The sequence below is a fragment of the Methylobacterium gossipiicola genome (genome assembly GCF_900113485.1).
Classification (GTDB): domain Bacteria; phylum Pseudomonadota; class Alphaproteobacteria; order Rhizobiales; family Beijerinckiaceae; genus Methylobacterium; species Methylobacterium gossipiicola.
The window spans coordinates 1-56,127 of sequence record NZ_FOPM01000025.1; the positions used below are offsets into that span (position 1 = coordinate 1).

The following is a 56,127-nucleotide window of genomic DNA, read 5'->3' on the forward strand; positions in this document are numbered from 1 at the left end:
TCGTCGCAGCTGAAGGCCCAGGCCTCGTCGCTGGGCTCGAACCTCGCCGTGGTCCAGAACCGTCAGGACTTCACCAAGCAGATCATCAACGTCCTCGACACCGGTGCCGCCAACCTGACCAACGCCGACCTCAACGAGGAGGCCGCCAACTCCCAGGCCCTCTCGACCCGCAACTCGCTCGGCATCTCGGCCCTCGCCCTGGCGAACCAGGCCCAGCAGGGCGTGCTGCAGCTGCTGCGCTAAGGCTTCGTGACGAACGCGAGGGACCCCCTGCCCCCTTGGGACGGGAGGCCCCTCGCGGTGGCGAAACGGAGCCCTCGTGCTGTGACGCAATCACTTCGTTCATGCGCCAGAGCACTCGGCTTTTGTTTTTGCATCAATCTTCCCAGACACGGCTGAAGCCTCCGTCTGGATCGATGCACTCGTGCTGTGACGCAATCACTCGTTCCTGCGTCAGCGCACGAGGCTTTTGTTTTCGCATCAATTTCCCAGACACGGCTGAAGCCTCCGTCTGGATCGATGCACTAGTTGCGCGCGCCCTGCGAGGCGCCGATGCCGCCGAGCCCGACTCCGGAATTGGCGCTGCGGCCGGTGCCGCCGCCCATGTTGCCCATGCCGCCGTGGAGGCTGCTGACACCCTGGCTGCGGAACACCGTGTTCGCCTCGCCACGGCGCGCCGGCCCACGGGGCCCCTCGACGATCTGCTCGGGCGCGCGGAAGCTCGGGGTTTGGGTCAGGGCGTTCCAGGCCCGGGGCTGGGCCAGTGCGGCGGTGCCCGCGAGGGTGAGGAGCTGGGCGGCGGCGAGGGCGATGATGAGGCGTTTCATGATGCTCTTCTGTGCGTGTGGCCTATACCTTCATCAACGGATGGACCTTTCTGCCTAATCCGAGTGCTTAAGCGCCCTGAATCAGGGCATCGTGATCTTTCGCACATCACTGAATGCACCTCGGGATGATGCGGCGGCCCCGCTTTCGAGGGGACGCAGAGCGGCCGGAAACCGGGCCGCGCGATTTCTCCGCATCCCTTTGGCCGCTGGCACGTTGTGGCCCGGAGACTCGGCCATGCCCCGCACCGCGAGGGGGCCGAACGTTCAGGAGACCCGAACCATGCACTTCAAGACGATTCTGGCCGCGTCCGTCCTCGCCCTCAGCCTGCCGATCGCCGCCCAGGCCCAGGGCCTCGTGCGGGGCGCCGAGCGCGGCGCGCAGGAAGGCGCCGACGCGGCGGGTCCCATCGGCGCCATCGTGGGCGGCGCCGTGGGGGCGGCCACCGGCACCGTGGGCGGCATCCTCGGTGTCGACGACCGTCCGCGCTTCCGTCAGTACGTCACCCGCGAGCGCCGTCCGTCCTACACCTATGACGGCGACGTCCGCGTCGGCACCGTGCTGCCGGGCACGGGCGTGACCTATTACGACGTGCCGGACGAGTACGGCGCCCGCGGCGCCCGCTACACCATCGTCAACGAGCGCCCCGTCCTCGTCGACCGCAGCCGCCGCATCGTCGAAGTCATCGACTGACGCCCGCCCCATCCGAAAATTGGAAAAGCCCCCGGCGACGGGGGCTTTTTCTGTTTTGGCGCAACACTTGCCGCTCTCGGAGAGTTGAATGGGCCGACGCGATCAGGAGACATGCCGTGAGCGACCACCCCCAGCCCGATGCGGCCCTGCCGGAGCCGGTGCGCGACCACCTCGGCCAGCAGCTGCGCTCGGTCTTCACCACCGCCGAGCCCGTGCCGGAATATCTCGGCGATCCCGTGGTGCCGGAGGATTTTGCGCCGCAGATCAAGCGCCTGGAGACCCGCCTCAAGACCCATGAGGAGGGCACCATCGCCGTCGAGCAGGCGCTGGACGGGCTGCTCGGCGATTTGACCGGGAAAGCCCCCTGATCAGCGCGCCGGCTTCGTCGCCAGCAGGTCGCGGATCTCGGTGAGGATCTTCACGTCGGCCGGCAACTCGGGGGCGGGCTTGGCCTCCTCGCGGCTGACGAGGCGGTTCATGGCCCGGATCACCAGGAACAGCACGAAGGCGACGATCATGAAGTTCAGCGCCACGGTGATGAACTGGCCGTAGCCGATCACCGCGCCCTGCTTCTTCGCGTCGGCATAGGCCGCGCCCTTCTGCACGCTCGACGACAGGGCGATGTAGTAGTTCGAGAAATCGAGGCCGCCCGTGATGGCCCCGATGACCGGCATGAACAGGTCCTGCACCGCCGAGGTGACGATGGCGCCGAAGGCCGCGCCGATGATCACGCCCACCGCGAGGTCGACGACGTTGCCGCGCAGGGCGAACTTCTTGAATTCTTCGAGCATGGCGGGCCTCCGCGCCTGATGTGTGGCGCGGAAACTAAGCGATACGGCCAATCCGCGACAGGCGGGTCGTTCAGCTGTCCACGGCCCGGTCGCGCTCGGAGCCGCCGGGATCGCGGTCGTCGGGCGGGGCCAGGGTCGCGGCCGCGCGCGCTTCCGCCTTGGCCCGGCGGCGATACTGCGCGGCGCCGATGGGCAGGGTGACGAGATACCCGATGGCCAGCGCCACCATGGCCTCGAACGGGAACGAGATAAGGAGCCCGAAGGCCGCCACGCCGACGAGGAAGATCGGCAGCACCGCCTCGCGCGGCACCCGCTTGCCCACGGTCTTGCCTGAGAAGGTCGGCACCGTGGAGACGACGAGGAGCGCGATGCACAGCATGTAGCCGAGCACCACCGGGGCGGCCCAGCGCTCGAGCGGCAGGCCGAGGAAGTGGAGATAGAGCGGCAGCATCACGGTCAGCGCCCCGGCCGGGGCCGGCATGCCGACGAAGAAATCCTTCTTCCAGGCCGGGCGGTTGGGATCGTCCAGCATGGCGTTGAAGCGGGCGAGGCGCAGCGCCATGGCGATGGCGAAGATCAGCGCCACGATCCAGCCCACCGATTTCAGCTCCTTCAGGGCGAAGCCGTAGAGGATGAGCGCCGGGGCGCAGCCGAAATTGACGAAGTCGGCCAGCGAATCGAGTTCCGCCCCGAAGCGCGAGGTGCCTTTGAGCATCCGCGCCACCCGCCCGTCGATGCCGTCGAGGAAGGCGGCGGCCACGATGGCGATGACGGCGGGCTCGAACTTGCCCTCGAAGGCGAGGCGGATCGCCGTCAGCCCGAGGCAGAGCGCCATCAGGGTGATCATGTTCGGGGCGATCATCCGGAACGGCACCGGCTTGAAGCGGCGCGGCCGGGGCTCGTTGGCGTCGGGCGCGAAGGGGGGGAACAGGTCGTCCATGCTCATCCCCCGTCAGATGCGCCGGAAGGTGCGCTCGGGGCCGCCGGAGAGATCCGCCAGCACCGTCTCGCCGGCCACCGCCTTCTGGCCGAGGCCGACCAGCACGCGGGTGCCGACGGGAAGATAGACATCGACGCGGGAGCCGAAGCGGATGAGGCCGAAGCGCTCGCCGACATTCAGGGTGTCATTGGCGTGCACCCAGCCGACGATGCGGCGCGCCACCAGGCCGGCGATCTGCACCACGCCGATGCGCAGGGCCTTGCCGGCGTGGGTGGTCTCCATCACGAGGCCGTTGCGCTCGTTGTCGTCGCTGGCCTTGTCGAGTTCGGCGTTGAGGAACAGGCCGGGCGTGTAGTGGATCTGCCCGATGCGGCCCGTCACCGGCACGCGGTTCACGTGGCAATCGAACACGTTCATGAACACCGAGATCCGCAGCATCGGCTCCTGGGGCAGGTCGAGCTCGGGCGGCGGCAGCACGGTGGAGATGAGGTTCACCCGCCCGTCGGCCGGCGACACCACGAGCCCGTCGCCGATGGGCGTGACGCGCTCGGGATCGCGGAAGAAGTAGCACACCCACAGGGTGAGGATGAGGAAGATCCAGCCGAAGAACTGGGCGAAGTACCCGCCGATCACCGTCAGCACGATGCCGATGAGGATGAACGGATAGCCCTCCTTGTGGATCGGCACGAGGGTTCGGCGAATCGTCTCGAGGAGATCGGACATGCGGTCTTTCGGAGCGAGGCCCGACACGGGCGCGGGCGGGAATCCGGACTCCGCGCGATGGCAGGGCGCGGGGCGCGCGTCAACCGTGGGGGTTTGACACGCGCCCCGCAACGTCAGCCAGACGCCGCCGCCCGTCCCGGACGCCTGCAACGCGGTGGAAGGCGGTCCGGGACCCGGTGCCAGAAGTGCCGCGAAGCGGCGCGGCCGCCTTCAGAACCCGGCGCGGATGCCGCCGAACACGCTGCGCCCGTTGCCGGGATAGAAGGCCGCGAGCGACGCCGCCCCGCCCATGGTCGCCGCCGCGTTGGTCACCACGGACACGTCGGACACGTAGCGGGTGTCGGCGAGGTTGCGGGCATTGAGGAACAGCGAGACGCCGTTCTTGAAGTCGATCCCCGTCTGCACGTTGACCAGGGCATAGCCCGGCACCCGCAGGGTGTTGGCATGGTCGGCGAACGCCCCCTGCGGCACCCAATCGACGGACGGCGCGAGGTAGAAGCCGCTCGGATGGGCGTAGGTCACGACGGTGCGCAGAACGTCCCGGGGAATGCCCGCGATCCGGTTGTCGCCGAACACCGGGTCGGCGATGAACCGGAAGTCGTTGTGGGTCCAGATCTGCGAGACGCCGAGGGTGTCCCCGTGGCCGGTCAGGTCGCGCGCCACGTCGAGGGAGACGGCCGCTTCGACGCCCTGGTGCCGGGTGCGGGGCGCGTTGAAGGTCGCGGCCGGAATGTTGAGGCCGGGATTGATCGAGAAGTTGATCAGTTCGTCGCGCAGTTCCGAGCGGTAGAGGGTCACGTCCCAGGCGAGGCGGTCGATGCGCCCGCGCGTGCCGGCCTCGTAGGTCCAGGCGCGCTGCGCCGCCAGGGGCACGAAGGTGGTCCGCAGGATGTTCTGCTGGGCGAGATCGGAGAAATCCGGCACGTCGCGGGAGCGGGTGATGTCACCGAAGACCTGAATCTCCGGCAGCGGCTGCCACAGCAGGCCGATCTTCGGATTGAGGCCCTCGTAGGTGGCGTTGGCGAACTGTGCCCTGGGATTGGCCGGAAAGCCCCCCTTGTTGCTGTAGGTCCGGTTCGACGAGAACGCCTTGGCCCCCGTCATCAGGGCCAGGTCGGGCAGGAACCAGAACCGGTTCTCGCCATAGATCTCGTAATTGGATGCGCTCTGCAGGGCCTTGAGGGTCTGCCCGCCCCGCTGTCCGGCGATGTTGACGAACTGAAGCGCCGAGTTCTGCCCCGCCGAGGCGCGCAGCCCCAGGATCGTGTCGTTGCGATACCCGGCGACGTCGAAGGTGCCGGCCCAATGCGGTGAGATGCCGTAGGTCCACCCATCCTGATCGATCACCTGGAAGATCGGATGGTACAGGGATTTGTGGATCGCCCAGGTGTCGATATCGAGTTTGCCGACATCCAGGGCGAACGAGGTCCGGTTGGCGATCCGCTCCGTCTCGACCTTGCGCGACTGGTTGCCGGTGATCGCGCTCGGGCTCGCCAGGGTGGGGTTGTTCAGGGCGTTGAACAGGCTCAGCGTGCCGGGGAGCTTCTGGTCCGTGAGATAGACGCCTGCATAGAACCGCGTCTCGATGCCGGGCGCGAGGGCGTAGCCGAGATTGGCGTTGAAGTTCCGGGTCCGCTGGGTCTCGTGGTCGCGATACCCGTCCGAATTGGTCACGGTCCCGTTGATGAGAAAGTCCACCGGCCCCGAGATCCGTGAGACTTGGAAGTTTTCCCGGATCGTGCCGAAGCTGCCGCCGTCGAGGCGCAGGATGTTGGGCGCGAAGGCGGTCCGCGCCGTGGGGGTCACGAAGTTGATGGCGCCGCCCAGGGTCGTGGCGCCGAAGGTCAGGGCGTTGCCGCCCTTGTAGACTTCGATGGACCGCAGGGCGAGGGGATCGATCTGATAGAAGTCCGCGCTTCCATCCGCGAGGTTGAGCGGGATCCCGTCCTGAAGCAGTTCGAGGCCACGCAGGTGAAAGCCTCGGGCGATGCCCGAACCGCGCACGGAGAGGCGCATTTCCTGTCCGTAGCGTTCCTGGACGAACACGCCGGGCGTGTCCTTGAGGACGTCCCGCAGGGTGTTGGCGTAGCGGTTCTGGAACTCCGTCGCATCCACGAAGGCCACCGAGCCGACGGTGGCGTTCACGGCGGCGCGCTGGGCGGCGACGCTGGGCACCGTGAGGGAGCCGCCCCCCGGGTCGCCCCGCCCCTGGACGGACAGTTCGGAGAGGGTGACGGGGGTGGCGACCTGAGCGAAGGCCGACGGGGCGGCGAGCAGGACGAACGGCAGGGCGAGGCGAAGCTCGACCCGGGGAACGGGAAGCATGATGAAAATCCGTGGTCTGAAGGATCGGGAAACGGGCGATCGATCAGGCGACGGGGGGCGCTCGGGCACTGGCGCTGACACCGGGCGGGGCGCGGGGGGACGCGACGATTTCGGGCCGCCACGCGGTTCGAACCGCCCTGCGCAGCGGCCAGACGACGGCGACCGTGTCGAGGGTCGGCATCGCCGTCGCCATGGGGACGGCGGCGGTGCAACACGAGAGATGGACGTGAACCGGGGGCGTCCCGCTCGGATCCCCCGTGGAAACGCCGCTCGCCTGAAGGCAGAGGGCGTGGGTCGCATCGAGGGTGCGCAGGGCGATCGCGCCCCCGAGGAGACCTTGCAGGACGAGCGCGTAGAGCGCGGCCACCGCGATGACCGCGCGCCAGACCGTACCGTTTGGTCGCGTCGCGCACATGAGCCGAGCTATCGGCCCGGTCGGCGCAGGGTCAATACGGCGAAACCGGGGCGGGCGAATTCGCGCGCGGTGTGGCGGCGGGATCACGATCGGGTGATCGGGCGTCGCCGATGCGCGGGCGCGGCGGCGGGCCGAACCACGATTCGTCGCAGGGTCGGGTGGCCCGTGCGCTGGCCGCTGAGGGGATCGGCGGCGAGCCGAGCGACGGTTTCGCGCAGACGCGCCTGCACCTACGGGCGCCGTGGGGAGACTGGCGGCGATCCCGTCGAGGATCGGGACGAGAGTTCGGCGAATCGTCTCAAGGAGAATCGGACAGGCGGTCTTCCGGAGGAAGGCCCGACACGGGCGCGGGCGGGAATCCGGGCGCCGCGCGGTGTCTGGACGCGGGGGGCGCGTTAACTGCTGAGAGTTCACAGAGCCGATCACGAGGCCCAATGATGCCGCCCAGTACGTCCGACCCAGCGGACACTAAAACAGCATAGCCGTCTTTATTTATCAAGATAAATTTTCCGTTCCAGCATCTACTTGACCAAAATAACTGGCGGAGAAATACGGACGCAGCATTTCCGTCGCCATCTCGATGGTACGGACTTCACACTGCCATAGAACGACAACGCGCCAACCCTGATCGGCAAGCATGGCGTAATTGCGCTCGTCTCTAGCGGTATTAGCGTTGAATTTTTCGACCCAAAATTCGATGTTCGACTTGGGGATAGTAGCACGCCGGCAGTCTAGATGCCGATGCCAAAAGCAACCATTGACAAAGATAACGGTCCGCCATTTTGCCAAGACAAGATCTGGGCGACCGGGCAGTTTGGAGTCGTGCTTGCGAAAGCGTAGCCCCAAACGATGGGCGGCCTTCCGAACAACAATTTCAGGCGCCGTATCCTTCCCAACAATAGATCGCATAATGGCGGATCGCTTCTCTGATGAAACATGATCCGCCATAACAAACTCTCAGGACTCGATGAGATGTCGAAACATTGGCAGTCCGGCGTCCCGAATTTCGAAGGCCTTACTACGATTAAAATGTTGAAATGGATTATGAATTGCACTATTTAGCAATGGCTGATTGGTAATCATCTGTTTCAAGCTGTGCTTAAGATATGTCTCTTTTGCTTCCCATACATTAGGATTTGCATCTAGATACGGTAAAATCTCATCCATTGCAGGAACAACTTTCTTTTCGTCTGCGACAGAAATTGTCAATCCTTTTTTTCTACGTCGCTCTATAGCCCATTCTTTAAGTTCGTCGTATTTATTGCGTCGATGGAGATATGCAATAACGGACATTTCCATCAACATCCGCATAAGTGCCATTCCGACGTAAGTAAAATCGGCGAGGTCGAGATTTTTTGCCTCGTGAACAATAGCTAGATGCTTATCATTTATTTTTGATTCATCCACATCATCTGGTAAAATAGTTCTGAACTGATGATAGTCAGGCTTAATTATTGGCTTCTTAGTTTTCTTTGGCTGAGGGGGAGCGGATAGTGGCGGCCGACTAATTGGGTCGGACTTGCTTACGCTATCGCCATTGGGTGGGCTCTGCTTCGGGGACGCAGGCTTTGGAGGCAGAGAATTCAACGCAAATCCCGGCTTCTTGCGCTCGTTTGTAAAGCTTCTCCACCGCTCCGCAAACTTCCGCATCTCTAAGAGAGCAAATTTGTAGATAGGATTATTTAAATCGACATCGGTCTTTGTCGTAGACCAAGGAAGTCGATCAGGATCATTACTTACAAACTCGACCCGACCAACAAAGCCATAAAATTCTGTGTGGAACCGATCCCAACCAGTCTTATCGGTTCGATCAGCGACCACAATAGCGCGATCATTACAAAACACAGTCCAACCAAACTGCTCAGTCAATGATGTGTTGGTCTCTTTACTGTAATCCGGCTCTTTTGCGAATCGATGTCTCTCATGCTGCCCTGCAGTTATTTTTATAATTGTGCCGGGCTTCTTAAGGTATTTGCTATCAATTGTATAAGGCCCGTTGCTTCGAATACCCGGTTCAGCTGCCTCAATAACCCCACCATTCAACTCAATTTTAAGGTTTTTCTCTATGAAGCGAGCATAACGTGTTGCTATTTCAAATGCAAGTTCCATCAACCATTCGTCATCACCAAACAAATTTGAATATTCATCTGGCGGGTCGAAAATAGATATTACAGTTCCCCGGACCCCGGCCGAAGGCACAGCTTCGGCGGTCAATATCCAATCTGAAGACTTAATATAGGCATCATTATCGAGTTCGATAGTAGCCTTCTCAGCTCCGGTATCAGTAACGATTAAACTTCTATTCCCGAGCTTAAACAAAGCTCTATTCAACCCAACCCCAAATACCCCGATCCCCATACTATGAGCTGATTTTGCACCAAACCTTAACGCAATATGCTCCAAGGCTTTGATATGTATCCCACCACTATTGTCGGAGATGCTAACCCCGCCTGAATTTATTGTTAAATATATCTCGAACCCTTCATAACTTTCTAGAAGTACATTCTTATCGTCGTTGCCCATGACATCGAAACTAGCGTCACGCGCAGCATCAATCGCATTATCTATTAAGTCAAAGATACAAGCCTCGATCGTTGCATCCCTTGTCAAGCTACCAACGACAACTTCTTTTGTAGGGCTTGTATCGACCTTGAATTTTTTAGGCATTTTTTTAGCTCTTCGCGCTCCCCTCAACGTAAATGCAGGTTGCGTTAGCTGACTTTAAGCTGCAAGCGGAAGCGGAAATTTATTTGCCAGTGTCATCAAAAGACCACGTCCTACGAATGGTGAGACGCTGTTCCCAAGCATTCGAAAGCTATGCCATTTTGTTGGGTGAAATGTAAACCAATCAGGGAAGCCCTGTAAGCGAGCGGCCTCGCGAACGGTGATGACGCGGCCTTCACCGGGATGAAGCGGCCGCACAGCCTGAAACGAACCCTTATCCGAGCCAGTTCCGGCCCTAAGTGTTGGACAGAGCCCGTGCCACTCGAGGCGGTAGGACTTGGTGATAGGCTCAGCCTTCCCGCCGGGGGTATTAGCGTACCGATGTGCGACCTGTAGGCTGTGCCGAGTCTCGGCAAGACCTGATACATAGCCATTTGCATGGCGCTGGACAGCCTCCTGACTTCCCAATCCGGGCGGAGGACAGCGCCGAAGTTCACGCGCATAATCTGACAGCCCTCGCGGCGTATGGGCCGAGTAACGAGCCCATCCGAAATCCGTAGCTCCCCCGGCTGGGATCGGCCCTGGGAGATCGGAAATAGCATCGCGCACCGTGTTCACAGGAGCGAGTCTGCCACAAGAAAAACCGCCAGACTCCAGAGATTCAATCTCATCAGGATCATAGCCAACGACTATTACTCGTTTACGACTAGTGGCAGCACCAAAATCGGCAGCACGGACAACTATCGGATCTAGGACTGTAAAACGCGGCTTAACAGTTTCGATTGCTTCTAATAAAAGCTTTTTCGAATCGCCTATTAGCAATCCTTCTACATTTTCCATGACAAAAAATTTCGGTCGCAATAAGTTTACATGTCGAAAAAAATGGCCAATAAGCGTATTCCGTGGGTCGTCTATTGCTCTCTTGCCGATAAGACTAAATCCTTGGCATGGAGGCCCGCCTATAACCCCATCCGGCCTTTGTCTGCCGATCAGGTTCCGCCAATCGGTACCATCAATATCTGCGACACTGGCTTGAACAGCTTGCGAGCGAGGAAAATTACGGCGGTACCCCGACTGCAAGATAGGATCGACATCGATCGCAGCAAGAGACTTGAAACCCGCTAATTCGGCACCTAGCGAGAAGCCACCGCAGCCTGAAAACAAATCTACGATCGTTCCTATCGTACCGTACCCTTCGCCGCCCATGATCGCCTTGTCTCCGCGTCCTGTAGAAACAGTAGGAATTTTTGTAAGATTTGTCGATCGGGCGAACGAGCCAAACTACAAAAAAATCTATCGTGTTGCGATACAGTTTCGCCCTGATTCACCACCGGCATCCTATACCCACCCTCGACAGATGGCTGATACGACTTCGACACGGATCAATTGCTGAATTTGCAAGCATTTGAAATTTTAGCCTGCGCCTCGATGTCAACGATAACGACTCTCATTTGGGTGGCGCCCCTACCCGACCGCTTCCACCACACGTTCCCCGTCCACTCCCTGCAACACCGCCAAGGCCGCATCAGCCTCCCGCTGCCGGCTCCACAGCGCGGCATAGACCCCACCGGCCTCCAACAATTCCCCATGGGTCCCGCGCTCGACGATCACGCCCTTGTCGAGCACCAGAATCGCGTCGGCGTTGACCACCGTCGAGAGGCGGTGGGCGATGACCAGGGTGGTGCGGTTCTGGGAGATGGTGTCGAGGGCGTCCTGGATTTCGCGTTCGGTGAAGCTGTCCAGGGCCGAGGTGGCCTCGTCGAGGACGAGGATCGGGGGACCTTTGAGGATGGTGCGCGCGATGGCGACGCGCTGCTTCTCGCCGCCCGAGAGCTTGAGGCCGCGCTCGCCCACCGGCGTGTCGTAGCCCTCGGGCAGGCCGGAGACGAAGCGGTCGATCTGGGCGAGGGACGCGGCCTCGCGGACCTGGGCGTCGGTGGCATCCCAGCAGCCGTAGCGGATGTTGTACCCGATGGTGTCGTTGAACAGCACCGTGTCCTGCGGCACCATGCCGATGGCGGCGCGCAGGGACGCCTGCGTCACCGCCGCGATGTCCTGGTTGTCGATGAGGATGCGCCCGGCTTGCGGCTCGTAGAACCGGAAGAGCAGGCGCGACAGGGTCGATTTGCCCGCCCCCGAGGGGCCGACGATGGCCACCGTCTTCCCCGCCGGCACCGTGAACGAGACGCCGCGCAGGATCGGCCGGGCCGGATCGTAGGCGAAGCGCACGTCCCGGAATTCCACCGTGCCGCCCTGGGGGATCAGCGACTTGGCGTCCGGCCGGTCGGCGATCTCGGGGTTGCGGTGGAGGATGAGGAACATGTCGTCGATGTCGATCAACGCCTGTTTGATCTCGCGGTAGATCATGCCCATGAAGTTAAGCGGCATGGCGAGCTGGATCAGCAGGGTGTTGGCGAGGACGAAGCCGCCCAGCGTCGTGCGCCCGGCGAGGATGTCGCGGGCCGCCAACCACATCACCACCGTCATGCCGGCGGTGAAGATCGCCGCCTGCCCGGCATTGAGCACGGCCAGCGACACGTAGGTCTGCGTCGAGGCCTTTTCGTATTTGGCCATGGAGGCGTCGTAACGCTCGGCCTCACGCCGTTCGGCGCCAAAATACTTCACCGTCTCGAAGTTGAGCAGCGAATCCACCGCCTTGGTGTTGGCGTCGGTGTCGGAGGCGTTCATGCGCCGCCGAATGGCGATGCGCCACTGCGTCGCCTTCCAGGTGAAGACGAGGTAGGCCGCGACGGTCACGAACACCACGGCCGAGTAGACCCAGTCGAACTCCCACGCCAGCACGCCGAGCACGAGGACGAACTCGACGATGGTGGGCACCAGGGTGAGCACCATCAAGCGCGACAGTTCCTCGATGCCGCCCCGGCCGCGCTCCAGCACCCGCGTCAGCCCGCCGGTCTTGCGCTCGAGGTGGAAGCGCAGGGACAAGCGATGCATGTGCTCGAAGGTCTGGAGCGCCAGGCGCCGCACGGCATGCATCGCCACCTTGGCGAACAGCCCGTCGCGCACCTGCGTCAGCCCGGCCATGAGAATCCGCGTGAGACCGTAGAGCCCGACGAGCACCATCGGCGCCGCGAACACGCCCGTCGGCACCGGGGCGCCGGGCTTCGGGTCGGTGAGCGCCACCAGGGCATCCGTCGCCCACTTGAAGGTGAACGGCGTCGCCATGGTGACGAACTTCGCCAGGATCAGCAGGCCGAACGCGAGAAAGACCCGCCGCTGCAGGTCCGGCCGCCGCTGCGGCCAGAGGTAGGGCCACAGGCGGCGATAGGTCGCGACGAGGCCGGGGCGGGCGGGCGGCGTCGGGCCGCCGTCCGTCGCTTGCGCGGGGTCGGGTGTCATGGGGTCCGGGGCTCGGATGGGGGTCGGTTTGGACCCGATATAAGTCGCCGATCCGCCGATGACAGCCGCGGGCCGGCGCATCGCCGCCCCCTCCCCGGCGCATCGGCCCGCGCGCCGTTCCATTCAGGCCCCGCGCCGGCGCAGGCCGCCGGCACGTGGGACGGCTCAGCCGCGCCGGTCGCCCCCCGCCGCCGCAGCGGTGCCGTCGCTCGGCAGCACGAAGATCTGGCCCGGAAAGATCCGGTCCGGGTTGCGGATCTGCGGCTGGTTGGCGTCGTAGATCACCGTGTAGCGGGTCCCCCGGCCATAGATGCGCCGGCTGATCTGCCACAGGCTGTCGCCCCGCACGATCCGCGCCGTGCCGATCTCGGGCACGAACACGGCGGGCGGCCCATCGGGCCGGGGCGTCGGATCGACCTTCTGCGCAACCTGAGGCTCTGCCTTTGCCTCGACCTCTGGCTTTGGTTTCGTCTCGGCCTTCGCCTCGACCTCGGGCTTCGGTCTCGTCTCGGCCTTCGCCTCGACCTCGGGCTTTGGTTTCCTCTCGGCCTTCGCCTCGAGTTGCGGCTCGGATTTCGGCGCCGGACCGGCCTTCGGCTCGGCCGCCAGCGGGGTCTGCGCGGGGGGAACCGGATCGACGGGCGGGAGCGCCGGGGGGATGGCAAGTGCTTGCGGCAGCTTCGGAAGTTCCGCCGGTGGTGCGGACCCATCGAGGGCCGGCGGCGCGAGAAGCGCGACCTTCGGGGCCGGCTTCGCCGGCTCGGGCTTCGCCGGCTCGGGCTTCGCCGGCTCGGGTTTTGCCGCGACGGGCTTCGGCGCCGGCACGGTGAAGGGCACTTCGGAGCGGGTCTTCACCCGGCCCGACACGGGATCGACTTCGTCGACCCGGACCGCGTAGGCGCCCGGCTGGACACCGCGCCCGATGGTGAAGGCGAAGCGCCCGTCCGCCCCGACGCTGGCCGGCGCCACGGCGGTATCGTTGAGGTAGAGCCGCACCGTCGCCCCGGGCTGGGCCTGGCCGGTGACGTAGAGCCGCCCGCCCTCCTCCGCCTCGACGCTGACGACCTTGACCGGGACGGTGCCGGACGCCTTCTCGGTCTGGGGCGCCGGGGGCTTGCCCTCGGGGGAAGTCGGCTCGGGCTCCTTGCTCGCCTCGGCCTGTCGAGCGGGCGCGGCGGGCTCCGCCCTGTCGGTCTGCGGAGGCACGGCCTCGGCGTCGGGCTTTGCCTTTTCCTCAGCCTTCGCAACGACTTGCTTCGGCTCCGACGGGGGGTCGGGCTGCGACAGCACCACCGTCGGCTTGTCGGGCGAGGTCAGGGCGACGAGGGGCTTGGCGTCGCGTCCGGGGGAGACCACCACGGCCACGCTCTCCCGCGACGGCAGCGGTCGGCCATCCGCTCCCGTCGCCCGCAGGGTGATCTCGCTGCTGCCGGGCGCCAGGGCCGGCGGCACGATGGCGAACTGCCCCGACGGATCGACGAGGGCACGGGCGATCGGCTCCCCGTCGCGCAGCAACTCCACGGTGGTGTTGGGCGTCGCCCGCCCGGCAATGACCGCCTCGCCCGACGGCTCGACGCGAATGATGTCGAAGGTCGGCGCCGATGCCCGGACGCCGCTCCTGGGGGCAGCCGCCCCCGGGCGAGGCTCCGGCGGGGGGGCCGGCTTCGCCTCGGCCAGCCCGTTCGCGATGGGTTGTCCGGGTGCGGGGGGCACCTCCAAGACGGGGGCGGGAAGCACGCTGCGATCCTCGGCCGTGTCGATTCCGTGCTTGAACAACACGCTCGCGCCGTAGAGGGTGACGACGAGGGCGAAGCCGCCCAAGAGCCCTACGCAGGCGAGGAAGATGCTCCGTCGCAACTCCGCCGTCATGACGCACCACTCCCCCATCCGCCGCCCGCGCGGCGGACCCGCACTTGGTTCTCGACCGGCCCCGACGACAAATCGGCACGCGATGGCGACATATTAGCGAACATGATCGGAACACCAAATCCCGGCGGCCGCTTTGTGGCCGGATCTCCCATAAAATCAGCACTTTGGCCCGTGGATGCCGCGCGCTTCCCCCATGGCCCGACCCGAATGGGAGGCGGCGCATGTCAGCGGTGAAAACGGTCTGCGTCTATTGCGGCTCGGGCTTCGGGAACGACCCAGCCTTCATCACGGCCGCCGAGACCCTGGGTAGAGCCCTGGCCGAAGCCGGTCTCGGCCTCGTCTATGGCGGCGGCAATGTCGGGCTCATGGGCACCGTCGCCCGCGCCGTTCTGGAGCATGGCGGCCATGTCACCGGCATCATCCCAAGCTTCCTGAAATCGCGCGAGCGCATGCTCGACGCGATTCAGGAGACCATCGTGGTGGAGGACATGCACACCCGCAAGCGCCTGATGTTCGAGCGCTCCGACGCGTTCGTGGCCCTGCCGGGCGGCATCGGTACCCTGGAGGAACTGGTGGAGCAGCTCACCTGGGCGCAGCTCGGCCAGCACAAGAAGCCGATCCTCCTGCTGTCGGTGGCGGACTTCTGGACCCCGCTCCTGACGCTCCTCGACCACATGCGGATCCAGGGCTTCATCCGCGAAGGGCTCGACCTCAGTTACCTCGTGACCACCGAGGCGCGGGACGTGGTGGGTGCCTTGCGCGACGCGGCGGCGGCGAACCCGACCGCCCCGCAGGCCGAGGCGTTCGTGGTCGAGCGCCTCTGAGGCTCGACCAGCCCGCGACCGGCCGCGACGGTGAGCCGGTCGCAGCTACGCCTACGGCATCACGCTCCACGTGGTGCCGTCCTTGCCGTCCTTCACGGCGACGCCCATGGCCGCGAGCTCGTCACGGACACGGTCGGAGGCGGCCCAATCCTTGGCGGCGCGCGCCGCCCGCCGCGCCTCGATCAAAGCCTCAACCCGGACCACGTCCACCCCCGAGGCGCGAATGCTCCCCTGATCCCGCTCCGACTTGGTCTGCGTCAGCAGGCCCATCAAGTTGGCTCCGGCCTTCAAGCTGGCCGCATCGTCCAAACGATGAAGCTCCGCGAGGGCAGAGGGCGTGTTGAGGTCGTCCGTGAGCGGCTCCAGCAGCCCCTCCGGAAGCCGCGGCGCGGCGGCGGTGTCACCGACGATCCCATACCAGCGATCGAGGGTGCGGCTCGCCTCCTCGAGCCCTCGAACCGTCCAGTCGATGGGCTGACGGTAATGGGTCCTGAGCATGGCGAGGCGCGCGACCTCGCCGGGCCAGTCCTTCAGGACCTCGCGGATGGTGATGAAGTTGCCGAGCGATTTCGACATCTTCTCGCCCTCCACCTGCAGGAAGCCGTTGTGGAGCCAGACATTGGCCATCACGTCGGTGCCGAAGCAGCAGCGCGACTGGGCGACCTCGTTCTCGTGGTGGGGAAAGATGAGGTCGATGCCGCCGGCATGGATGTCGAAGGTCTTGCCCAGGTGCTTCCACGACATGGCCGAGCACTCGATGTGCCAACCAGGGCGGCCGGGCTCACCGATGCCGCAGGGCGAGGGCCAGGAGGGCTCGCCGGGCTTCGAGGGCTTCCACAGCACGAAATCCAAGGGCGAACGCTTGTAGGGCGCCACCTCGACACGGGCGCCTGCCTCCATCTCGTCCAGGGGACGCTTCGACAGGCTGCCGTAGTCAGGCATCGCGGGCACGTCGAACAGCACGTGTCCGGCCGCCACGTAGGCATGCCCGGCCGCCACCAATCCCTCGATGATCGCGATCATCTCGGCGATGTGATCGGTGGCGCGCGGCTCGATGAAGCGCGGACGCTCCTGGGCGACATTCACATCCTCGGGCATGAGGACACCGAGGGCGCGAATGTCATCGTGGAAGGCAGCGAGTGTTCCGTCGGTGAGTTCGCGGATGGTGATGCCCCGCTCCGCCGCACGGGCGTTGATCTTATCATCCACGTCGGTGACGTTGCGGGCATAGGTGACGTGCGCCGGCCCGTAGAGATGGCGCAGGAGCCGAAACAGCAGGTCGAACACGATGATCGGGCGGGCATTGCCGATATGAGCCGCGTCATAGACCGTCGGGCCACAGGCATACATGCGCACATGCGACGGATCGATCGGCACGAACGCGGCCTTGCGCCGGGTCAGTGTGTTGTAGAGCCGCAACATCGGGGCCATGAAACCGTCCCTCGTCCCTCGGGCAGGCCGCGAACGTCACGTGCCGCGACCGCCCCCTAGCGTGTTGGTTTTTCGCCGCTTCCCAGCGTCGGTACCCCGTGCCGGCCAACGCGCGCAATGAGCGAGCCTCACGCCGTGCCCCTCAGCTGTTGCGCGAAGGCGACGGCCCCGTCGACCGTCCTGCGCTACCTCGAATCCATGAGCATTTCGAGAACGACATCGCTCCCGCGTCCATCGAAAGCGATCCGAGGCGGAAAGGAATTGTTTACCCGAAGCCTTGAGATTTCGTTGAAATCAAATCCCGCCATCGAGGTTCTGCCCATGCGCCGCCCGGCCGCCGAAATCGGCGCTCTCCTCGCCCTTGCCCTATTTTCCTCCGCCGCCCTCGCGGGCGGCGACGGCGAAACTCCGGCCCGCGCGACTCCGCAGGTCGAAAAGACCTTCCTGATCCCGGCTGGCGAAGGCTACGGCGTCGGAGACTGCCTGAGCAACGGCGAAAGCAGCTGTGGCCAAGTGGTGGCCAATGCCTGGTGCGAAGCCCAAGGCTTCGCGTCCGCCAGTTCCTTCGGCACGGCTGCGCAGGACGAGTACACCGGCGCGATTCCCGCGGCACCGGTGATCAAGCAGGCCGAACGGCCAATTCGCATCACCTGTCAGGATTGAGCGTCAGCCGCACTCGCCTCGGAAAGCGACCGCCGGACGCCCGGTGCGGGATCGGTCGATGCGTTCGAGACCTTTATTTCTTCATGGCATCAGCGCATTTCGGCGGCGGCTCGGTGCCCCATGGCATCAGGGGCACCGCCGAGGTCGAATTCTTGGGCGAGCCCTGGATGACCTTGTCCGAATAAACCATGTAGATCAACGTATTACGCTTGGCATCACAGCCACGGACGATCTGCATCGATTTGAAGATCAGCGAGCGGCGCTCGCTGAACACCACTTCACCCTGGCCGAGCTTGTCCTTGAACTGAACGGGTCCGACCTGACGACAGGCCAGGGAAATATCCGAGACATCCTCGGCCAATCCCAAAGTGCCCTTGATGCCGCCCTTCTCGGGTTGAGTATACCAGCAGGCGACCCCGGCGACCGCGGGATCGTCGATGCCATAGACAACGAGCTTGTCGTTCGGTGTGAGGGGACGCCAGACCGTCGACTTATCGAAGATCCTGTCGGCCTCCTCGGCCTTGGCCGCCCCCCCTCCGGTAAACGATCCCGCGACGAGACCCGTCAGCATCACACCTGTGAGACCCCGAAGCCACATCATCCTGCATTCCCCCTCGAACTCGACGGGGCGCATGTAGGGAGGCTGTCGCCCATGGACGAGGGCGGGTACAAAAATGTGCTTTGCCGCCAGACCGGATCCCGGCCGACGCCGCGATTCTCCTCCCGTTTCAATCTGGGTCATGCCACTGATATTTCCGCAGATCCGCACGCTCGCTCGGGCATTCATCGCTCCCCTCGTCGCCTTCGGGACGATGGGCGCAGCGCAGGCGCAAGCCAGCGATGCCTGCCTGCGCTATCGGTCCGAGCTCGCCAATCTGGGCGACGGAGCCAGCACGGCCCGCGCCCTTCAGAACGAGATCGGCCGGCTGAATGCCTATTATCGGACCTTGAACTGCGAAGGCGGTCGGTTCCTATTCTTCGATTCCCGCCCCCCGCAATGCGGCGCCGTCGAGCAGCGGATTCGCGCGCTCAATGCCGGCTACGGCGCGGAGAACGGGGAGGTCACGGCGGCACGCCGTCGGCAACTCACCGCCGCCGTGGCCGCGGCCTGCACCGATGCGGCGAGCAAGGTCGCGCTGCGCGCCCTCGACGGCTCGCCGCAGGAGCAACGGGCCCGTGGGGGGTCTCAAGTGATTTGTGTCCGCACCTGCGACGGTGCGTATTTCCCGATGGCCAACCTGCCCGACGGCCGCGAGGGGGCGGACGAACTCTGCCAAGCGCTTTGCCCCGGCGCGGAGGCCGCCGCCTATTCGATGCCACACGGTGACGAGGCGCTGAAGCATGCCGCAGCCCTCAAGGGATCGAAGGCGTACGTCTCCCTCGCCAATGCGTTCAAGTTCCGGACCACCTTCATGCCGAACTGTTCGTGCAAGCGCGAGGGGCAGAGCTGGGCGCAGTCCCTGGTGAAGGCGGAAAGCATGCTGGTGCGCCACAAGGGCGATATCTTCGTCACCCCCATGCAGGCTGAGGCCCTATCGCGCCCGAAGGTTCGATTGACCCTCGTCGGACGAGCAGACAAGACGGCCGCCGGCTTGGCGGCCGATGCGGCCACCCGCACGGGCCTCGTGACCAACGAAGCCGGCACCATTGCAGAACCTGCCGCCGGCACCACCGTGCCGCCGACCCTGCACGCATCCCCGAATGAAGAACGTCAGCCGGTTCGGGTCATCGCACCGAACCTGTTCTCGGCACAGGTCCAGCCCCGCACCACCCGTCCCTGAACACCGGATCGTGTCTCGGCGACGCATCGGATTTGCCGGAGGCGGGAACCATCCGGCCATAAGTCAGTTCCGAAGGCCTCGTCCACGACTCTGAGTGCCATCCATGCGGCCATTCCGCCTGCTCCTTCTCACCGGCACCATGCTGCCGGCCCTGGTTCTGTCCGATCCATCATGGGCGCATCCAGAGGACAGGGCAGGTGACGTCATGCGCTTGGCCCAGGCCGGTCCGGGTGGTGAAGGTCCTCGTGGAGGCGGCCCCGGTGGTGAAGGCCCCCGCAACGGCCCCCCGGCCGTGCGTGAACGCCCCGAAGCGAGACCCGAGCGGCCCGAGCCCAGGCAAGAGCGGCCCGAGCCTAGACAAGAGCGGCCGGAACCGAGGCAGGAGCGCCCTGCCCCCCGTCAGGAACGACCTGAGCCAAGACAAGATCGACCCGAGCCGCGGCAAGAGCGCGAGCGGCCGCCCGTTCGCGAACAGCGCCCCGATGCCCGCGAAGACCGTGGTCCGGCGGAGCGCCCGACGCCGCGTCAGGAACGTCCGGATCGTCAGGAGCGACCCGATCGCCAAGAGCGGCCCGAGCGTCAGGAGCGGCCTGATCGCCAAGAGCGGCTCGAGCGTCAGGAGCGACCTCAGGCCCCGCAGCGAGATCCAGCCGAGCGGCAAGCCCCGCCTCCGGCACGGGATCGCGCGATCGAGCCCGCGCAGGGGCAGCCGGGCGGGCCCAATCGTCGTGCGCCCAGTTCGGACGCCGATCGCCCGACGCCACCGGAACAGGGCCGTCGCAGTCCGGATGCGGCTCCGAGTCCGGCCGACCGGAAAGCTCCTCCGACCCCGTCCCCCTCGACTCCACCCGCACCGCCGACGGCCGCCGAACCGCGGACGCCAGATCCTGCCCAACCCGCTGCCCCCGCTCAGCCTGTCGCTCCCAACGCTCGCCCCGGTGTCCCCGGTCGCCCGTTCGTTCCACCGGGTGCGGACAATCGCGACGAACCACAGGCCGGACGGTCCGACAGGCGCGGACCGCCGGACGGGCTCGATCCGCGTGAGGATCGCGATCCGGGGCTGCGTGATGGGAGACGGCGCGACGGCGACCTGCGGGACGACGACCGCCGCGAGGATCGCGAACGCCGGGACGCATTTGAGCGCGGCGGTCAGCGCGATGGATTCAACGCCCCGGGACGGCCCGGCTACATCCCCGGCGGTTTCCGAGACGACGACGACGTCCGCGATTTCGACCGCGTCCGCCGCGACCGTCGCGAATTCCGGGAGGATGGCCGGACCTACATCCGCGAACCCGGCCGCATCATCGTGCGCGACCGTGACACCTACTTCATCCGCCATGACGAGAACGAGCGGTTCCGCGATCTCGGACGCGGCGGCTATCGCAGCGAGCGCCGGGGGGGCGATACCATCACGTACCTCGATCGACCGGGCGGCGAGCAAATCGTCACCATCGTCGACGACGACGGTCGCCTCGTGCGGCGCTCGCGCCGCTTCCGCGACGGTCGCGAGGTGGTGATCATCGACAACAGCTTCGGCGGCCCGCGCCGGCCGATCTACGAAGACGTGGTCGATCTGCCCCCACCCGACATCCGCATTCCGCGGGATCGTTACGTGGTGGATTACGAGGGGGCCGACGAGCGCGCGGTCTACGAAGCCCTATCGGCCCCGCCGGTGGTGGCCGTGGATCGGCGCTACACCCTCGATCAGGTGCGGTACAGCCCGCAGCTCCGTGCCCGGATGCGCAGCGTCGACATCAATACCATCACGTTCGAAACCGGATCGTTCACGGTAACGCCGGATCAGGCGGCTCGCCTCGCCACCATCGCGGCGGCGATGAACCAGGCGATCCGGGCTAATCCGCAGGAGGTTTTCCTCATCGAAGGCTACACCGACGCGGTCGGCTCCGATGTCGACAACCTCTCCCTGTCGGATCGGCGGGCCCAATCCGTTGCCACGGTGCTCACCCAGTCCTTCAAGGTGCCGCCGGAGAACCTGACGACGCAGGGCTACGGGGAGCAGTATCTGAAGGTGAACACCCAAGGGCCGTCGCGTGAGAACCGGCGAGTCACGGTGCGCCGTATCACGCCCCTCATCCAGCAGCAGGGGCAAGCCGCTCCGCCTCCCCGGTAAGCGATGGGTGGCCCGCCTTTGGGCCGCCCCTCCCCTCGCCCCGATGCCGTCACGGATGTCTCGGCTCGATGCCCGGACGATTTCCTCTCTTCCGGGGCGAGTTCCGTAGCCAGCTCCCTCCGGGGCGTCCGCTCGCGCGGCAATCGACCGGACCCACCAAAGGAAACGGCATGGACAAGGCATCGCCCCGGTTGATCGAAGCCGGGACGCCGGCCTTCCGCCGCACCACCCTGGCCCTCGCGGCGGCGGGCTTCTCGACCTTCGCGGTGCTCTACGGGGTGCAGCCGTTGCTCCCAGTGTTCGCCGACGAGTTTCATGTCTCGCCGGCGGAAAGCAGCCTTGCCCTCTCGCTTCCCTGTGCGATGCTGGCCCTCGCCCTGCTGGTGGTGAGCCCGCTCTCGGAAGTTTGGGGGCGTCGGCCGGTGATGGTGGCGTCGCTGTTCGCGTCGGCCGCCCTCACCCTCGTGGCGGTTCTGATTCCGAGTTGGCACGGCTTCCTCGCCCTGCGGGCCCTCACGGGTCTCGCCGCGAGCGGCCTGCCGGCCGTAGCCATGGCCTATCTCAGCGAAGAGATGCACGGGCGCGCCATCGGCCTGTCCATGGGCCTACTCATCGGCGGTAATGCCCTGGGCGGCATGATCGGACGGCTGATCGCCGGCATCATCGCCGATCACGCCTCCTGGCGTTGGGGCCTCGGCACGATCGGGGTGCTGGCCCTCGGCGCGGCAGTGGCCTTCCTCCTAAGCTTGCCGGAGTCGCAACGCTTCAGCCCTAACCGGATGCGCTGGAGCGATGTGCCCGGCACCTTCGGCCAGCACTTTCGCGATCCCGGACTGCCCTGGCTGTTCGCCGAAGCGTTCTTGCTCATGGGCGGCTTCGTCAGCGTCTACAACTATATCGGCTTTCGCCTCCTCGATCCGCCATTCGATCTCAGCCAGACGGCCATCGGGGCGATCTTCGTCATTTACCTATTCGGGACTTTTTCCTCGGCCCTGACGGGTGAGATCGCGAGCCGCCTGGGGCGGCGCCGGGTGCTCTGGCTGGCGATCCTTCTGGGGCTCGCCGGCATCACCATGACCCTGTCCGACAGGCTCTGGCTCATCATCCTCGGCATCGTCGTGGTGACTGTGAGCTTCTTCGGCGCCCATTCCGTCGCCAGCAGCTGGATCGGCCGCCGGGCCTTACGCGACCGCGCCCAGGCTTCGTCGGTGTATCTCTGCCTGTACTATCTGGGCTCCTCGGTGCTCGGGACGGCGGGCGGATGGTTCTTCGCCCATTCGGGCTGGACGGGCGTCGCGGCGTTCTTCGCCTGCCTGTACGGGCTCGCGCTCATCATCGCGCTGCGCCTGTCGCGCCTTCCGCCCCTGGTGCCGGCGGAATCCTGATGGGCGGGCGCGCCCGCCCCTTCGATCAGATGTGAATGGCGCGCTTGGCCACAGCCAGGGCGGCCTCCTTGACGGCTTCCGTCAGGGTCGGGTGGGCGTGGCAGGTGCGGGCCACGTCCTCGGCGGAAGCCCCGAACTCCATGGCCACCGCCACCTCCGCGATGAGATTGCCCGCGTCGGCGCCGACGATGTGCACGCCGAGCACCCGGTCGGTGGTCGCATCCGCCAGGATCTTCACGAAGCCGTCGGTGGTGTGGTTGACCTTGGCGCGACCGTTGGCGGTGAAGGGGAATTTCCCGGAATTGTAGGCGATCCCATCCTTCTTCAACTCCTCTTCGGTCTTTCCGACAGAAGCGACCTCTGGATAGGTGTAGACCACGTTCGGAATCACCCCGTAATTCACGTGGCCCGACTGACCGGCCAGGAGTTCGGCGACCGCGACTCCCTCGTCCTCAGCCTTGTGGGCGAGCATCGGCCCAGCGATGACGTCGCCGATGGCGTAGATACCGGTGACATTGGTGGCGTAGTGGCTGTCCGTCTGGATGCGGCCCTTGTTGTCGAGGCCGACGCCTACGGTCTCCAGTCCGAGGCCCTCAGTGTAGGGCACGCGGCCAATGGCGACGAGCACCACATCAGCCTGCAGGGTCTCGGCCGCGCCCCCGGCAGAGGGCTCCACCGTGACGGCGGCCGCCCCGTTCTCGACGGTGACGCCCGTGACCTTCGACGAGAGCTTGAACTGGATTCCCTGCTTGCCGAGGATGCGCTGGAACTGCTTGCCCACCTCGCCATCCATGCCCGGCAGGATGCGATCGAGATACTCGATCACGGTCACCTCGGCGCCGAGGCGGCGCCAGACCGAGCCGAGTTCGAGGCCGATGACGCCGGCGCCGATGACGAGGAGCTTGCCCGGCACCTTCTCAAGGGTGAGCGCGCCCGTGGAGGACACCACGATCTTTTCGTCGATGGTGACGCCGGGAAGCGGGGTGACGTCCGAACCCGTGGCGATGACGACGTTCTTCGTCTCCAGCAGCTGGTTGCCGCCATCCTCCGACAGCACCTCGACACGACCGGCTCCGGCGAGGCGCGCGGTACCCCGATAGGCGTCGATGCCGTTTTTCTTGAGCAGGAACTCGACGCCCTTGGTGTTGCCGTCGACGCCGTCCTGCTTGAACGTCATCATCTTCGTCAAATCGAGTTCGGGCGCGCTCACGATCACGCCCATGTCGGCGAAGTGCTTGCCCGCCTCCTCGAAAGCTTCGGAGGCGTGTAGCAAGGCCTTCGAGGGGATGCAGCCGACGTTGAGGCAGGTGCCTCCATGGGTCGCCCGCTTCTCCACCACGGCGGTCTTGAGGCCGAGCTGAGCCGCCCGGATGGCGCAGACATAGCCGCCGGGGCCGGTGCCGATGACGACGAGATCGTAGGACATGAAATTCTGACTCGCTGAATTGGGCGGCGGGTCATGCCCCACCATCGGATACGAAGCGCGCGGAAGCGTCCGGCCGCGCGTCCAGGCGGCCGGCGGACGGCAGCTGCCGGGCCTTAGAGGTCGAGCACGAGGCGTGCCGGATCCTCCAGCGCCTCCTTGACCCGCACGAGGAAGGTCACGGCCTCCTTCCCGTCGACGATGCGGTGGTCGTAGGACAGGGCCAGATACATCATCGGCCGCGCCTCGATCTTGCCGTTCCGCACAACCGGACGCTCCTCGATGCGATGCATGCCGAGGATGCCCGATTGCGGCGCGTTGAGGATCGGCGTCGACATCAGCGACCCGTAGATGCCGCCATTGGTGATGGTGAAGGTGCCGCCCTGCATCTCTTCGATAGAGAGCTTGCCGTCGCGGGCCTTCTTGCCGAAGCCGGCGATTTTCTTCTCGATGCCGGCGATGGACAGGTCGTCGGCGTCGCGCACCACCGGCACCACGAGGCCCTTATCGGTGCCGACGGCGATGCCGATGTGGTAGTAGTTCTTGTAGACGAGATCCTGCCCGTCGATCTCGGCATTGACCGCCGGCACGTCCTTGAGGGCGCCGATCACCGCCTTGGTGAAGAAACCCATGAAGCCGAGCTTGGTGCCGTGCTTCTTCTCGAAGATGTCCTTGTACTGGCTGCGCATGGCCATGACGGCGGACATGTCGACGTCGTTGAATGTCGTCAGCATCGCGGCCGTATCCTGCGCGTCCTTGAGACGGCGGGCGATGGTTTGGCGCAGCTTCGTCATGCGCACGCGCTCTTCGCGCGCCGCATCGTCGGGCTTCGAGGGTGCGCGCGGCGCGGCGGGCTTGGCGTCCCGGGCGGGCGCCGGGGTCGGGGCGGACGGCCCCTTCGCCTTGGCCTCGAGCATGTCCCCCTTGGTGACGCGGCCGTCCTTGCCCGAGCCATTCAGGGTCGCGGGATCGATTCCGGATTCGCGGGCGATCTTACCCACGGCCGGGCCGTGGTCGCCGGAGTCACGGGACTGCGCCGGTGCGCCGTCGCCGTGGTTGCCGTAACCGGCGGAAGACTCCTTCGCCGGCGCGGTCTCGGCCTGCTTGGTTTCGGCAGCCGGAGCCTCCGCCTTCTTCGGCGCGGCCGCTTTCGCGTCACCGCTCGCCTCGACGATGGAGCCGAGGAGAGCACCGGGCTCCACGGTCTCCCCGTCCTTGACCAGGATTTCGCCGAGTTCGCCCGCGGCCGGTGCGTTGACCTCGAGGGTGACCTTGTCGGTCTCGAGCTCGACCAGGGGCTCGTCGGCCGCCACCGCATCGCCGGGCTTCTTGAACCAGCGGCCGATGGTGGCCTCGCTCACGGATTCGCCGAGCGTCGGGACGAGGATGTCGGTTGCCATGATCAGTGTCCGTCCGGGAGTTTCGCGGCGCCGGTCACGGGCGCGCTCGGGTTCGGGAAGCGCTGGGCGCCGGGCGTCAGATCGCCAGCGCCTCATTGAGGAAGGCCTGGAGCTGGGCCTGATGCTTGGATAGGAGGCCGACCGCCGTGGAGGCCGAGGCCGGCCGACCCACGTAGCGGGCGCGCTTGACGGAGGACTGGGCCTGGCCGAGCACCCATTCGAGATAAGGCTCAACGAACGACCAGGGGCCCATGTTCTTGGGCTCTTCCTGGCACCAGACCACCTCGGCATTGCGGAAGCGCGCCATCTCGCCGGCCAGGGCCTTGAGGGGGAACGGATACAGCTGCTCGACGCGCATGATGTAGACGTCGTTGATCCCGCGCTTCTCGCGCTCGTCGTAGAGGTCGTAATAGACTTTGCCCGAGCATAGGACGACGCGACGGATCTTGTCGTCCTTGGCGAGCTTGGTGGCATCGTCCTCACGCTCGGCGTCGTCCCACAACACGCGGTGGAAGCTCGATCCCTCCGCCATCATGTCGATGGTGGAAACCGCCCGCTTGTGACGCAGAAGCGACTTCGGCGTCATCAGAACCAGCGGCTTGCGGAACTCGCGATTGAGCTGGCGCCGCAGGATGTGGAAGTAATTCGACGGCGTAGTGCAATTGGCGACCTGCATGTTGTCTTCGGCGCACATCTGCAGGAAGCGCTCCAGGCGGGCCGAGGAATGCTCCGGCCCCTGGCCTTCGTAGCCGTGCGGCAGCAGCAGGGTCAGGCCGGACATGCGCAGCCACTTGCGCTCACCCGACGAGATGAACTGATCGATGACCACCTGGGCGCCGTTGGCGAAATCACCGAACTGCGCCTCCCACAGCACGAGGGCGTTGGGCTCGGCCAGGGAATAGCCGTACTCGAAGCCGAGCACCGCCTCTTCGGAGAGCATCGAATTGATGACTTCGAGGCTCGCCTGACCTTCACGGATGGAGTTGAGCGACGTGTAACGCTGCTCGTTCTCCTGATCGATCACCACGGCGTGGCGCTGGGAGAAGGTGCCGCGCTCGACATCCTGACCCGAGAGGCGGACCCGGTGCCCCTCCAGCAGGAGCGAACCGAAGGCGAGGGCCTCGGCCGTCGCCCAGTCGATGCCCTCGCCGCTTTCCACCGCCTTGGCGCGGTTGTCGAAGAAGCGCTGGATCGTGCGATGGAGGTGGAAACCGGGCGGGGGCGTGGTGATGCGCTGGGCGATCTCGCGCAGGATCTCCGTCGGAACGCCGGTCTTGCCCCGGCGCGGATCGTCCACATCCTCGCGCACGGCCTTGAAGCCGGACCACCGCCCGTCGAGCCAATCGGCCTTGTTGGCTTTGTAGGTGTTGGCGACATCGAGCTCACCGTCGAGAATACCGCGGAACTCGGCCTTGCGGGCGTCGAGCTGCTCCTGGCTCACGACGCCTTCGGCGACGAGTTTCTTGCCGTAGGTTTCGAGCGCCGTCGGATGCTTGCGGATGCGCTGGTACATCTTCGGCTGGGTGAAGGCCGGCTCGTCGCCCTCGTTATGGCCGAAGCGGCGATAGCACAGCATGTCGATGACGACGGGCTTGCCGAATTTCTGCCGGTACTCGATGGCGATCTTGGCCGCGAAGGTCACGGATTCGGGGTCGTCGCCGTTGCAATGGAAGATCGGGGCTTCCACCATCTTGGCGACGTCGGACGGATAGGGCGAGGACCGTGAGAAACGCGGATCGGTGGTGAAGCCGATCTGGTTGTTGATGATGAAGTGGATCGACCCGCCGGTGCGATGCCCCTTCAAGCCCGACAGGCCGAGGCATTCGGCGACCACACCCTGGCCCGCGAAGGCGGCGTCGCCGTGGATGAGGAGCGGCACGACGCTGGTGCGGTGAACATGCGGGTTGGCGCGCTGGTCCTGCTTGGCCCGCACCTTTCCGAGCACCACCGGATCGACGATCTCGAGGTGGGACGGGTTGGCGGTGAGCGAGAGGTGGACGTTATTCCCGTCGAAGGTGCGGTCCGAGGACGCGCCGAGGTGGTACTTTACGTCGCCCGAGCCCTCGACTTCGGCCGGGTTGGCCGAGCCGCCCTTGAACTCGTTGAAGATCGCCCGGAAGGGCTTGGCCATCACGTTGGAGAGCACGTTCAGACGGCCGCGATGGGCCATGCCCACCACGATCTCCTTAGCGCCGAGGGCGCCGCCACGCTTGATGATCTGTTCGAGGGCCGGAATCATCGATTCGGAGCCGTCGAGGCCGAATCGCTTGGTGCCGGTGTACTTGAGGTCGAGGAACTTCTCGAAGCCCTCCGCTTCGATGAGCTTGTTGAGGATCGCGCGCTTGCCCTCGGGGGTGAACTGGATTTCCTTACCCTTGCCCTCGATGCGCTCCTGAATCCATGCCTTCTCCTCCGGGTTGGAGATGTGCATGAACTCGACGCCGAGCGTCTGGCAGTAGGTGCGCTCCAAGATCTCGACGATCTCTCGGATGGTCGAGAATTCGAGTCCGAGCACGTTGTCGAGGAAGATCGGACGGTCCCAATCCCGCTCCTCGAAGCCGTAATGCTGCGGGTGCAGTTCCTCGTGGTCGCCGCGCGGGGCGAGACCGAGGGGATCGAGGCGGGCATGGAGGTGGCCGCGCATGCGGTAGGCGCGGATCAGCATGATCGCGCGCACGGAATCCTTGGTCGCCTGCTCCACCGAGATGCCCGGCGCGGAGGCGACGACGACACCCTTGGCGGGGGCCGTCGCGGTGTCCGACTTGGCGCGGATCTTCTCGCCGACTGCCTTCTCGACGGTTGCCCAGTTGCCGTCCAGCGCCGAGACGATCTCGCCGTTGGCGGGGATCGGCCAGTTCGGACGCCGCCACGACGCGCCGGCGGCGTTCTTCTCGGCCGCGCCCTTGTCCTCGTTCAAGGAGCGGAAGAAATCCTGCCATTCGGGATCGACGGAATTCGGATCGCGGGCATGGGCCGCCTGTAGCTCCTCGATGTAGGCGGCGTTGCCGCCGTAGAGGAACGAGGTTTCGAGCGCGTCGTGGCGTGCCATCGTCCGGATCATCCTACCGCTTGGCTCAAGGCCGCCCCATGCGGGGCGATCGTCGTCCGATCCGGCACAGGATGTCGGCTCGGATTCGGAGAGACGGACGCGGCAAACCCGCGTCCATCGGATTTCATATGGGCGCCCAAGGCTGAATGCGGCGCAACACAGCCCCGCGCCTCAGTTGCCTCAGCCCTTCAGGACTTCGACGAGGGTGCTGCCGAGGCGGGCCGGCGAGGGCGAGACCCGGATGCCGGCCGCTTCCATGGCGGCGATCTTGTCCTCGGCTCCGCCCTTGCCGCCCGAGATGATGGCGCCGGCATGGCCCATGCGACGCCCCGGAGGGGCCGTGCGGCCGGCGATGAAGCCGACCATGGGCTTCTTGCGCCCACGCTTGGCCTCGTCGGCGAGGAACTGCGCGGCTTCTTCTTCCGCCGAACCGCCGATCTCGCCGATCATCACGATGGACTCGGTCTTGTCGTCGGCGAGGAACAGTTCGAGCATGGAGATGAACTCCGTGCCCTTCACCGGATCGCCGCCGATGCCGACCGCCGTGGTCTGGCCGAGCCCCGCATTGGTGGTCTGGAACACGGCTTCATAGGTAAGCGTGCCCGAGCGCGAGACGATGCCGACGGAGCCCGACTTGAAAATGTTGGCCGGCATGATGCCGATCTTGCATTCGCCCGCCGTGACGACGCCGGGGCAGTTCGGCCCGATGAGGCGGGACTTCGAACCTTCCAGGGCGCGCTTCACCCGCACCATGTCGAGGACCGGAATGCCCTCGGTGATGCAGACGATGAGGGGCACTTCCGCCGCGATCGCCTCGCAGATGGCATCGGCGGCGCCCGGCGGCGGCACGTAGACCACGGAGGCGTCGGCGCCCGTGGCTTCGCGCGCTTCGGCCACCGTGTCGAAGACCGGCAGGTTGAGGTGCTTCGAGCCGCCTTTGCCCGGGGAGGTGCCGCCGACCATCTTGGTGCCGTAGGCGATGGCCTGCTCGGAGTGGAAGGTCCCGTTCTTGCCGGTGAAGCCCTGGCAGATGACCTTGGTGTTCGCGTCGATCAGGATGGACATCGGTTCTCTCAGCCCTTCTTCACGGCGGCGACGATTTTTTGTGCGGCGTCGTCGAGATCGTCCGCCGGGATCACGTTCAGGCCGGAAGTCCGGATGATCTCCTTGCCCTTCTCGACGTTGGTGCCTTCCAGACGCACCACCAGGGGAACTTCGAGGCCCACCGCCTTCACCGCCGCGATCACGCCGTTGGCGATGACATCGCACTTCATGATCCCGCCGAAGATATTGACGAGAATGCCCTTCACCTGCGGATCGGCGGTGATGATCTTGAATGCCGCCGTGACCTTCTCTTCCGAAGCGCCGCCGCCGACATCGAGGAAGTTCGCCGGCTCCTCGCCGTAGAGCTTGATGATGTCGAGGGTCGCCATGGCGAGGCCGGCACCGTTGACCATGCAGCCGATGGTACCGTCCAGCGCGATGTAGGCGAGATCGTACTTGGAGGCCTCGATTTCCTTGGCGTCCTCCTCGGTCTCGTCGCGCAAAGCCACGATGTCGGGGTGGCGGTAGAGGGCGTTCGAGTCGAACGAGATCTTGGCGTCGAGGCACTTGAGGTGACCGTCGCCCGTGAGCACCAGGGGGTTGATCTCCAGCATGCTCATGTCCTTGGCGGTGAACGCCGCGTAGAGCTTGGTGGTCAGATCACCGGCTTCCTTGGCCTGCGGGCCGGTGAGGCCGAGCGCCTTGGCGACGGCGCGGCCGTGATGGGGCATGATGCCGGTGGCCGGATCGACGGAGAAGGTGACGATCTTTTCCGGGGTGTCGTGGGCGACCTGCTCGATGTCCATGCCGCCCTCCGTCGATACGACGAAGGCGACCTGTCCGGTCTCGCGATCCACCAGCATGGAGAGGTAGAACTCGGCCTCGATCTGAGCGCCTTCCTCGATGTAGAGGCGGTTCACCTGCTTCCCGGCTTCCCCCGTCTGGATCGTCACCAGGGTCTGGCCCAGCATCTCGCCGGCGAACTGCTTCACCTCGTCGAGGGACTTGGTGACGCGCACGCCGCCCTTGGCGCCGGCCGGAGCCCCCTTGAAGGTGCCCTTGCCGCGTCCGCCGGCATGAATCTGCGATTTGACCACCCAGACCGGGCCACCGAGCTCACGGGCGGCGGCTTCGGCTTCCTCGGCCTTGAAGATCGCGACGCCGCGCGAAACCGGCAGTCCGAACTCCTTGAGAACCGCCTTGGCCTGATATTCGTGGATGTTCATGCCAAACTTCCTCCCTCGTCCCGGCCGTGCCGGGCCTTCCGGTTTCGTCTCGCTCCGCTTGAGCCGGCCGCCTGAGCGGCCGGCTGCGAAGTCTTGGGTTTTAGGCGAGGGCCGGGTTGATGCCCTTGCAGGCTTCGATGAGGCCCTTCACGGCCCCGACCGACTTCTCGAACATCGCCTTCTCATCGTCGTTGAACGTCACCTCGAGGATGCGCTCGACGCCGTTCGCCCCGATGACGATGGGCACACCGACATACATGCCGTCGACGCCGTACTCACCGTTGAGGTAGGCGGCGCAGGGCAGCACCCGGCGCTTGTCGCGCAGGTAGCTCTCGGCCATGGCGATGGCGGAGGCGGCGGGCGCGTAGAAGGCCGAGCCGGTCTTGAGCAGATTGACGATCTCGCCGCCGCCCTTGCGGGTGCGCTCGACCATGGCGTCGAGCTTCTCCTGCGTGGTCCAGCCGAGCTTGACCAGATCGGTCAGGGGCACGCCGGCCACGGTGGAGTAGCGCACCAGCGGCACCATGTCGTCGCCGTGGCCGCCGAGCACGAAGGCGGTGACATCCTCCACCGAGACCTTGAACTCGTCGGCGAGGAAGTGGCGGAACCGGGCCGAGTCGAGCACGCCGGCCATGCCCACGACCTTGTTGGTCGGCAATCCCGAGAACTTCTGGAGCGCCCACACCATGGCGTCGAGGGGGTTGGTGATGCAGATCACGAAGGCGTCGGGCGCATGCTGCTTGATGCCGTTGCCGACCGCCTCCATCACCTTAAGATTGATCCCGATGAGGTCGTCGCGGCTCATGCCAGGCTTGCGCGGCACGCCCGCCGTGACGATCACCACATCGGCCCCGGCGATGCCGGCATAGTCGCTGGCGCCGGAATAGGCGGCGTCGAATCCGTCGACGGGGGCCGATTCGGCGATGTCGAGGGCCTTACCCTGGGGAACGCCGTCGACGATGTCGAACAGGACGACGTCGCCGAGCTCCTTCAGCCCGGCCAGATGCGCGAGGGTTCCACCGATCTGTCCGGCGCCGATGAGGGCGATCTTGCTGCGTGCCATGGGTAAAACGAGCCTCCGGTGATCTAGGTGGATGCGCGGTGTTCCGCCCGTATGACGAGCTCAGGTCCGCATCGGCCGGGCCGCACCGCCACGCCTTCGTTCGGGTTGTGTGCGTCGCGGCGGTGTGTGGCGGAAAAGGCCCAGGGCTTCAACCGATGTCCCATCGGCTTTGCAGGGTTCGGGCCAAGTCGCCGACATGTCCTTCATCCAGACCCTTCGAGAAAGCTGAGATCCAGGAGCGACTTAGGCGACAGCACCGTGAAACGAAGCCCCACGATTCCCGCGGTGACACCGCAAAAGTTCTGTCACTTGCCCCTAGAGAGTGCCCGTCCGCAGCACCCGCTGAATGGCCAGAATCACCGCGCCGAGTCGGGCCTCGATGAGATCCGTCGGCAGGTCTGCATCGTGCTGGATCGCGAGGGGATGGGTGAAGCGATAGCTGGCGTCGAAGATGTAGGCGATGGCCCGCTCCCGATCCCGCGCCACGAAGGCTCCCGTCGCCATGCCTTCCTCGACCACGCGCTCGACGAGACCGCGAAGCCGCACCCTGTGACGCCGAGCGATGGGCCGGGCGCCCACGGCGGCGTCGAGATGGACGGAGAACAGGTTCGGCTCGTTGGCGAGGGTCGCGCGCTGCGCCGAGGCCAGGGCGGTCAGCAGGCGTTCGATCTTGTCGTCGGCAGGGTCGGGAGCGTCGGCGATGCGGGCGAGCTCCGCCTCGACATCGCGCAACCAGCGACCGGCCACGGCATCGAGCAGCGCATCCTTGGACGGGAAGTAGCGATAGACGTTGGCGTGGGTCATGCCGGCCTCCGCCGCCACGGCCACCACCGTCACGCGTTTCGGTCCGAGCCGGCGCAGATGCTCGGTCGCCACGGCAAGGAGGCGGGCATCGACGGCCAGGGGCGCGGCGCGCGCCGCGGCGCGGCTGGCGGGCGAGCGATCCGAGGAGGACTTCCGAGGTACGTCGTCCAGGATGTTGGCCTCAGAAGCGTCACCGACGGCAGGGCCGTTCCTGAATACGAAGGGCGGGCCGGAAGGCTGCATCGTTCGGGAATACCCGCCGTGGTTCGAGGGGACGTGAAGTCCTCGCACAATCGCCAGCGCCGAGGACCACGACGTATACGTCAGGGAGGCGCCGTGTCTCGCATCTGCGAAACGCTGCCCGCCCTTTAACGGGTCAGAACTTATTCTTCCAGGCCCTCAGGGCAGTAAATACGCGTTCGGGCTCGGTTCCGGGTGCGAGATCCACGGATCTGGCCAGGCTCGGTTCGGCCGCCCTTACGAACGGATTCGTCGCCCGCTCCTCACCCAGGGTTGTGGGAACGAGGAAACGGCCCTCGGCCTTCGCCCGTTCCGCTTCTTCCATCCGCGCCACCAACCGCGCATTGTCGGGTTCGGCCGCCCGCGCGAACCGCGCGTTGGAGAGCACGTAATCGTGCCCGCTATAGACTTCCGTTTCGTCGGGCAGGCCCTCGAACCGGGCGAGCGAGCGCCACAGCACAGCCGGCTCGGCCTCCATCACCCGGCCGCAGCCGAGGGTAAACAGGGTATCGCCGGCAAAGATCAGGCGAGGGCCCTCGAACCAGTAGGTGACGTGATCGGCGCAATGCCCCGGCGTCTCCCAGACGACCGCCGTGAGGGAGCCGACCCGGACCATGTCGCCCTCGGAGACGGCGACATCGACCGCCGGAATGGCCGAGCCGGCCTTGGCCGGGGCCGTCACCTTGGCGCCCGTGCGCCGCTTCACCTCGACGATCCCGTCGATGTGATCGGCATGCCGATGGGTCACCAGAATATCGGTGAGGGTCCATCCGGTTTCGTCCAGGGCCGCGAGGACGGGGCCGGCCTCGGGGACGTCGATGGCCGCGCAGGCGCCCGTCGCCGGGTCGCGCAGGAGCACGCCGATGTTGTCGCTGCGGCACAGGAAGGTCCGGATGTCCGGTCGGGAAGCGGTCATGAACTGATCCTCGGTCTCGAGCGGGGAACCGTAGCCGCCGCGCCCGGGTTCCGGCGGGCGAGGGAATCGCGGGGCGCGGGGTTGCCGCCGCCCCCCGCGCCCCCCATTGATGCCTGCATAAGCCTCCCCGCCCCACGAACAAGCAGACCGGCCGCGCCGGACCTCCGCCATGCGCCTCGACGTGACCGACCTGCGCGCCTTTTATGCCAGCCCGCTCGGCGGGGTGACGCATCGCATCGTCGGCCGGGCGATCCATGCCTTCTTGGGCTCCGTATCGGGCCTGCGGGTCCTGGGCCTCGGCTACGCCACCCCCTATCTCGGCCCCGTCCACGTGATCGCCGAACGGACCCTGGTCTTCATGCCGGCGACCCAGGGCGTCGTGAACTGGCCCGGGAGCGGGCGCTCCTGCTCGGCGCTGGCCGACCCGACCATGATGCCCCTGCCGGAAGCCGCCGTGGACCGGGTGATCCTTGTCCACGCCCTCGAATCCGTCGAGAGTCCCACGGAGCTCCTCCAGGATGTCTGGCGGGTGCTGACGCCGGGGGGGCGGATGATCCTCGTGGTGCCCAACCGCCGGGGCGTGTGGGCGCGGCGCGACGCGACGCCCTTCGGCCACGGCCAGCCCTACAGCCGCTCCCAGCTCGCCCGCCTCATGCGCACCACGCAATTTTCGCCCGAAGGATGGGCCGAGGCCCTGTACATGCCTCCGGTACGGAGCCGGGTGTGGCTGCAGACAGCCGGCGCCTGGGAGCGCCTCGGGACCGGCCTGTCCCTACCGTTCGCCGGTCTGCACGTGGTGGACGCGACGAAGCAGCTCTATCGGCCCGTCACCGTCCAGCGGATCCGGCGGGCGACCCGCCTCGCCCCGGCCCGCGTTCTGGTGCCAGCCCCCTCCCCCGGTTGAACCCATGCTGTCCGCCTTCTCCCCGGAGACCGCCCTTCAGAGCTTCGTCCTCGCACTGTCGAGCCTGTTCTCCATCGTGAACCCCATCGGGTCGGCCCTGATCTTCGCCCAAGTCACGGCGCACAACTCCCATGCCCAACGGGTGGAACTGTCGAAGCGCATCGGGTTCTACGCGGCGCTGATCATGCTCTCGGCCCTGTGGGCGGGGGCACCGATCCTCAACTTCTTCGGTGTTTCCCTGGCGGCCCTGCGCATCGCCGGGGGGCTCGTGGTGGCAGCCTCGGCCTGGACGCTGCTGACGGTGCCCGAGGCCCGCGAGGCGCGCAAGCAGGCCGAAGCTCAGGGCGGCCTTCCCGAAAATCTAGCCGAGATCGCGTTCTTTCCCCTCACCCTGCCATTCACCACCGGCCCCGGCACCATCGCGGTGGCCATCGCGCTCGGCTCAAACCGCCCGGAGGCGAGCCCCGACCGCGTCGGCTTCTATGTCGGCATGTCGCTCGCGGCTCTCGCCATCGCCGTCATGGTGCGCTTCGCCTACGGCTCGGCCGACCGGGTGGTGACACTCATCGGTCCCGTGGGCGCGCGGGTGCTCGGGCGCCTCTTCGCCTTCCTGCTTCTCTGCGTCGGAACGCAGATCACCGTGAACGGCGTCACCGATGTGTTGACGCCGCTGCTGCCGCCGCGCTGAACCGGGCCAGGCGTCGCCTTGGCAGGGTTGCCCCGAGGCTGTACCGCAGGATCCAAATAAGTTGGAAGGACACGGGATGCGGCTCGTGGTGGTCGGCGCCGGTGGGCGCATGGGGCGGATGCTGATCCGCGCGGTGGCGGAGACGGAGGGCTGCACCCTCTCGGGTGCCATCGAACGCGAGGGCGCGCCTGTACTCGGGCAGGATGCCGGCGTGCTCGCCGGCCTCGCGCCGCTCGGGGTCGCCGTCACCGACGATCCGCTGCCGGTCTTCGCCGCCGCCGAAGGTGTCCTCGACTTCACGACGCCGGCCGCCACAACCTTCTTCGCCGAACTCGCCGCCCAGGCCCGCATCGTCCACGTGGTCGGCACCACGGGCATGGACGAGGCCGATCTCGCCAAGCTCGCGGCCGCCGCCCACCATGCCCGCATCGTGCGCTCGGGCAACATGTCGCTCGGCGTCAACCTCCTGGCCGGCCTCGTGCGCAAGGTGTCGGCGGCCCTGGGCGAAGACTTCGACATCGAGATCGTCGAGATGCATCACCGCATGAAGGTCGATGCCCCTTCGGGCACGGCCCTCCTCCTCGGTGAGGCAGCGGCGGAAGGACGCGGCGTCGCCCTCTCCGACACCCGGGTCTCGACCCGCGACGGGCATACGGGCGCGCGCCGGCCCGGCGATATCGGCTTTGCCACCCTGCGGGGCGGCACGGTGGTGGGCGACCACAGCGTCGTCTTCGCCGGGGCGGGCGAACGTCTGACCCTCAGCCACCACGCCGAGGACCGGGGTATCTTCGCCCGCGGTGCCGTGCGTGCAGCGCAATGGGCGTTCGACCGGCCGCCGGGACTCTATAGCATGGCCGACGTGCTCGGGCTCTGATAAGGGCCTGCGGTCATTGCACGTTCAGTTTCGGACGCGCACACCCTCAGCCGGCTCAGCCCCTTGCTGCGCTGCACCAAATCAGAGTCAGGGATCGATTCGCGATGGAGCGCCTGCTTGTTCTCGCTCGCCACGGCCAGAGCGAATGGAACCTCAAGAAACTGTTCACGGGCTGGCGCGATCCGGAACTGACGGACCTCGGCGTTTCGGAAGCTCGGACGGCGGGCCGCTGGCTCGGCCAGCAGGGACACCGGTTCGACGTGGCCTTCACCTCGAACCTGCGCCGCGCCCAGCGCACCTGCGCCCTGATCCTCGAAGAGATGGGCCAGTCCGACGTGGAGACGATCCGCGCCGAGGCCCTCAACGAACGCGATTACGGTGACCTGTCCGGCCTGAACAAGGACGATGCCCGCGAACGTTGGGGCGATGCCCAGGTTCACCAGTGGCGTCGCTCCTACGACGTTCCGCCCCCCGGCGGCGAAAGCCTGAAGGACACCGCCGCGCGGGTGCTGCCCTACTACATCCAGACGATCCTGCCCCGCGTCATGGCGGGCGAGCGCGTGCTGGTCGCCGCCCACGGCAATTCCCTGCGGGCCCTCGTGATGGTCCTCGACGGCCTGACGACGAAGACCATCGCCAGCCTCGAGATCGCCACCGGTATCCCGCTGGTCTACCAGCTCAAGGCCGACACCACGGTGGAGAGCAAGTCGGTGCTCGAGCGCGACATCGACCACGACGCGTAGCGTGATCGCCGCCGTCGAACTGGCGCCGGGGCTGATCCTGCACCCCGGCTACCTCGACGAAGCGGCCCGCCGGCACCTGGCGGCGGACCTCGCCCTCTGCCTCGCGGCGGCGGCGCCCTATCGGCCGCGGATGCCGCGCACCGACCATCCGTTCTCCGTGCGCATGACCAATTGCGGCGTTCTCGGCTGGGTCTCGGATAAAGCCGGCTACCGCTATCAGGCGCACCATCCCGAGACGGGTCTGCCCTGGCCGCCGATACCGGCCCTGGCCCTGAGCGCCTGGGAGGCGCTCGCCGGCTATCCGGCACCCCCCGAAGCCTGCCTCGTCAACCTCTACGCCGCCGACGCGCGCATGGGCCTGCATCAGGACCGCGACGAGGCGGCCCTCGACGCTCCCGTTCTCTCCCTGTCCCTCGGGGCATCGGCGGTGTTCCGCTACGGCGGCCGCAACCGGCGCGATCCGACGCGCTCGGTACGCCTACACGCCGGCGACGCCCTGATCATGGGCGGCCCGGCGCGCCTCGCCCATCACGGCATCGACCGTATCCTGCCTTCTCCGCCCGACCTTCTCGGCGCGCGCGAGCCCGCACCCGGCTTCCTGCCACCGGACGGGCGGTGCAACCTCACCCTGCGCCGCGTGACGCAGCCCGGCCGCCGGCCAACGGCTTGACACGGGCGGGGCGTGGGCCGACCCATCGGCAAGACCAGTCCGGCCAACGGACGATGGTCCATCCGGCGCGAGACCGGATCTAGACGGAGAAACAGCCCGATGCGTCTGCGTAGCCTCGCCCGTCCCGCCACCGCGCTGGCGCTGCTCCTCGGCCTGACGCAAGGGGTCTTCGCAGCCGATCCGATCTTCCCCGCCAGCTCCCGCTTCGGCTTCCAACCGCCGAGCGACATGGTCGCGTCGAAGCGCTTCTCCGGCTTCGAGCGGATCGAGGGCGGCGCCACGGTCTCGGTGGTCGAACTTCCGCCCAACGCCTTCGCCGAACTGGAGCAGAACTTCACCGACGCGAACCTGAAGCAGCAGGGCTTCGTCGTCACCAACCGGCAGGCGATCAAGGTGGCGGGCGACGTCGACGCCGTGCTGTTCACCGGCGAGCAGCCGGCGGCCGACCCGAGCACCGGACCGTCCGTCAAGAAATGGATGCTGCTGGTCGGCGACCCCACGGTGACGGGCATCATCATCGCGCAGGCTGCCCCGGAGGCCGAGACCGACGAGACCATGGTGAACATGCTCACGGGCGTCCATATCCGCCCCGAACTGACCCTGGACCAGCAGGTCGCCGCCCTGCCGTTCCGGATCGGCGACCCCGCCGGCTTCCGGCCCGTGCGGGTGCTCGCCGGCAATTCGGTGCTGCTGACGCAGGGCCCCAAGGATCAGATGACGGGCCTCGAACAGCCGATCCTCGTCCTGGCCCAGGCGATCCAGCCCCCGCCCCAGCCCGAGCAGCGCGAAGCCTTCGCGCGCACCGCCCTCGCCTCGAACCAGACGATGAAGGACTTCGTCGTCGAGCGGTCGCAAAGCTACCGCCAGAACGGCGTCGATTGGCACGAGATCGTGGCGCGGGCCACCGACACCCCGTCCGGTACGCCCGTGGTGGTCGCCCAGACCATCCGCTTCGCCCCCGACGGCTACCTGCGCGCCGTCGGCGTGGTGCGCGCCGACCAGCGCGACGGTGTCCTCGCCAAGTTCCGCGAGGTCGTGGACAGCGTCCAGCCGAAATAGTCTTCTGAAACGCCAGAGGGCGACGGCTCCCCTGGGAACCGCCGCCCTCCGGCAAGCAAGGACGCTTGGATCGGCCGGTTCAGGCCGCGTCGGCCGGGTTGGCGGCGGGCTTCGGGCCGCCCTTGGCGACGCCGACGAGGGCCGGACGCAGGGTCCGGTCGCCGATCACGTAGCCGGACTGCATCACCTGCACGACGGTGCCGGTCGGGACCTCCGCGTCGGGCACCTCGAACATCGCCTGATGGCGGTTCGGATCGAAACGCTGGCCCTTCGGCTCGATGATCTTGACGCCGTGGCGCTCCAGGGTCTTGCCGAGGTCGCGCTCGGTGAGCTCGATGCCGTCGATGAGCGCCTTGAACGCACCGGCGGCTCCAGCCCGCTCGGCCTCGGGCACGCTCTCCAGGGCGCGCCGGATGTTGTCGGCGGCGTTGAGCATGTCGCGGGCGAAGTTTGTAACGGCGTAGGTGCGGGCATCGGCGACCTCGCGCTCCGTGCGTCGGCGCAGGTTCTCCATCTCGGCGAGGGTCCGCAGGATACGGTCCTTGAGCTCGTCGCGCTCGGCCGCCACGGCAGCCAGCGTCCCGGCATCCGCAGCCCCTTCGGGCTTTGCGTCGGCCGGGGTGGTCTCGACCTTGGGGTCGTTCTCGATCTCGTTCGCCATCGTCACTTTTCGTCGGATCGGGGTTGCCGGGGATGGGCGCTGATATCAGGCGCGGGCGCCCTGAAATCAAGCGCGGGCGGGAACCGGGCGCCCGGCCGCCGTCTCACGCCTCGCGGGGCGGTGGCGATTCGAGCAGCGCGTCCAGCCCCTCGGCCCGCAGGGCGGCGACGTCGCTGGCGAACACCTCCATGACGGCGCTGCGGATCGCCGTCTGCCGATCGGGCTGCGTCACCCGCGTGCCCGTCAGGTCGGTGACGTAGAACACGTCCACGGCCCGCTCGCCGAAGGTCGCCACATGGGCCGAGGTGATGTTGAGGTTGAGGCGCCCCAGGGCCGAAGTCAGCTCGTAGAGCAGGCCCGGCCGGTCGAGGCCGGTGATCTCGATGACCGTCTCGCGGCTCGACAGGGCGTTGTCGATGGACATGTCGGGGGGCACGAGGAAGGTCGGCGTCCGCTTGTCCGGCGGATGACGGTCGGCCACGAGTTCGGCGATGCGGATCTCGCCGCGCAAGGCCCGCTCGATGGCGGTGGTGATGCGCTTGGCCCGGCGCAACTCGTCCTCGTCCCGCTCGAACGCCCGCGACAGCAGGATCGAATCGAGGGCGAAGCCGTCCGTGGTGGTGAAGATCTGCGCATCGACGATGTTGCCGCCAAGCGCCGCGCAGGCGCCGGTGACGATGGCGAGGAGGCGCGGATGGTCCGGTGAGTAGATCGTCAGTTCGGTAATGCCGCGCACGGGGTCGGTCTCGTCGGCCGTGGCGACGGTGCGCCCGTCTTCTATCAGGGCCTTCAGGAACCCCGCGTGCTTGAACTGGCGCGTGGCGTCGACCTTGAGCCAATAGGCCTGATTGTGGCGGGCCGCGTAGGCGTCGAAGGCGTCGGAGCCCCAATCGGCCAGCTGCTCGCGCAGGCTCATCTGGATCATGCGGACCCGGTCGGTGCGGGCGATCTCGGAATGTCCGCCGGAGAGCACCACCTCAGTCTCGTCGTAGAGGGTGCGCAGCAGGGTGCCCTTCCATGCCGTCCACACGCCCGGCCCCACGGCGCGGATATCCGCCACGGTGAGGATCATCAGGAGTTTCAGGCGCTCCAGGGTCTGCACGATCCCGGCGAACTTCTCGATGGTCTTGGGATCGGAGAGATCGCGGCTCTGGGCCGTCATCGACATGAGCAGGTGGTGCTCGACGAGCCAAGCCACCGTCTCGGTCTCGGCCGGGGTCAGGCCGAAGCGCGGCCCGAGCTTTTCGGCGATGGCCGCGCCCGCGATGGAATGGTCCTCCGGCCGGCCCTTGGCGATGTCATGCAGGAGCACGGCCACGAACAGGGCGCGGCGGTTCGAGATCGTGTCGATGAGCCGGGTCGCGAGCGGGTGCTCCTCCTCCGTCCGGCCGGACTCGATGGCCGTGAGCACCCCGATCGACCGCAGCAGGTGCTCGTCCACGGTGAAGTGGTGGTACATGTTGAACTGCATCATCGCGACGATGCGTCCGAAATCCGGAATGAACCGCCCGAGCACCCCGGCCTCGTTCATGAGGCGCAGGATCGTCTCCGGCGAGTTCTTGGACGTCAGGATGTCGAGGAACAGCCGATTGGCCTCCTCGTCGGCCCGCAGGGAGTGGCCGATGAGGCGCAGGCTCCGGTTGGCCAAGCGCGTCGCGTCGGGATGGATCGGCAGGTTGTGGCGGTCGGCGAGCCAGAACAGGCGGATGAGGTTCACGGGATCGTTCACGAACGCATCGCTGTTGCGCAGGTTGATCCGGCCGTGATCGTCCACGAAATCCTCCGCCTCGATGGCGGTGGCCCGGAAGCGATCGCGGAACCGTCCGATCCAGCGGTCGAGGACCGGCGTGCGCTTGGCGTGCCGTGCCTCGAGCGCCGCGCACACGATGGCGGTGAGGTCGCCGACATCCTTGGCGATGAGGAAATAGGCCTTCATGAAGCGCTCGACGCCGGACAGGCCGCCGCGCGGCTCGTAGCCGAACCGCTCGGCCACCTTGGGCTGTAGCCCGAACGACAGACGCTCCTCGGAGCGACCGGTGATGAAGTGCATGTGGCACCGCACCCGCCACAGCAGTTCCTCGCAGCGCTCGAACACCCGGTACTCCTCCGGCGTGAACAGGCCGGCGGGCACGAGTTCGCTCTGATCGCGGACCCGGTAGGTGTATTTCGCGATCCAGAACAGGGTGTTGAGATCGCGCAGCCCCCCCTTGCCGTCCTTGACGTTGGGTTCGACGAGGTAGCGCGAGGCGCCGGCCTTGTTCACGCGGGCATCGCGCTCGCGCAGCTTCGCTTCGACGAATTCCGGCGCCGTCCACATCACGAGTTCGGTATCGAACCGGGTGACCATCTCCTCGTAGAGCGCCCGGGTGCCGAACAGGTAGCGGGCCTCCAGCAGGGAAGTCCGGATGGTCATGTCGGCGCGGCCCTCGCGCAGGCACTCCTCCACGGACCGGGTGGCGTGGCCGACCTTCAGCTTCAGGTCCCACAGCACGTACAGCATCGCCTCGACGACGCTCTCGGACCACGCCGTCTGCTTGTAGGGCAGCAGGAACAGGAGATCGATGTCGGAGCCCGGCGCCATGGTGCCCCGGCCATAGCCGCCGGTGGCCACCACGGCGAGCTGCTCGCCCGTGGACGGGTTGTCGTTGGGATAGAGCCGCCAGACCACAGCATCGTGGATGGTGCGGATCACCGCGTCCGTGAGATCGCTCAGGCGACGGGCGCAGGCGAGACCGTCACGCTCTTCCAGGAGCCGCGCTTCGGCATCGGCGCGGCCGAGGTCCAACACGCGCCGCAATTCCGGGACGAGGGCCGCCCGCAGGCGCGTCGCCTCACGGGCGTCGCGGTCGAGCGTGTCCAGGACATCGGCGAGGGCGGCAGCGGCGTCGAACATGGTCAACCCCGTTAGCATGTTGGCGCAGCGGCGCCAGGGGCCTTGCGGAGGCCACTCGACGCGGCTCCGGCGCGGAACGGCTCCACCCGGTCTGGCCCGCATCGCCCGCATGCCCTAGTTTCGTCATCAACCATTTTGAAACCCGAGGGAAACGCCCATGGACTCATCCGCACTGCGCGCGCTCCAGGCCCCCCTGAAGGATCAATACCGCTCCGCTCCCGATTCGGCCTTCGTGACCCTCCGGGCCAAGGGCAGCCTCGACGACACCGCCATCGCCTGCAAGATCGAGACCGGGCGCGCCCTGGCGGTGGCCGGACTGCATCCGGCGACGGGTGGTTCCGGCGCCGAACTCTGCTCGGGCGACATGCTCCTCGAAGCCCTCGTCGCCTGCGCCGGCGTCACCGTGAAGGCGGTGGCGACGGCCCTGGAGATCGGGTTGCGCGCCGGCACCGTGAGCGCCGAGGGCGATCTCGATTTCCGCGGGACCCTCGGCGTCGACAAGGAAGCCCCCGTGGGCTTTCGCGCCATCCGCCTGTCCTTCGCCCTCGACACCGACGCCCCCCAGGAGAAGCTCGACCAGCTGCTCAAGCTGACGGAGCGCTACTGCGTGGTGTTCCAGACCCTGAACCACAAGCCAGACCTGTCGGTGTCGAGCACGCGAGGCTGACCCGCCGATGGGGCACTTCCCATGATCCAAGGATCACAGGAAATGCCCTATCCCGCTGATGAAGATCATCTTTTCTGAGCCTGACCGGCCATCACTTCGGCGGAAAATGCCGGAGCGGTCTGCGTTTCCGGTCCACCAGCCCTATCTCACCCTCGGATGATATTGTTCGAGTGGATCGTCGGCGTCCTGTTCGGGGCCGTTCTGTTGGCCGCCCTGGCGCGGCGGGTGGGGGCGCCGTATCCGGCGTTCCTGGCGCTCGGGGGCATCGCCCTCGCGCTGATCCCGGCGGTGCCCAACATCGCCCTCGATCCGGAATTGGCGCTGGCCCTGTTCCTCGCCCCCGTGCTGCTCGATGCGGGCCAGGCCACCTCGCTCAGGGATCTGCGCATCCACTGGCGCCCCATCGCGGGGCTTGCGCTCGGCGCCGTGGTCGCCTCGACCCTCGCGGTCGCTCTGGTGGCCAAGCTCCTCGTGCCGGACATGCCCCTCGCGGCGGCCATCGTGCTCGGCGCCATCGTCGCCCCGCCCGATGCCGTGGCGGCGCTGTCGGTGCTGCGCCACGTCGACCTGCCACATCGCCTCACCACGATCCTGCGCGGCGAGAGCCTGCTCAACGACGCGGGCTCCCTGCTGATCTACCGCCTCGGCGTCGCGGCGGCGATGACCGGAACCTTCTCCATCGCGGCGGTCGCCCCCACCTTCCTCATCGACATCCTCGGGAGCCTCGTTCTCGGTCCGCTCCTGGCGCTCGCCTACACGGCGGCCATGCGGCCGGTCACGGATGCGCCGAGCGTCATCGTTCTGCAATTCGTCGCGGCCTTCGGAATCTGGATCGGCGCCGAAGCCATCCAGCTTTCGGGGGTGCTGACCGTGGTCACCTTTGCCGTCACGGCGGCACGCCTCACCGCCGGGCAGACGCCGCCCCGGACCCGCATCGTCGCCGCCGCCGTGTGGGACACGGCGGTGTTCGTCCTCAACGTCCTCGCCTTCGTGCTCATCGGCCTGCAGATCGGACCGATTCTCGAACGGCTGCCCCGCGAGCGGCAGGTCTCCTACGCCCTGGTGGGGGCGGCGGTGTTCGCCACCGTGGTGGTGGTGCGCATCGTCTGGGTGCTCACTGCCAACCACTTTTCGCGCCTTGGCGGCGACGGGCCGACACGGGGCGACCGAGGGCCCGCCGCCGCGACGGCGGTGGCCTGGGCGGGCATGCGCGGCATCGTCACCATCGCGACGGCCCTCGCGTTGCCGGAGGGAAATCCGGGCTTTCCCCACCGCGATCTCATCGTGCTGACCGCCTTCTGCGTCGTCATCGGCACGCTGACGATCCAGGGACTGACCCTGCGACCGCTCCTCGGACACCTCGGCCTCAAGGACGACGACCCCGTGGGCCGCGAGATCGGGCACGGCCGCACCCAGGCCTACGAGGCGGCCTTCCACAGCCTCGACGGCGAGACCGGCCCGCATGTCGAAGCCCTGCGCGAGGAGTTCCGGGTGGCCCTGCAGCAGGCCGAAGCCCAGGACGGGCTCGCCCCCGAGAGTCTGCCGGCCGACACCGCCCGCCGCGCCGCCATCGAGGCCGCCCGCGACCGGGTGCTGGCCTTGCGCAGTACCGGGGAGATCGGCGACGATGCCTACGCCGTTCTGGAAGAGGCGTTCGATTGGGCCGAGCTCAACGCGACGCCGCGCGCCGAGCGATAGGCCCGGTCAGGCGTGACCGGTGCCGACCTTCGCCTCGATGGCGTCCCAGACGGACACCGCGAGATCGGGACCGCCCAGGCGCTTGATGGCGCGGATGCCCGTCGGCGACGTCACGTTGATCTCCGTGAGGTTGCCGTCGATGACGTCGATGCCGACGAGGAGGAGGCCGCGACGCCTGAGTTCGGGGCCGATGGCGGCGCAGATTTCGCGCTCGCGCGGGGTCAGGTCCGAAGCGGCGGCGGCCCCGCCGCGTACCATGTTGGAGCGAATGTCGTTCACGGCCGGGACCCGGTTGATGGCGCCCATGGGTTCGCCGTCGACGAGGATGATGCGCTTGTCGCCCTCGGTGATGCGCGGCAGGAAGCGCTGCACCACCCATTGCTCGCGGAACGTCACCGAGAACAGGTCGAACATCGAGCCGAAATTCGCGTCCTCCGGCAGCACCCGGAACACCGCCGCGCCGCCGTGCCCGTGAAGTGGCTTCATCACGATGGCGCCGTGCTCGGCCCGGAACGCCTCGATCTCCGCCTTATCGCGGGTGATGAGGGTCGGCGGCATCAAGGTGGGAAAGTCGAGGACGAACAGCTTCTCGGGGGCGTTGCGCACCTCCCGGGGATTGTTCACCACCAGGGTCGAGGCGGGCAACCGCTCCAGCATGTGGGTGGCGGTGATGTAGGCCATGTCGAAGGGCGGGTCCTGGCGCATGAGCACCACGTCGGCCTCCGACAGGTCCATCCGCTCCGGCTCCCCGAGGGTCGCGTGCGCGCCCTCGACATCCTGCACGGTCAGGGCCTCCACCCGCGCCGTCACGCGACCGTTCTGCTGCGACAGCCGATCGGGCGTGTAATGCACGAGCCGGTGCCCCCGTGCCTGCGCCTCGAGGAGCAGGGCGAAGGTGGTGTCACCGGCGATCCGGATCGCCCGGATCGAATCCATCTGGACCGCGACGGTCAGGGCCATGGCTCTCAAGCCTCCAAGGTTCGGAAATCGGGGTCGAGAGCCGGCCGGTCCTACTTCTGCGACTTGCCGCCCGTGCGCCTGTCGTAGTCACCGATGGCCGCCTTGCACTCGGGTGAGAGGCGCGCGCGATTGCGATCCATGCAGGTCTCGGCATCCTTGCTGTTGGGATCGACGCCAGCGCAGAGACGGAAATAATCGTTGGCGCAGCCGAGCTGCAAGCCCTGGTCCTCACGCTGGGCCTGGGCGGGTCCGGCCGCCAGCAGCGCCAGGGCGAACGGCGCGATCTTCAGGGCCGTCGAGAGGCTCAAGGGTCGTGACGTCATCACGCGCATCCTGCGGTGTCCTTCGTTCGGAGGAAGAGTATCAGGGGGGCATATCGGGCGACCCCGGCGGTTAGCAAGCGCGCGAAAGCCCACGCTTGTTCCCGACAGGATGGGAGGCGGCGCGTCGCCTGCGACGCTCCGGACGAGGCCGCCGCAAAGGCGGGGCGGGGGCGCGAGGCGAGTTCCCGAGGGGGGCCGGCCGGTTCCGGCGAGGGATGCGCGAGCCGTTTCGGAGCGGGCGTTGCATGCCCGCCACAGCCCCGGAGCGGGTCCGGTCTCCGCGCTCGGGCAGTGCCCTGGCCCCTTCAAGCCGTCGGCCGGGACAGCGATCCATCCGATCCCGCAACGATCCGTTAACCATCTCGTGATGATCTTGCTTCACGCCACGGCCAACGGACACCTTCGGAAGGACTTCCTCCGGTCGCGGGGCACAGAGGCCCCCCTCCGATCGGAGGGGGCGAAGACCTCCCTCCGATCGGAGGGAATGCCGGGTCCCCCCGGCACGCGCCAGCCAGAGGACGGGAACGCAGCCGATGAACTTCGACAGGTCACCCGATACGGGAGGTCCCGAGCGTCCGACGGCCACCGTCGTGACCTTTCCGGGACCCGGCTCCCGCCGCTTCCGCCACCTCGACGAAGCCACGCGCGGAACGATCCTCCTGTTCACCGGCATCCGATACGAGCGCATGCCGGAGACGACGGCCCCGATGGGTCCCGAAACCCAGGCCGCCCGCCTGCGCCGCCACTCCTGAGACACGCTCCGGTCGGTGGTCCGAGGCCGCTTCGGCTTCGACGCATCGCCTCGGCGGTCGCCCCGGCTTTCGCGACACGCCTGCGAAACCGCCCGGCCTCCCGCTTTTCCTGGACGACAGACCCATCGATGCCGCCCAACTCCCTTCTTCGTCGCTCCCGCGGCGCCCTCGCCCTCGCGGTGACTCTCGCCCCCCTCGTCGCGGGCTGCGCCCAGAAGGGTGATTTCGGGCGGTCGCAGCCCGGGGCCTGGAACACCTTCCTGGAGACCGCCGGCACCCTGGCCGCCCGCGAACGCGGCGAGGCGGCCGCGCTCTATCCCTTCACCGACGACGAGGGCGAGTTGCGCGACCGGGCCTGGCGCTTCCTCATGCCCACGTCTCCGCTCGTCGCGTTCACGGACATCCTCGCCAACCTGACCCGCACCCGCATCCTGCCGGAATCCTGGCGGCCGGACAGTCCGCAAGCCTTTTACGAGACCTTGATGGACCGTCCGTTCCGGTCCCCCGTCTCGCGCTATCACCGCCTGTCGGACGATATCGGCGCCGATGCGCGCCTCCTGCCGATCTTCGCCGCCACGGCGACGCGGGTGATCCAGGCCGACGCCCTGCGCCTGCGCAGCATCCAGTTCTCGCGCTCCCTCGACGATTGGGACGTGCGCAACGCGCAGATGCGGGTCACCGAGAACCGCTGCCTCATCGCCTGGGTGCGCCTCGAGACGGATCTCCGCATCGCCCGCTATCGCTTCGCCCTCGAACACCTCCTCATCGCCGTGCCCTCGCCGGAAGGCGCCCTCGTCGAGCGCACCCTGCGAGCCCTTGAGGCCCGCCGCCCCATCCTCGACGCCCTGGTGCCCCCGGGCTCGGAGGATCGCTGCGCCTTCGCCGGGCCGGCCGTCGAGGCCGTGGTCGCCCTTCCGCCGCCCCCGCCGGCCCGGCCCATCGTCGCCAAATATTGATCCGGTTTCCCTCGGCAAACGCGCCCGCCGGACACCGCCCCGCGCGGCCTTCCGGAAGCGTCCAATGATCGGGCGACAGGATGGAGCATGGAGACGCCGTTGCAGGCCCTCGCGTGGCTGGCGCTGACGGGGGCCGCGGCGTTCGCGGTGTTCGGTCATCCCGATCTGCGGATCGACGACGCCTTCATCACGCTTCACAACGCCCGCACGCTCCTGGCCGGGGGCGCCGACCCGGCCTATGCCGGCGCCACGGCCCTCACGGGGGCGACGAGCGCCGTGCACCTCGTGGCCATCGCGGGCCTCGGCCTGCTGATGCCCCTGGAGACGGCGAGCGGCGTCGTCTCCCTCGTCGGCATCCTGCTCTATGCCGCCGGCCTCGACCGGATGGCGGTGCAGTCGGGCTGCAGCCGAATCCTGCTCGTGAGCCTCGGGCTCCTCACCGGCTATCAGGCCCTCCATCTCGTCAACGGCCTCGAATCCGGCCTTGCGGCGGCGGCCGTGGCCTGGGCCCTGGTACTGCGCGACGCGCGATGGTTACCGGTGCTGTGCGGAACCCTGCCGTTCATCCGGCCTGAACTCGCCCTTCTGGCCCTGCCCCTCCTCGCCCGCCAAGGCTGGTTCCTGCGCCGGGCGCCGGACCGGCTCCTGCGGGCCGGCTTCCTCGCCGTCGCCGCTGCCGCGCCCTGGATGGCCCTGTCCTGGGCGATGACGGGCGGTCTCGTCCCGGCGACGGGCGGCGCCAAGGTGCTCTTCTTCGCCGAGGCCGGCCTCCCCCTCAGCGACAAGCTCGCCCTCGCAGCCTCCGCCTGTCTTCACGCGGCGATCCTCCTCCTCGCCATCGGCCTCGGCGGCTTGGCGCGGAAGCCGGCCGGATGGTGCGGCGCCGCCTTCCTGCTGCTCTGGCTCGGGACGGCCACGTGGGTGTTCCCCGGGGGATTGGCCCACAATCACGGTCGCTATTTCGTGGAAGCGGTGCCCGTCCTGCTGTTCGGCCTGTCCGAACTCCTGACGGCGGAGCGGCGCCTGATGGCCGGCGTCCTGATCCTGTGCGTCCTCGGCCTGCAGGTGAAGACGTTCGCGGCGGCCCGCGACACGCAGCGCATGGCCCGGACCCGCGATGCGATGATCGCCACCCTGAACGCCGAAGTGCCGCTTCACGCTCGGGTCGCGGTGCACGATGCCGGCGACATCGCTTGGCGGCGGCCGGACCTTCGCCTGACCGACGTGGTGGGCCTGAAGACCCCGGACAGCATCCGGGCCTTCGCCCAGCATCCCGTCCGGAACGGGGATCGCGGCGCCGCCCTGGCGGCGATCCTCGCGGCGTCCGGGGCGGGGTATTTCGTCTGCCTCACGGGGGACCCATTCTGGTCCACCCTCGCCACGGACCTCGTCCGCTCCGGGCAACGCCTCGAAGCCCTCAACGCGGGCAGCGCCTATACGGTCTACCACCTCGTGCCCGATGGTCGCCCGGGGGACTGATCCACCGCATCCGAAGACGATGCCGGCGGAACGCCGTCAGCCCCCCGCCTTGTCGTCGGCGGGCAGGTCCACCGTGCAGGAGACGGCCTGGACGGCGGCGTTGGCGGCGGGGCGCTGGCTCGGCAGGGCGGCGATGACGCGGACCACGACATAGCCCTTCGCGTCGGGCGCCACGATCCGCACGTCGCGGGTGACGTCGTTCTCGTCGGCGTTGGCCAGGGCCTCGTCGTACTGGGCGCGGGTGAGCACCACGAGGTCGAGGCCGCCCCGCACGGCCGCCTGATCGGTGACCGCATAGAATGCACCCCGCCGACCGTGCACGGCGAGCGACAGCATCAGCGGTCCCGTGCGCGCCGAGACCCGCATGGGTCCTTCAGCGAGATCGTAGGCACAGATGCCGACGGCCACCGCCGGATCGGGGATCGGCAGCCACGCCTCCGGCGGAGACGGCGTATCGCCGGTGGCGAGGGTGTAGACCGGCATCGCGTGGTCGAGGGTCTCGCCGACCAGCGCCCGCGACAGGGCATCGACCTTCGACAGGCGGGGGATGAGCAGCACCACGCCGATATGGACGAGGCCCGCCAGGACGAGCCCCGTGGCGGTGGCGAGGAGAAAGCGTCCCCGGGGCGTCATGCGGCGCATCCCGTGCGGGTGATGGCCGGCAGGGCCGCGGCCTCGAGGGTTCCCGCACTCGCCGCCACGGGCGTGTCGTAGAGGCGCAGCGCCAGGCGAACCGGACCGCTCGCCCGGGGCATTGGCAGCCAGTTGCCGGCCTGGACCTCGGGCGACAGGGTGATGACGAAGCGCCCGTCGCGCTCGCGCAGGATCTCCGTCGCGGTGAAGCCCTCGCGCAGGGCGGGTTGGGCCGCATCGCGCGGACCGCGCCCGGCGACCGTGACCGTCCAGGCCCGGGCCGGCGGGGTGATGCCCGCGATGATGTAGGTGCAGGTGGCGTCGAGGTCGCTCCCCGCGTCGTCGTGGGCGGCGGTGAGCAGCATGCCCTCTCCGACGGCGAGGGGGATCTCGCCCCGGCGGGCATTCACCGCCCGGGCATAGGGGTCGGCCCCCACGGACCCGACGCGGGGCCACGCCGTCCAGGCGCCGACGCGCACGCCGCCGAACGGATAGCCACCCCGCGTGGCATAATCGGCGGTGCCGAGCCCGATCCCCGCCCCGAGGGCGAGGGTGTAAAGGATCAGGCTGACCGTGGAGGCCCGGCGGATTGCGCGGCCCACCGCCCCGGCGAAGCGGGTGGCCGTGTCGTTCGCGCGCGGCCGCCCGACGCCCAGGGGCGCGGCTCTATCTGCGGCACTCATGCGGCCGGGGCTTTCCTGCTGACGAGGGCGCTCACGGGGTCGCGACGCGCCCATTGGCGGGGCGGCCCCCTTCGGCGACGATGTCCGCCGGACGGGCGCCGCTTGCCTCGATGGTGCGGAACAGGCCGTTGACGCCGCCGATCACCTCGAAGGACCGCCGCGACAGCTTGCCGGCCGCACTCGCCGCCGGATTGACGGGGGCGACGGTCGGCGCCTGGGCCACGGCGCGGCCCACTTCCTTGAGCCCCGGCATCGGCTTCAGCTCGATGCCCTGATGCGCGGTTTCCATGACGTCGTGCCAGGTCATGGCCGGAAGCGAACCGCCGGTCATCTTGTTGGTGGAGGTGTGGTCGTCGTTTCCGAACCAGACCGCACCGACATAATTGCCGGTATAGGCCACGAACCAGGCGTCGCGGTAGGCGTTCGTGGTGCCGGACTTGCCCGCGACCTTGATGCCTTCGAGCTGGGCGCGCTTGCCGGTGCCCTCCTCCACCACCTTGGTGAGCATGTAGTTCATGTCGGCGACGACCTGCGTCGAGAGCACCTGCTCGATCTTCTCGTCGGCATGACGGTAGAGCACCTCGCCGGAGGAGTTCTTCACTTCCATGGCGGCATAGGGCTTGGCCTTGCGGCCGCCATTGGCGAACACCGCGTAGGCGGCGGCCTGATCGATGACGTTCACTTCCGCCGATCCGATGGGCAGGGACGGTGTGTCGGTGAGCGGCGTGGTGATGCCCATGCGGTGGGCCATCTCGACGATCTTGGCCCGCCCCGCCTTGGCGGCATTGGCCTCATGGGTGATGCCCATGGCCTTGCCCAGGGCGATGGAGATCTGGATCGGGATGGTGTTGATGGATTTCGCCACCGCCACGGTCAGGGTCGTCGCGCCCGAGAACGAGCGACCGTAATTCTGCGGGCACCAGTTGCCTATGCAGACGGGCCGATCGACCACCCGCGTGTCGGGCCGGTACAGGCCGGCGGCAAGGCCGGCGGCGTAGACGTAGGGCTTGAACGAGGAGCCGGGCTGGCGCTGGGCGTCGGTGGCGCGGTTGAACTGGCTCTCGCCGTAATCGGCGCCGCCCACCATGGCGCGCAACGCCCCGTCGGGATCGAGGATCACCATGGCGGCCTCGTCGACGTCGTACTGGTCGCCGTAGCGGCGCAGGGTGTTCTGCACCACCTCGTCGGCGCGGCGCTGGATGGTGAGGTCCAGGGGGGTCTTGACCGTGAGCACCCGATCATTGCGGAAGCGGCCCGCATCGGCCATGCCCTTGATCTCGCCGAACGCCCAATCGAGGTAGTAATCCGCCGTGATGTCGCGGGTGCGGGTCACCGGGGTGGCGGGGTTGCGCAGGGCCGTCTGGATCTGGCCCTCCGTGAGGAAGCCCGCCTCGACCATGTTGTGCAGCACGTCGACGGCGCGGGCACGGGCGGCCGGCAGGTTGACGTGCGGCGCGTATTTCGTCGGCGCCTTGAACAGACCGGCCAGCATGGCGGCTTCGGCGAGGGAGATGTCCTTCAGGGGCTTGCCGAAATAATAGTCGGCCGCCGCCACGGCGCCGAAGGTGCCGCCGCCCATATAGGCGCGGTCGAGGTAGAGCTTCAGGATCTCGTTCTTGGAGAGGTGGCTTTCCAGCCACAGGGCCAGGAACGCCTCGTTGATCTTGCGTTCGAGGGACCGCTCGTTCGTGAGGAACAGGTTCTTGGCGAGCTGCTGGGTGATGGACGAACCACCCTGGGTGTTGCCGCCGCCCCGCGAATTCGACACGAGGGCGCGGGCCGTGCCGATGGGGTCGATGCCCCAATGCTCGTAGAAGCGCCGGTCCTCCGTCGAGACCAGGGCCTTGATCATGATGTCGGGGAAGTCGTCGAGCTTGAGCGAATCGTCGTGCTTGATCCCGCGCCGCCCGACCTCGGTGCCGTACCGGTCGAGGAAGGTGACGGCGAGATCCTGGGTCTTGAGCCAGTTGTCGCTGGTGAGGTGAAAGGCAGACTGGGCCAGTGCCAGCATCAGAACCGCGCCGCCGGTGCCGAGGGTCACCGCCTCGCTCGTGGCGTCGAGGGCGACCCGCTTCCAGCCGCGCACGGCGAAGACGTTCATGCGCTCCTGGAACCGCTCGTAGGTCTCGGCGGCGGAGCGGCCGCTGTCGTAGAGACCCGCATTCACCCAGGCGTCGAACGCCAGGGCAGCGCGCTTGATCCGGGTGGTCAGGGAGGTGGCGTTGGGCAGGCGCACGATCTGTTCTTCGTCCCTGGAGGGCGACCCGGCCGCACCGCGATGGCGCACTCTATCAAGCCGCGCGCCGGTCCGCGAGGCTTGCCGTTACCACGGGCAACGCGCGCGCGGCATGGCGCGTCGCCGCGCGCGGCGGCTTAAGGTGGGATTAACCTTGACGCTGGAATGGGGCGCGGCGGTGGCGCTTGCCTGCCGGGGGGCCTTGCGTTTAAACAATCGATCCTCGGCGAGGCCGGGTTCGCAGCGGAGCCTGCGACTCCGTCTGCCCGATTCCCCCATTATTCCCCGAGGTTCCCGAATGCGGGATCGCACGGCCGGACGCCCTTTCGGGCCGTCGGCCTCCACCGAACCGTTCTGGCGCACCAAGACCCTAGAGGCGATGTCGCCCGCCGAGTGGGAGAGCCTGTGCGACGGCTGCGGCCGCTGCTGCCTGCTCAAGCTCGAGGACGAGGATACGGGCGAGGTCTATCACACGGATGTGGGCTGCACGCTGCTCGACGGGCACGGCTGCCATTGCCGCGACTATCCCCGCCGGCAGAAGCGGGTGCCCGATTGCGTGCGCCTGACGCCGGAGGCCGTGCGGACGATCCCGTGGCTGCCCCCCACCTGCGCCTATCGCCTCGTGCGCGACGGCGAAGACCTACCGGCTTGGCACCCCCTCGTGAGCGGCCGGGCCGCCAGCGTCCACGAGGCCGGCATTTCCGTGCGGGGCCGGGTCTCGGGCAACGAAGAGGAGTTCACCGCCGACGAACTCCTCGAACGCATCGTGACGTGGCCGGCCCGCACGCCCGAGACCGAGGATCCCGAGGACTGACCGCCTTCACGGCGTCAGACTGAAGCGATCGACGTCGCGCAGGAGTTCGAGGACGGCCCGCGCTCCGTGATCCAAGGCGGCATGTCCGGCTTCGGCCGTGCCGAGGCGGGCGTCGCCGATGGCGCCGGCCGGGTTGAGATCGCCTGCCTTCCAGGCGAAAGCCGCCGGGCGTCCGGCTCTGAGATGCGTGAACGTCCGCTCCATCGCCATGGTTCTCGGCGTGAAGTCGGCGATCCGCTCCTGGCGCACGCGCTCGGGGCACAGGGCCAGCATCAGGGCGGTCTCGATACCGCCGCCATGGATGCCGTGGCGGATCTCCCCGTCCGGAAACAGGCCCTCGGGATAGCCGAAGCGATTCCACGCCGTGGTGACGGCGAGCATGCCGAGGCGCCCGCGCAGATCCGCCGCCGCGAGGTCGATGAGGCCGCTGTTGCCGCCGTGCGAAGTCACGAGGACGAGCTTGGTGCAGCCGGTCCGATGGATGCCCGTGGCGATCTCGCCCCAGGCGGCGAGGGCCGTCGCGGTGGTGAGGCTCAGGGTGCCCGGAAAGGCATCGTGTTCGTCCGACTTGCCCACCGCCTGCACGGGCAACACGAGGACATCGAGATCGTCGGCGTGCAGGGTCATGAGGCGGGCAAGATAACCCTCGGCGATGTCGACATCCGTGGACAGGGGCAGGTGCGGCCCATGCTGCTCGATGGCCGCCACGGGCAGCACCGCGACGGTGCGGCGCATGTCGCGGTGCCGCATCTCTTCGGTGGTGAGATCGAACCAGGGACGGATGGGCAAGGCCGGTCTCCCGCATGACGCCGTCCCGGCGCCTCTGACGCGCCGGCCCGCCTTTGGCAAGGGTTGGTTCGCGGTCTAGCGCGTCCGTCGCATGAGCCAGCCCGTGGCGAATGCGGCGGCCGCGACCATCAGGAGGGTCGTGCCCCGGTTGTCGTCGGCCCGCGCGACGATGTCCCGGCCACGCCGGACGGCCTCGTCGCGGTACCCGCGCCCGCGTCGACGCAAATCTTCGGCCCGGTCCTGAACGTCGCCGGCCAGGGCGCGCCCCCTGGTCCGGGCCTCGTCGATGAACTGGGAGCCGTCCCGATGCAGGCCGTCCGCCCGCTCGCGGGCACGGCCGTACCCGTGCTGGAGGGCGCCCGCGACCTGATCCACGGCACCGTCGATCTGCTGACGCGGACGGCCCGTGACGGCCCCGAGGGCGGTGCGGCCCCGGCCGCGCAGATGACGCAAGCCGCCTTCGATCTGATCCCTGTTCATTCTGGAATCCCTCCGTTGTGCGTTCGGCGACGGGCCATGCGTATCGGCGCACGCCCCCCCAACCACGAGCCAGTCGCAACGGCGGAAAACGCGTGAATGTTCCCTATCGTACCCCCCGGCGCAGTTCTGCCATGCCGCCCGTTGCTGCACCGCACGATTAGGCCACCGCAACGCAAGACGAACGACAACACGCGCGCGGCGAAGTCTGGCGGCATAAATTTTTTCTCGCGGCGACCCAAAATTTTTGCAGATGAGGATAGATCAGCGTCACGGCGAAGCGCCTTGTATTCAAAATAACTGCGGCTAGAACCAGGGGCCTTCTTAAAACCTGACTCGAGGACGACGTCATGACCGCGCGCACCGCTGCGCCTGTCCCCGGTGGGACCCCCTACGCCGCGTCGGCCACGGTCGCCGCGCCGCCCTTCGGCCGCTGGGGCCAGCTCGTCATCGGCGTCATCTGCATGGTGATGATCGCCAACCTTCAGTATGGCTGGACGTTCTTCGTCCCCGACATCCAGAAGAAGTTCGGCTTCGATCGCGCCGCGATCCAGTGGGCCTTCACCCTGTTCGTCCTGTTCGAGACCTGGCTCGTCCCCGTCGAGGGCTGGTTCGTCGACAAGTACGGCCCCCGCGTCGTGGTGCTGTTCGGCGGCGTGCTCTGCGCCATCGGCTGGGTCATCAACTCCTACGCCACCACCCTGAACATGTTCTACCTCGGCCAAGTCATCGCCGGCATCGGCGCCGGCGCGGTCTACGGCACCTGCGTCGGATCGGCCCTGAAGTGGTTCCCGGACAAGCGCGGTCTCGCCGCCGGCATCACCGCCGCCGGTTTCGGCGCCGGCTCAGCGCTGACCGTCGCCCCGATCCAGTGGATGATCGCCGATCACGGCTTCCAGGCCGCGTTCTTCAACTTCGGCATCGGCCAGGGCATCATCGTCGTCATCCTGGCACTCTTCCTCACCTCCCCGAAGAAGGAGCAACTCCCCCAGGCCACCACCAACGCCAACATCACCCAGACCCGGCGCAACTACACCCCCGGTGAAGTCGCCCGTCAGCCGATCTTCTGGCTCATGTACTTCATGTTCGTCATCGTGGGCGCCGGCGGCCTGATGATCACCGCCAACCTCAAGCCCATCGCGGCCGATATCGGCGTCGACAAGGTGCCGGTGACGATCATGGG

At 67.2% G+C, this 56,127-nt stretch carries 52 protein-coding genes; 21 read left to right on the forward strand and 31 right to left on the reverse strand.

Going from position 1 to position 56,127, the window contains the following annotated elements; all coding sequences use genetic code 11:
* Nucleotides 1-243: flagellin (locus BM249_RS17480; RefSeq protein ID WP_280142689.1), on the forward strand; the 243-nt coding region annotated here is incomplete at its 5' end.
* A gap of 281 nt (nucleotides 244-524) precedes the next feature.
* Here the strand turns inward: BM249_RS17480 and BM249_RS17485 are convergent.
* A complete protein-coding gene (locus BM249_RS17485) occupies nucleotides 525-827 on the reverse strand; it encodes a hypothetical protein (protein ID WP_091974403.1) in 303 nt (100 codons plus the stop codon).
* A gap of 280 nt (nucleotides 828-1,107) precedes the next feature.
* Here BM249_RS17485 and BM249_RS17490 point away from each other — a divergent pair, with 280 nt between their 5' ends.
* Complete coding sequence (locus BM249_RS17490; protein ID WP_091974404.1) at nucleotides 1,108-1,518, forward strand: DUF1236 domain-containing protein; 411 nt, start codon at nucleotides 1,108-1,110, stop codon at nucleotides 1,516-1,518.
* A gap of 116 nt (nucleotides 1,519-1,634) precedes the next feature.
* Complete coding sequence (locus BM249_RS17495) at nucleotides 1,635-1,886, forward strand: hypothetical protein (RefSeq protein WP_177232446.1); 252 nt, start codon at nucleotides 1,635-1,637, stop codon at nucleotides 1,884-1,886.
* Here the strand turns inward: BM249_RS17495 and mscL are convergent, their stop codons facing one another.
* The 10 genes from mscL to BM249_RS17545 all read right to left on the reverse strand — a co-directional run bounded on the left by mscL (nucleotide 1,887) and on the right by BM249_RS17545 (nucleotide 14,605).
* Nucleotides 1,887-2,309: a large conductance mechanosensitive channel protein MscL gene (gene mscL, locus BM249_RS17500; protein WP_091974407.1), complete on the reverse strand. Its 423-nt coding sequence runs from the start codon at nucleotides 2,307-2,309 to the stop codon at nucleotides 1,887-1,889.
* 70 nt (nucleotides 2,310-2,379) lie between these two features.
* Nucleotides 2,380-3,249, reverse strand: coding sequence for a CDP-diacylglycerol--serine O-phosphatidyltransferase (gene pssA / locus BM249_RS17505; RefSeq protein ID WP_244528842.1), 870 nt, complete (start codon nucleotides 3,247-3,249; stop codon nucleotides 2,380-2,382).
* Nucleotides 3,250-3,261: 12 nt separating this feature from the next.
* The gene (locus tag BM249_RS17510; RefSeq protein ID WP_091974408.1) at nucleotides 3,262-3,972 is read right to left on the reverse strand and encodes a phosphatidylserine decarboxylase; all 711 of its coding nucleotides are present in this window, start codon (nucleotides 3,970-3,972) and stop codon (nucleotides 3,262-3,264) included.
* A 210-nt stretch (nucleotides 3,973-4,182) separates the two neighbouring features.
* On the reverse strand, nucleotides 4,183-6,297 hold the full coding sequence (locus BM249_RS17515) for a TonB-dependent receptor family protein (RefSeq protein ID WP_091974409.1): 2,115 nt from the start codon (nucleotides 6,295-6,297) through the stop codon (nucleotides 4,183-4,185).
* 43 nt (nucleotides 6,298-6,340) lie between these two features.
* On the reverse strand, nucleotides 6,341-6,712 hold the full coding sequence (locus tag BM249_RS17520; protein WP_091974410.1) for a hypothetical protein: 372 nt from the start codon (nucleotides 6,710-6,712) through the stop codon (nucleotides 6,341-6,343).
* A gap of 495 nt (nucleotides 6,713-7,207) precedes the next feature.
* The gene (locus BM249_RS17525) at nucleotides 7,208-7,660 is read right to left on the reverse strand and encodes a very short patch repair endonuclease (RefSeq protein ID WP_091974411.1); all 453 of its coding nucleotides are present in this window, start codon (nucleotides 7,658-7,660) and stop codon (nucleotides 7,208-7,210) included.
* A 9-nt stretch (nucleotides 7,661-7,669) separates the two neighbouring features.
* Nucleotides 7,670-9,379 (reverse strand): ATP-binding protein, encoded by a 1,710-nt coding sequence (locus tag BM249_RS17530; RefSeq protein WP_091974482.1) that lies wholly within the window; start codon nucleotides 9,377-9,379, stop codon nucleotides 7,670-7,672.
* A gap of 54 nt (nucleotides 9,380-9,433) precedes the next feature.
* Entirely contained in the window at nucleotides 9,434-10,582 is a 1,149-nt protein-coding gene (locus BM249_RS17535) for a DNA cytosine methyltransferase (RefSeq protein WP_091974412.1), read from the reverse strand.
* A gap of 258 nt (nucleotides 10,583-10,840) precedes the next feature.
* Complete coding sequence (locus tag BM249_RS17540) at nucleotides 10,841-12,736, reverse strand: ABCB family ABC transporter ATP-binding protein/permease (RefSeq protein ID WP_091974413.1); 1,896 nt, start codon at nucleotides 12,734-12,736, stop codon at nucleotides 10,841-10,843.
* Between the two features lie 165 nt (nucleotides 12,737-12,901).
* Entirely contained in the window at nucleotides 12,902-14,605 is a 1,704-nt protein-coding gene (locus tag BM249_RS17545; RefSeq protein ID WP_091974414.1) for a LysM peptidoglycan-binding domain-containing protein, read from the reverse strand.
* Between the two features lie 221 nt (nucleotides 14,606-14,826).
* Here BM249_RS17545 and BM249_RS17550 point away from each other — a divergent pair, with 221 nt between their 5' ends.
* Nucleotides 14,827-15,429, forward strand: coding sequence for an LOG family protein (locus tag BM249_RS17550; protein WP_091974415.1), 603 nt, complete (start codon nucleotides 14,827-14,829; stop codon nucleotides 15,427-15,429).
* A gap of 51 nt (nucleotides 15,430-15,480) precedes the next feature.
* Here the strand turns inward: BM249_RS17550 and cysS are convergent, their stop codons facing one another.
* Nucleotides 15,481-16,860, reverse strand: a complete 1,380-nt coding sequence (gene cysS / locus BM249_RS17555) for a cysteine--tRNA ligase (RefSeq protein ID WP_091974416.1) — start codon at nucleotides 16,858-16,860, stop codon at nucleotides 15,481-15,483.
* Between the two features lie 321 nt (nucleotides 16,861-17,181).
* Here cysS and BM249_RS17560 point away from each other — a divergent pair, with 321 nt between their 5' ends.
* Nucleotides 17,182-17,523: a hypothetical protein gene (locus tag BM249_RS17560; protein WP_091974484.1), complete on the forward strand. Its 342-nt coding sequence runs from the start codon at nucleotides 17,182-17,184 to the stop codon at nucleotides 17,521-17,523.
* 73 nt (nucleotides 17,524-17,596) lie between these two features.
* On the opposite strand, the gene BM249_RS17565 is transcribed toward BM249_RS17560, so the two are convergent.
* Complete coding sequence (locus BM249_RS17565) at nucleotides 17,597-18,124, reverse strand: CreA family protein (protein WP_091974418.1); 528 nt, start codon at nucleotides 18,122-18,124, stop codon at nucleotides 17,597-17,599.
* Nucleotides 18,125-18,263: 139 nt separating this feature from the next.
* Between BM249_RS17565 and BM249_RS17570 the strand changes: the two genes are divergently transcribed.
* Nucleotides 18,264-19,304, forward strand: coding sequence for a DUF2865 domain-containing protein (locus BM249_RS17570; RefSeq protein ID WP_091974419.1), 1,041 nt, complete (start codon nucleotides 18,264-18,266; stop codon nucleotides 19,302-19,304).
* Between the two features lie 169 nt (nucleotides 19,305-19,473).
* On the opposite strand, the gene BM249_RS22235 is transcribed toward BM249_RS17570, so the two are convergent.
* Nucleotides 19,474-20,643: a hypothetical protein gene (locus tag BM249_RS22235; RefSeq protein ID WP_425284847.1), complete on the reverse strand. Its 1,170-nt coding sequence runs from the start codon at nucleotides 20,641-20,643 to the stop codon at nucleotides 19,474-19,476.
* On the opposite strand from BM249_RS22235, the gene BM249_RS22240 reads away from it, so the two are divergent.
* Together BM249_RS22240 and BM249_RS17580 are read left to right on the forward strand one after the other, a co-directional pair.
* A complete protein-coding gene (locus BM249_RS22240; protein ID WP_425284848.1) occupies nucleotides 20,611-21,435 on the forward strand; it encodes an OmpA family protein in 825 nt (274 codons plus the stop codon). The two genes, BM249_RS22235 and BM249_RS22240, sit on opposite strands and share 33 nt — an antisense overlap.
* A gap of 170 nt (nucleotides 21,436-21,605) precedes the next feature.
* Complete coding sequence (locus BM249_RS17580) at nucleotides 21,606-22,820, forward strand: MFS transporter (RefSeq protein WP_091974423.1); 1,215 nt, start codon at nucleotides 21,606-21,608, stop codon at nucleotides 22,818-22,820.
* A gap of 25 nt (nucleotides 22,821-22,845) precedes the next feature.
* Here BM249_RS17580 and lpdA read toward each other — a convergent pair whose 3' ends face one another.
* From lpdA to gloB, 8 genes are all read right to left on the reverse strand, one after another.
* On the reverse strand, nucleotides 22,846-24,246 hold the full coding sequence (gene lpdA, locus BM249_RS17585) for a dihydrolipoyl dehydrogenase (protein WP_091974425.1): 1,401 nt from the start codon (nucleotides 24,244-24,246) through the stop codon (nucleotides 22,846-22,848).
* 113 nt (nucleotides 24,247-24,359) lie between these two features.
* The gene (gene odhB / locus BM249_RS17590; RefSeq protein ID WP_091974427.1) at nucleotides 24,360-25,643 is read right to left on the reverse strand and encodes a 2-oxoglutarate dehydrogenase complex dihydrolipoyllysine-residue succinyltransferase; all 1,284 of its coding nucleotides are present in this window, start codon (nucleotides 25,641-25,643) and stop codon (nucleotides 24,360-24,362) included.
* Nucleotides 25,644-25,719: 76 nt separating this feature from the next.
* Nucleotides 25,720-28,692, reverse strand: a complete 2,973-nt coding sequence (locus BM249_RS17595; RefSeq protein ID WP_091974486.1) for a 2-oxoglutarate dehydrogenase E1 component — start codon at nucleotides 28,690-28,692, stop codon at nucleotides 25,720-25,722.
* A 180-nt stretch (nucleotides 28,693-28,872) separates the two neighbouring features.
* Complete coding sequence (sucD, locus tag BM249_RS17600; protein ID WP_091974430.1) at nucleotides 28,873-29,757, reverse strand: succinate--CoA ligase subunit alpha; 885 nt, start codon at nucleotides 29,755-29,757, stop codon at nucleotides 28,873-28,875.
* Nucleotides 29,758-29,765: 8 nt separating this feature from the next.
* A complete protein-coding gene (gene sucC / locus BM249_RS17605; RefSeq protein ID WP_091974432.1) occupies nucleotides 29,766-30,962 on the reverse strand; it encodes an ADP-forming succinate--CoA ligase subunit beta in 1,197 nt (398 codons plus the stop codon).
* A gap of 100 nt (nucleotides 30,963-31,062) precedes the next feature.
* Nucleotides 31,063-32,025, reverse strand: a complete 963-nt coding sequence (gene mdh / locus BM249_RS17610; protein WP_091974434.1) for a malate dehydrogenase — start codon at nucleotides 32,023-32,025, stop codon at nucleotides 31,063-31,065.
* Between the two features lie 315 nt (nucleotides 32,026-32,340).
* Nucleotides 32,341-33,003: a TetR family transcriptional regulator gene (locus BM249_RS17615; protein WP_425284849.1), complete on the reverse strand. Its 663-nt coding sequence runs from the start codon at nucleotides 33,001-33,003 to the stop codon at nucleotides 32,341-32,343.
* A gap of 202 nt (nucleotides 33,004-33,205) precedes the next feature.
* The gene (gloB, locus tag BM249_RS17620; protein ID WP_091974438.1) at nucleotides 33,206-33,985 is read right to left on the reverse strand and encodes a hydroxyacylglutathione hydrolase; all 780 of its coding nucleotides are present in this window, start codon (nucleotides 33,983-33,985) and stop codon (nucleotides 33,206-33,208) included.
* 169 nt (nucleotides 33,986-34,154) lie between these two features.
* Between gloB and BM249_RS17625 the strand changes: the two genes are divergently transcribed.
* The 6 genes from BM249_RS17625 to BM249_RS17650 all read left to right on the forward strand — a co-directional run bounded on the left by BM249_RS17625 (nucleotide 34,155) and on the right by BM249_RS17650 (nucleotide 38,923).
* Nucleotides 34,155-34,889 carry a methyltransferase domain-containing protein gene (locus BM249_RS17625; protein WP_091974440.1) on the forward strand — a complete coding sequence of 245 codons (735 nt, stop codon included), beginning with the start codon at nucleotides 34,155-34,157 and terminating at the stop codon, nucleotides 34,887-34,889.
* 4 nt (nucleotides 34,890-34,893) lie between these two features.
* On the forward strand, nucleotides 34,894-35,577 hold the full coding sequence (locus BM249_RS17630) for a MarC family protein (protein WP_091974441.1): 684 nt from the start codon (nucleotides 34,894-34,896) through the stop codon (nucleotides 35,575-35,577).
* Nucleotides 35,578-35,653: 76 nt separating this feature from the next.
* The gene (gene dapB / locus BM249_RS17635; protein ID WP_091974443.1) at nucleotides 35,654-36,451 is read left to right on the forward strand and encodes a 4-hydroxy-tetrahydrodipicolinate reductase; all 798 of its coding nucleotides are present in this window, start codon (nucleotides 35,654-35,656) and stop codon (nucleotides 36,449-36,451) included.
* A 104-nt stretch (nucleotides 36,452-36,555) separates the two neighbouring features.
* Complete coding sequence (locus tag BM249_RS17640; protein ID WP_091974445.1) at nucleotides 36,556-37,194, forward strand: 2,3-bisphosphoglycerate-dependent phosphoglycerate mutase; 639 nt, start codon at nucleotides 36,556-36,558, stop codon at nucleotides 37,192-37,194.
* Nucleotide 37,195: 1 nt separating this feature from the next.
* Nucleotides 37,196-37,864 (forward strand): alpha-ketoglutarate-dependent dioxygenase AlkB, encoded by a 669-nt coding sequence (locus BM249_RS17645; RefSeq protein ID WP_091974447.1) that lies wholly within the window; start codon nucleotides 37,196-37,198, stop codon nucleotides 37,862-37,864.
* A gap of 99 nt (nucleotides 37,865-37,963) precedes the next feature.
* Nucleotides 37,964-38,923: a hypothetical protein gene (locus BM249_RS17650; RefSeq protein ID WP_091974449.1), complete on the forward strand. Its 960-nt coding sequence runs from the start codon at nucleotides 37,964-37,966 to the stop codon at nucleotides 38,921-38,923.
* Nucleotides 38,924-39,002: 79 nt separating this feature from the next.
* Here BM249_RS17650 and grpE read toward each other — a convergent pair whose 3' ends face one another.
* Together grpE and BM249_RS17660 are read right to left on the reverse strand one after the other, a co-directional pair.
* Entirely contained in the window at nucleotides 39,003-39,584 is a 582-nt protein-coding gene (grpE, locus tag BM249_RS17655) for a nucleotide exchange factor GrpE (RefSeq protein WP_091974451.1), read from the reverse strand.
* Between the two features lie 103 nt (nucleotides 39,585-39,687).
* Nucleotides 39,688-42,477, reverse strand: coding sequence for a [protein-PII] uridylyltransferase (locus tag BM249_RS17660; RefSeq protein ID WP_091974453.1), 2,790 nt, complete (start codon nucleotides 42,475-42,477; stop codon nucleotides 39,688-39,690).
* 157 nt (nucleotides 42,478-42,634) lie between these two features.
* Between BM249_RS17660 and BM249_RS17665 the strand changes: the two genes are divergently transcribed.
* Together BM249_RS17665 and BM249_RS17670 are read left to right on the forward strand one after the other, a co-directional pair.
* Entirely contained in the window at nucleotides 42,635-43,144 is a 510-nt protein-coding gene (locus BM249_RS17665; protein WP_091974455.1) for an OsmC family protein, read from the forward strand.
* Nucleotides 43,145-43,300: 156 nt separating this feature from the next.
* Nucleotides 43,301-44,842, forward strand: coding sequence for a cation:proton antiporter (locus tag BM249_RS17670; protein ID WP_091974457.1), 1,542 nt, complete (start codon nucleotides 43,301-43,303; stop codon nucleotides 44,840-44,842).
* A gap of 6 nt (nucleotides 44,843-44,848) precedes the next feature.
* On the opposite strand, the gene gshB is transcribed toward BM249_RS17670, so the two are convergent.
* Nucleotides 44,849-45,802 (reverse strand): glutathione synthase, encoded by a 954-nt coding sequence (gene gshB, locus BM249_RS17675; RefSeq protein WP_091974458.1) that lies wholly within the window; start codon nucleotides 45,800-45,802, stop codon nucleotides 44,849-44,851.
* A gap of 50 nt (nucleotides 45,803-45,852) precedes the next feature.
* Nucleotides 45,853-46,134 (reverse strand): hypothetical protein, encoded by a 282-nt coding sequence (locus BM249_RS17680; RefSeq protein WP_091974460.1) that lies wholly within the window; start codon nucleotides 46,132-46,134, stop codon nucleotides 45,853-45,855.
* Nucleotides 46,135-46,658: 524 nt separating this feature from the next.
* Here BM249_RS17680 and BM249_RS17685 point away from each other — a divergent pair.
* From BM249_RS17685 to BM249_RS17695, 3 genes are all read left to right on the forward strand, one after another.
* Nucleotides 46,659-46,877 (forward strand): hypothetical protein, encoded by a 219-nt coding sequence (locus BM249_RS17685; RefSeq protein ID WP_091974462.1) that lies wholly within the window; start codon nucleotides 46,659-46,661, stop codon nucleotides 46,875-46,877.
* A gap of 128 nt (nucleotides 46,878-47,005) precedes the next feature.
* Complete coding sequence (locus tag BM249_RS17690) at nucleotides 47,006-47,833, forward strand: hypothetical protein (protein WP_091974464.1); 828 nt, start codon at nucleotides 47,006-47,008, stop codon at nucleotides 47,831-47,833.
* A gap of 87 nt (nucleotides 47,834-47,920) precedes the next feature.
* The gene (locus tag BM249_RS17695; RefSeq protein WP_091974466.1) at nucleotides 47,921-49,312 is read left to right on the forward strand and encodes a hypothetical protein; all 1,392 of its coding nucleotides are present in this window, start codon (nucleotides 47,921-47,923) and stop codon (nucleotides 49,310-49,312) included.
* Nucleotides 49,313-49,348: 36 nt separating this feature from the next.
* On the opposite strand, the gene BM249_RS17700 is transcribed toward BM249_RS17695, so the two are convergent.
* Genes BM249_RS17700 through BM249_RS17710 form a run of 3 tightly spaced genes read right to left on the reverse strand, consistent with a single transcriptional unit; the run spans nucleotide 49,349 to nucleotide 52,864 of the window.
* A complete protein-coding gene (locus BM249_RS17700; protein WP_091974488.1) occupies nucleotides 49,349-49,945 on the reverse strand; it encodes a DUF1254 domain-containing protein in 597 nt (198 codons plus the stop codon).
* Nucleotides 49,942-50,628, reverse strand: a complete 687-nt coding sequence (locus BM249_RS17705) for a DUF1214 domain-containing protein (RefSeq protein ID WP_091974469.1) — start codon at nucleotides 50,626-50,628, stop codon at nucleotides 49,942-49,944. The genes BM249_RS17700 and BM249_RS17705 overlap by 4 nt, the downstream gene beginning before the upstream one ends.
* Before the next feature lie 31 nt (nucleotides 50,629-50,659).
* On the reverse strand, nucleotides 50,660-52,864 hold the full coding sequence (locus BM249_RS17710; RefSeq protein WP_091974471.1) for a transglycosylase domain-containing protein: 2,205 nt from the start codon (nucleotides 52,862-52,864) through the stop codon (nucleotides 50,660-50,662).
* A 298-nt stretch (nucleotides 52,865-53,162) separates the two neighbouring features.
* Here BM249_RS17710 and BM249_RS17715 point away from each other — a divergent pair, with 298 nt between their 5' ends.
* Nucleotides 53,163-53,678, forward strand: coding sequence for a YcgN family cysteine cluster protein (locus tag BM249_RS17715; RefSeq protein WP_091974474.1), 516 nt, complete (start codon nucleotides 53,163-53,165; stop codon nucleotides 53,676-53,678).
* Between the two features lie 6 nt (nucleotides 53,679-53,684).
* On the opposite strand, the gene BM249_RS17720 is transcribed toward BM249_RS17715, so the two are convergent.
* The gene (locus tag BM249_RS17720; protein ID WP_091974476.1) at nucleotides 53,685-54,467 is read right to left on the reverse strand and encodes a creatininase family protein; all 783 of its coding nucleotides are present in this window, start codon (nucleotides 54,465-54,467) and stop codon (nucleotides 53,685-53,687) included.
* 75 nt (nucleotides 54,468-54,542) lie between these two features.
* Nucleotides 54,543-54,947 (reverse strand): CsbD family protein, encoded by a 405-nt coding sequence (locus BM249_RS17725; protein ID WP_091974478.1) that lies wholly within the window; start codon nucleotides 54,945-54,947, stop codon nucleotides 54,543-54,545.
* Nucleotides 54,948-55,294: 347 nt separating this feature from the next.
* On the opposite strand from BM249_RS17725, the gene oxlT reads away from it, so the two are divergent.
* Nucleotides 55,295-56,127 (forward strand): oxalate/formate MFS antiporter (gene oxlT / locus BM249_RS17730; protein WP_091974480.1); only part of this gene is annotated, 833 nt, incomplete at its 3' end.

What these genes read in the sequence shown, in the direction of transcription:
- BM249_RS17520 (WP_091974410.1), bottom strand. Translation starts at nt 6,712, where the DNA reads ATGTGCGCGACGCGACCAAACGGTACGGTCTGGCGCGCGGTCATCGCG.
- pssA (WP_244528842.1), bottom strand. Translation starts at nt 3,249, where the DNA reads ATGGACGACCTGTTCCCCCCCTTCGCGCCCGACGCCAACGAGCCCCGG.
- mdh (WP_091974434.1), bottom strand. Translation starts at nt 32,025, where the DNA reads ATGGCACGCAGCAAGATCGCCCTCATCGGCGCCGGACAGATCGGTGGA.
- gshB (WP_091974458.1), bottom strand. Translation starts at nt 45,802, where the DNA reads ATGGCCCTGACCGTCGCGGTCCAGATGGATTCGATCCGGGCGATCCGG.
- BM249_RS17560 (WP_091974484.1), top strand. Translation starts at nt 17,182, where the DNA reads ATGCGCCGCCCGGCCGCCGAAATCGGCGCTCTCCTCGCCCTTGCCCTA.
- BM249_RS17695 (WP_091974466.1), top strand. Translation starts at nt 47,921, where the DNA reads ATGGAGACGCCGTTGCAGGCCCTCGCGTGGCTGGCGCTGACGGGGGCC.
- BM249_RS17665 (WP_091974455.1), top strand. Translation starts at nt 42,635, where the DNA reads ATGGACTCATCCGCACTGCGCGCGCTCCAGGCCCCCCTGAAGGATCAA.
- cysS (WP_091974416.1), bottom strand. Translation starts at nt 16,860, where the DNA reads ATGGCCCCGATGTTGCGGCTCTACAACACACTGACCCGGCGCAAGGCC.
- BM249_RS17625 (WP_091974440.1), top strand. Translation starts at nt 34,155, where the DNA reads ATGCGCCTCGACGTGACCGACCTGCGCGCCTTTTATGCCAGCCCGCTC.
- BM249_RS17630 (WP_091974441.1), top strand. Translation starts at nt 34,894, where the DNA reads ATGCTGTCCGCCTTCTCCCCGGAGACCGCCCTTCAGAGCTTCGTCCTC.
- sucD (WP_091974430.1), bottom strand. Translation starts at nt 29,757, where the DNA reads ATGTCCATCCTGATCGACGCGAACACCAAGGTCATCTGCCAGGGCTTC.
- sucC (WP_091974432.1), bottom strand. Translation starts at nt 30,962, where the DNA reads ATGAACATCCACGAATATCAGGCCAAGGCGGTTCTCAAGGAGTTCGGA.
- BM249_RS17705 (WP_091974469.1), bottom strand. Translation starts at nt 50,628, where the DNA reads ATGAGTGCCGCAGATAGAGCCGCGCCCCTGGGCGTCGGGCGGCCGCGC.
- BM249_RS17545 (WP_091974414.1), bottom strand. Translation starts at nt 14,605, where the DNA reads ATGACGGCGGAGTTGCGACGGAGCATCTTCCTCGCCTGCGTAGGGCTC.
- BM249_RS17565 (WP_091974418.1), bottom strand. Translation starts at nt 18,124, where the DNA reads ATGATGTGGCTTCGGGGTCTCACAGGTGTGATGCTGACGGGTCTCGTC.
- mscL (WP_091974407.1), bottom strand. Translation starts at nt 2,309, where the DNA reads ATGCTCGAAGAATTCAAGAAGTTCGCCCTGCGCGGCAACGTCGTCGAC.
- lpdA (WP_091974425.1), bottom strand. Translation starts at nt 24,246, where the DNA reads ATGTCCTACGATCTCGTCGTCATCGGCACCGGCCCCGGCGGCTATGTC.
- dapB (WP_091974443.1), top strand. Translation starts at nt 35,654, where the DNA reads ATGCGGCTCGTGGTGGTCGGCGCCGGTGGGCGCATGGGGCGGATGCTG.
- BM249_RS17725 (WP_091974478.1), bottom strand. Translation starts at nt 54,947, where the DNA reads ATGAACAGGGATCAGATCGAAGGCGGCTTGCGTCATCTGCGCGGCCGG.
- grpE (WP_091974451.1), bottom strand. Translation starts at nt 39,584, where the DNA reads ATGGCGAACGAGATCGAGAACGACCCCAAGGTCGAGACCACCCCGGCC.
- BM249_RS17570 (WP_091974419.1), top strand. Translation starts at nt 18,264, where the DNA reads ATGCCACTGATATTTCCGCAGATCCGCACGCTCGCTCGGGCATTCATC.
- BM249_RS17690 (WP_091974464.1), top strand. Translation starts at nt 47,006, where the DNA reads ATGCCGCCCAACTCCCTTCTTCGTCGCTCCCGCGGCGCCCTCGCCCTC.
- BM249_RS17680 (WP_091974460.1), bottom strand. Translation starts at nt 46,134, where the DNA reads ATGCGCGTGATGACGTCACGACCCTTGAGCCTCTCGACGGCCCTGAAG.
- BM249_RS17595 (WP_091974486.1), bottom strand. Translation starts at nt 28,692, where the DNA reads ATGGCACGCCACGACGCGCTCGAAACCTCGTTCCTCTACGGCGGCAAC.
- BM249_RS17660 (WP_091974453.1), bottom strand. Translation starts at nt 42,477, where the DNA reads ATGTTCGACGCCGCTGCCGCCCTCGCCGATGTCCTGGACACGCTCGAC.
- BM249_RS17670 (WP_091974457.1), top strand. Translation starts at nt 43,301, where the DNA reads ATGATATTGTTCGAGTGGATCGTCGGCGTCCTGTTCGGGGCCGTTCTG.
- BM249_RS22235 (WP_425284847.1), bottom strand. Translation starts at nt 20,643, where the DNA reads ATGGCGGATGAAGTAGGTGTCACGGTCGCGCACGATGATGCGGCCGGG.
- BM249_RS17525 (WP_091974411.1), bottom strand. Translation starts at nt 7,660, where the DNA reads ATGGCGGATCATGTTTCATCAGAGAAGCGATCCGCCATTATGCGATCT.
- BM249_RS17640 (WP_091974445.1), top strand. Translation starts at nt 36,556, where the DNA reads ATGGAGCGCCTGCTTGTTCTCGCTCGCCACGGCCAGAGCGAATGGAAC.
- BM249_RS17530 (WP_091974482.1), bottom strand. Translation starts at nt 9,379, where the DNA reads ATGCCTAAAAAATTCAAGGTCGATACAAGCCCTACAAAAGAAGTTGTC.
- odhB (WP_091974427.1), bottom strand. Translation starts at nt 25,643, where the DNA reads ATGGCAACCGACATCCTCGTCCCGACGCTCGGCGAATCCGTGAGCGAG.
- BM249_RS17515 (WP_091974409.1), bottom strand. Translation starts at nt 6,297, where the DNA reads ATGCTTCCCGTTCCCCGGGTCGAGCTTCGCCTCGCCCTGCCGTTCGTC.
- BM249_RS17685 (WP_091974462.1), top strand. Translation starts at nt 46,659, where the DNA reads ATGAACTTCGACAGGTCACCCGATACGGGAGGTCCCGAGCGTCCGACG.
- BM249_RS17550 (WP_091974415.1), top strand. Translation starts at nt 14,827, where the DNA reads ATGTCAGCGGTGAAAACGGTCTGCGTCTATTGCGGCTCGGGCTTCGGG.
- BM249_RS17700 (WP_091974488.1), bottom strand. Translation starts at nt 49,945, where the DNA reads ATGACGCCCCGGGGACGCTTTCTCCTCGCCACCGCCACGGGGCTCGTC.
- BM249_RS17490 (WP_091974404.1), top strand. Translation starts at nt 1,108, where the DNA reads ATGCACTTCAAGACGATTCTGGCCGCGTCCGTCCTCGCCCTCAGCCTG.
- BM249_RS17715 (WP_091974474.1), top strand. Translation starts at nt 53,163, where the DNA reads ATGCGGGATCGCACGGCCGGACGCCCTTTCGGGCCGTCGGCCTCCACC.
- BM249_RS17540 (WP_091974413.1), bottom strand. Translation starts at nt 12,736, where the DNA reads ATGACACCCGACCCCGCGCAAGCGACGGACGGCGGCCCGACGCCGCCC.
- BM249_RS17650 (WP_091974449.1), top strand. Translation starts at nt 37,964, where the DNA reads ATGCGTCTGCGTAGCCTCGCCCGTCCCGCCACCGCGCTGGCGCTGCTC.
- BM249_RS17580 (WP_091974423.1), top strand. Translation starts at nt 21,606, where the DNA reads ATGGACAAGGCATCGCCCCGGTTGATCGAAGCCGGGACGCCGGCCTTC.
- BM249_RS17510 (WP_091974408.1), bottom strand. Translation starts at nt 3,972, where the DNA reads ATGTCCGATCTCCTCGAGACGATTCGCCGAACCCTCGTGCCGATCCAC.
- gloB (WP_091974438.1), bottom strand. Translation starts at nt 33,985, where the DNA reads ATGACCGCTTCCCGACCGGACATCCGGACCTTCCTGTGCCGCAGCGAC.
- BM249_RS17485 (WP_091974403.1), bottom strand. Translation starts at nt 827, where the DNA reads ATGAAACGCCTCATCATCGCCCTCGCCGCCGCCCAGCTCCTCACCCTC.
- BM249_RS17535 (WP_091974412.1), bottom strand. Translation starts at nt 10,582, where the DNA reads ATGGGCGGCGAAGGGTACGGTACGATAGGAACGATCGTAGATTTGTTT.